The 57671-nt window shown below is 43.1% G+C and carries 60 protein-coding genes, 1 tRNA gene and 1 riboswitch (2 of these 62 running past the window's edge); of the genes, 38 read left to right on the top strand and 23 right to left on the bottom strand.

Going from position 1 to position 57671, the window contains the following annotated elements:
* The 8 genes from FM019_RS18865 to FM019_RS18830 all read left to right on the top strand — a co-directional run.
* Positions 1-524 carry the 3' portion of a class I SAM-dependent methyltransferase gene (locus FM019_RS18865; RefSeq protein WP_143837586.1) on the top strand. It extends 394 nt beyond the left edge of the window, so the window shows 524 of its 918 coding nt (coding positions 395-918); its start codon lies beyond the left edge, outside the window; the stop codon is at positions 522-524.
* A 9-nt stretch (positions 525-533) separates the two neighbouring features.
* Complete coding sequence (locus FM019_RS18860; RefSeq protein ID WP_143837584.1) at positions 534-2333, top strand: 2OG-Fe(II) oxygenase family protein; 1800 nt, start codon at positions 534-536, stop codon at positions 2331-2333.
* Between the two features lie 744 nt (positions 2334-3077).
* Entirely contained in the window at positions 3078-3839 is a 762-nt protein-coding gene (locus tag FM019_RS18855) for a DUF3450 domain-containing protein (protein ID WP_143837583.1), read from the top strand.
* Positions 3840-3846: 7 nt separating this feature from the next.
* Complete coding sequence (locus FM019_RS18850; protein ID WP_143837581.1) at positions 3847-5199, top strand: MotA/TolQ/ExbB proton channel family protein; 1353 nt, start codon at positions 3847-3849, stop codon at positions 5197-5199.
* A gap of 1 nt (position 5200) precedes the next feature.
* The gene (locus FM019_RS18845) at positions 5201-5725 is read left to right on the top strand and encodes a MotA/TolQ/ExbB proton channel family protein (protein WP_143837580.1); all 525 of its coding nucleotides are present in this window, start codon (positions 5201-5203) and stop codon (positions 5723-5725) included.
* An 11-nt stretch (positions 5726-5736) separates the two neighbouring features.
* Positions 5737-6141 carry an ExbD/TolR family protein gene (locus FM019_RS18840; RefSeq protein ID WP_143837578.1) on the top strand — a complete coding sequence of 135 codons (405 nt, stop codon included), beginning with the start codon at positions 5737-5739 and terminating at the stop codon, positions 6139-6141.
* A gap of 2 nt (positions 6142-6143) precedes the next feature.
* On the top strand, positions 6144-6755 hold the full coding sequence (locus FM019_RS18835) for an energy transducer TonB (protein ID WP_143837576.1): 612 nt from the start codon (positions 6144-6146) through the stop codon (positions 6753-6755).
* Positions 6755-8014 carry a tetratricopeptide repeat protein gene (locus FM019_RS18830; protein WP_143837574.1) on the top strand — a complete coding sequence of 420 codons (1260 nt, stop codon included), beginning with the start codon at positions 6755-6757 and terminating at the stop codon, positions 8012-8014. The genes FM019_RS18835 and FM019_RS18830 overlap by 1 nt, the downstream gene beginning before the upstream one ends.
* 127 nt (positions 8015-8141) lie before the next feature.
* On the opposite strand, the gene FM019_RS18825 is transcribed toward FM019_RS18830, so the two are convergent.
* Positions 8142-10391, bottom strand: coding sequence for a GNAT family N-acetyltransferase (locus FM019_RS18825; protein ID WP_143837573.1), 2250 nt, complete (start codon positions 10389-10391; stop codon positions 8142-8144).
* A gap of 64 nt (positions 10392-10455) precedes the next feature.
* Here FM019_RS18825 and FM019_RS18820 point away from each other — a divergent pair, with 64 nt between their 5' ends.
* Together FM019_RS18820 and FM019_RS18815 are read left to right on the top strand one after the other, a co-directional pair.
* On the top strand, positions 10456-10869 hold the full coding sequence (locus FM019_RS18820; RefSeq protein ID WP_143837571.1) for an acyl-CoA thioesterase: 414 nt from the start codon (positions 10456-10458) through the stop codon (positions 10867-10869).
* Positions 10870-10914: 45 nt separating this feature from the next.
* On the top strand, positions 10915-12078 hold the full coding sequence (locus FM019_RS18815) for a M28 family metallopeptidase (protein ID WP_221934399.1): 1164 nt from the start codon (positions 10915-10917) through the stop codon (positions 12076-12078).
* Between the two features lie 76 nt (positions 12079-12154).
* On the opposite strand, the gene FM019_RS18810 is transcribed toward FM019_RS18815, so the two are convergent.
* Complete coding sequence (locus FM019_RS18810; protein WP_143837570.1) at positions 12155-13303, bottom strand: iron-containing alcohol dehydrogenase; 1149 nt, start codon at positions 13301-13303, stop codon at positions 12155-12157.
* A gap of 178 nt (positions 13304-13481) precedes the next feature.
* Positions 13482-13578, top strand: a riboswitch (TPP riboswitch).
* Between the two features lie 63 nt (positions 13579-13641).
* On the opposite strand from FM019_RS18810, the gene FM019_RS18805 reads away from it, so the two are divergent.
* From FM019_RS18805 to rimI, 7 genes are all read left to right on the top strand, one after another.
* The gene (locus FM019_RS18805) at positions 13642-15705 is read left to right on the top strand and encodes a TonB-dependent receptor (protein ID WP_143837568.1); all 2064 of its coding nucleotides are present in this window, start codon (positions 13642-13644) and stop codon (positions 15703-15705) included.
* A gap of 12 nt (positions 15706-15717) precedes the next feature.
* Positions 15718-15966 (top strand): YkoF family thiamine/hydroxymethylpyrimidine-binding protein, encoded by a 249-nt coding sequence (locus FM019_RS18800; protein WP_143837566.1) that lies wholly within the window; start codon positions 15718-15720, stop codon positions 15964-15966.
* A gap of 64 nt (positions 15967-16030) precedes the next feature.
* Positions 16031-16654, top strand: a complete 624-nt coding sequence (gene pnuC / locus FM019_RS18795) for a nicotinamide riboside transporter PnuC (RefSeq protein ID WP_143837565.1) — start codon at positions 16031-16033, stop codon at positions 16652-16654.
* An 80-nt stretch (positions 16655-16734) separates the two neighbouring features.
* Positions 16735-17532, top strand: a complete 798-nt coding sequence (locus FM019_RS18790) for a phosphotransferase (protein ID WP_185969348.1) — start codon at positions 16735-16737, stop codon at positions 17530-17532.
* Between the two features lie 90 nt (positions 17533-17622).
* Positions 17623-17699: transfer RNA gene (locus FM019_RS18785), tRNA-Trp, on the top strand.
* Between the two features lie 22 nt (positions 17700-17721).
* On the top strand, positions 17722-18219 hold the full coding sequence (locus FM019_RS18780; protein WP_143837561.1) for a hypothetical protein: 498 nt from the start codon (positions 17722-17724) through the stop codon (positions 18217-18219).
* Positions 18220-18228: 9 nt separating this feature from the next.
* Positions 18229-18681 carry a ribosomal protein S18-alanine N-acetyltransferase gene (gene rimI, locus FM019_RS18775; RefSeq protein WP_143837559.1) on the top strand — a complete coding sequence of 151 codons (453 nt, stop codon included), beginning with the start codon at positions 18229-18231 and terminating at the stop codon, positions 18679-18681.
* A gap of 7 nt (positions 18682-18688) precedes the next feature.
* Here the strand turns inward: rimI and FM019_RS18770 are convergent, their stop codons facing one another.
* The 7 genes from FM019_RS18770 to FM019_RS18760 all read right to left on the bottom strand — a co-directional run bounded on the left by FM019_RS18770 (position 18689) and on the right by FM019_RS18760 (position 21027).
* Positions 18689-18943 carry a helix-turn-helix transcriptional regulator gene (locus FM019_RS18770; RefSeq protein WP_143837558.1) on the bottom strand — a complete coding sequence of 85 codons (255 nt, stop codon included), beginning with the start codon at positions 18941-18943 and terminating at the stop codon, positions 18689-18691.
* Between the two features lie 262 nt (positions 18944-19205).
* Positions 19206-19364 (bottom strand): hypothetical protein, encoded by a 159-nt coding sequence (locus FM019_RS20875; RefSeq protein ID WP_185969347.1) that lies wholly within the window; start codon positions 19362-19364, stop codon positions 19206-19208.
* Between the two features lie 33 nt (positions 19365-19397).
* Positions 19398-19556 (bottom strand): hypothetical protein, encoded by a 159-nt coding sequence (locus FM019_RS20870; protein ID WP_185969346.1) that lies wholly within the window; start codon positions 19554-19556, stop codon positions 19398-19400.
* A gap of 33 nt (positions 19557-19589) precedes the next feature.
* Positions 19590-19748 carry a hypothetical protein gene (locus FM019_RS20865; RefSeq protein WP_185969345.1) on the bottom strand — a complete coding sequence of 53 codons (159 nt, stop codon included), beginning with the start codon at positions 19746-19748 and terminating at the stop codon, positions 19590-19592.
* Positions 19749-19781: 33 nt separating this feature from the next.
* Positions 19782-19940, bottom strand: a complete 159-nt coding sequence (locus FM019_RS20860) for a hypothetical protein (RefSeq protein ID WP_185969344.1) — start codon at positions 19938-19940, stop codon at positions 19782-19784.
* 99 nt (positions 19941-20039) lie between these two features.
* Positions 20040-20759 carry a hypothetical protein gene (locus tag FM019_RS18765; RefSeq protein ID WP_143837557.1) on the bottom strand — a complete coding sequence of 240 codons (720 nt, stop codon included), beginning with the start codon at positions 20757-20759 and terminating at the stop codon, positions 20040-20042.
* A gap of 4 nt (positions 20760-20763) precedes the next feature.
* The gene (locus FM019_RS18760) at positions 20764-21027 is read right to left on the bottom strand and encodes a helix-turn-helix transcriptional regulator (RefSeq protein WP_143837555.1); all 264 of its coding nucleotides are present in this window, start codon (positions 21025-21027) and stop codon (positions 20764-20766) included.
* Between the two features lie 242 nt (positions 21028-21269).
* Between FM019_RS18760 and prfC the strand changes: the two genes are divergently transcribed.
* Both prfC and argS read left to right on the top strand, forming a co-directional pair.
* Positions 21270-22847 (top strand): peptide chain release factor 3, encoded by a 1578-nt coding sequence (gene prfC, locus FM019_RS18755; protein ID WP_143837553.1) that lies wholly within the window; start codon positions 21270-21272, stop codon positions 22845-22847.
* 37 nt (positions 22848-22884) lie between these two features.
* Positions 22885-24621 carry an arginine--tRNA ligase gene (gene argS / locus FM019_RS18750; RefSeq protein WP_143837551.1) on the top strand — a complete coding sequence of 579 codons (1737 nt, stop codon included), beginning with the start codon at positions 22885-22887 and terminating at the stop codon, positions 24619-24621.
* A 58-nt stretch (positions 24622-24679) separates the two neighbouring features.
* Here the strand turns inward: argS and FM019_RS18745 are convergent, their stop codons facing one another.
* On the bottom strand, positions 24680-26446 hold the full coding sequence (locus tag FM019_RS18745) for a PAS domain S-box protein (protein WP_143837550.1): 1767 nt from the start codon (positions 26444-26446) through the stop codon (positions 24680-24682).
* Positions 26447-26566: 120 nt separating this feature from the next.
* Between FM019_RS18745 and FM019_RS18740 the strand changes: the two genes are divergently transcribed.
* From FM019_RS18740 to lysS, 3 genes are all read left to right on the top strand, one after another.
* Entirely contained in the window at positions 26567-27139 is a 573-nt protein-coding gene (locus FM019_RS18740) for an NADPH-dependent FMN reductase (RefSeq protein ID WP_143837548.1), read from the top strand.
* Positions 27140-27250: 111 nt separating this feature from the next.
* Positions 27251-28349, top strand: a protein-coding gene (gene prfB / locus FM019_RS18735) for a peptide chain release factor 2 (protein ID WP_143837546.1) whose coding sequence is annotated in 2 segments (ribosomal slippage) — positions 27251-27325 and positions 27327-28349 — 1098 coding nt in all. Because the reading frame shifts where the segments join, the coding sequence is not laid out codon by codon here.
* Positions 28350-28372: 23 nt separating this feature from the next.
* A complete protein-coding gene (gene lysS / locus FM019_RS18730) occupies positions 28373-29920 on the top strand; it encodes a lysine--tRNA ligase (RefSeq protein ID WP_143837544.1) in 1548 nt (515 codons plus the stop codon).
* Positions 29921-29949: 29 nt separating this feature from the next.
* On the opposite strand, the gene FM019_RS18725 is transcribed toward lysS, so the two are convergent.
* Genes FM019_RS18725 through FM019_RS18710 form a run of 4 tightly spaced genes read right to left on the bottom strand, consistent with a single transcriptional unit; the run spans position 29950 to position 32566 of the window.
* Entirely contained in the window at positions 29950-30885 is a 936-nt protein-coding gene (locus FM019_RS18725; RefSeq protein ID WP_143837542.1) for a ketopantoate reductase family protein, read from the bottom strand.
* A complete protein-coding gene (locus FM019_RS18720) occupies positions 30882-31277 on the bottom strand; it encodes a VanZ family protein (protein ID WP_143837541.1) in 396 nt (131 codons plus the stop codon). Before FM019_RS18720 ends, FM019_RS18725 begins: the two co-directional genes overlap by 4 nt.
* On the bottom strand, positions 31274-31981 hold the full coding sequence (locus FM019_RS18715; protein ID WP_143837539.1) for a TIGR01621 family pseudouridine synthase: 708 nt from the start codon (positions 31979-31981) through the stop codon (positions 31274-31276). Before FM019_RS18715 ends, FM019_RS18720 begins: the two co-directional genes overlap by 4 nt.
* A gap of 24 nt (positions 31982-32005) precedes the next feature.
* Positions 32006-32566 carry an Hpt domain-containing protein gene (locus FM019_RS18710; RefSeq protein WP_143837537.1) on the bottom strand — a complete coding sequence of 187 codons (561 nt, stop codon included), beginning with the start codon at positions 32564-32566 and terminating at the stop codon, positions 32006-32008.
* Positions 32567-32709: 143 nt separating this feature from the next.
* Between FM019_RS18710 and FM019_RS18705 the strand changes: the two genes are divergently transcribed.
* From FM019_RS18705 to FM019_RS18695, 3 genes are all read left to right on the top strand, one after another.
* Entirely contained in the window at positions 32710-35571 is a 2862-nt protein-coding gene (locus FM019_RS18705; RefSeq protein ID WP_143837535.1) for a pitrilysin family protein, read from the top strand.
* A 170-nt stretch (positions 35572-35741) separates the two neighbouring features.
* The gene (gshA, locus tag FM019_RS18700) at positions 35742-37340 is read left to right on the top strand and encodes a glutamate--cysteine ligase (RefSeq protein WP_143837533.1); all 1599 of its coding nucleotides are present in this window, start codon (positions 35742-35744) and stop codon (positions 37338-37340) included.
* Positions 37341-37453: 113 nt separating this feature from the next.
* The gene (locus FM019_RS18695) at positions 37454-38095 is read left to right on the top strand and encodes a hypothetical protein (RefSeq protein WP_185969343.1); all 642 of its coding nucleotides are present in this window, start codon (positions 37454-37456) and stop codon (positions 38093-38095) included.
* Positions 38096-38285: 190 nt separating this feature from the next.
* On the opposite strand, the gene FM019_RS18690 is transcribed toward FM019_RS18695, so the two are convergent.
* The gene (locus FM019_RS18690; protein ID WP_143837532.1) at positions 38286-38996 is read right to left on the bottom strand and encodes a 2-dehydropantoate 2-reductase N-terminal domain-containing protein; all 711 of its coding nucleotides are present in this window, start codon (positions 38994-38996) and stop codon (positions 38286-38288) included.
* A gap of 702 nt (positions 38997-39698) precedes the next feature.
* Entirely contained in the window at positions 39699-40289 is a 591-nt protein-coding gene (gene smrB, locus FM019_RS18680; RefSeq protein ID WP_143837528.1) for an endonuclease SmrB, read from the bottom strand.
* Between the two features lie 100 nt (positions 40290-40389).
* On the opposite strand from smrB, the gene prmB reads away from it, so the two are divergent.
* The 4 genes from prmB to FM019_RS18660 are packed head-to-tail and all read left to right on the top strand — an operon-like array spanning position 40390 to position 44491.
* Complete coding sequence (prmB, locus tag FM019_RS18675) at positions 40390-41325, top strand: 50S ribosomal protein L3 N(5)-glutamine methyltransferase (RefSeq protein ID WP_143837526.1); 936 nt, start codon at positions 40390-40392, stop codon at positions 41323-41325.
* Positions 41326-41346: 21 nt separating this feature from the next.
* The gene (aroC, locus tag FM019_RS18670) at positions 41347-42444 is read left to right on the top strand and encodes a chorismate synthase (protein ID WP_143837525.1); all 1098 of its coding nucleotides are present in this window, start codon (positions 41347-41349) and stop codon (positions 42442-42444) included.
* Between the two features lie 5 nt (positions 42445-42449).
* Positions 42450-43637 (top strand): MFS transporter, encoded by a 1188-nt coding sequence (locus FM019_RS18665; protein ID WP_260681672.1) that lies wholly within the window; start codon positions 42450-42452, stop codon positions 43635-43637.
* A gap of 41 nt (positions 43638-43678) precedes the next feature.
* Entirely contained in the window at positions 43679-44491 is an 813-nt protein-coding gene (locus FM019_RS18660) for a hypothetical protein (protein WP_143837523.1), read from the top strand.
* 10 nt (positions 44492-44501) lie between these two features.
* Here the strand turns inward: FM019_RS18660 and FM019_RS18655 are convergent, their stop codons facing one another.
* Genes FM019_RS18655 through FM019_RS18635 form a run of 5 tightly spaced genes read right to left on the bottom strand, consistent with a single transcriptional unit; the run spans position 44502 to position 48246 of the window.
* Positions 44502-45143, bottom strand: coding sequence for a DUF1349 domain-containing protein (locus tag FM019_RS18655; RefSeq protein WP_143837521.1), 642 nt, complete (start codon positions 45141-45143; stop codon positions 44502-44504).
* A gap of 21 nt (positions 45144-45164) precedes the next feature.
* Positions 45165-46316 (bottom strand): TIGR02281 family clan AA aspartic protease, encoded by a 1152-nt coding sequence (locus FM019_RS18650; protein ID WP_143837520.1) that lies wholly within the window; start codon positions 46314-46316, stop codon positions 45165-45167.
* A 28-nt stretch (positions 46317-46344) separates the two neighbouring features.
* Entirely contained in the window at positions 46345-46806 is a 462-nt protein-coding gene (locus FM019_RS18645) for an acyl-CoA thioesterase (protein WP_143837518.1), read from the bottom strand.
* Positions 46803-47513: an FFLEELY motif protein gene (locus tag FM019_RS18640; protein WP_143837516.1), complete on the bottom strand. Its 711-nt coding sequence runs from the start codon at positions 47511-47513 to the stop codon at positions 46803-46805. Before FM019_RS18640 ends, FM019_RS18645 begins: the two co-directional genes overlap by 4 nt.
* A 10-nt stretch (positions 47514-47523) precedes the next feature.
* Positions 47524-48246, bottom strand: a complete 723-nt coding sequence (locus tag FM019_RS18635; RefSeq protein WP_143837514.1) for a sugar-binding protein — start codon at positions 48244-48246, stop codon at positions 47524-47526.
* Positions 48247-48372: 126 nt separating this feature from the next.
* On the opposite strand from FM019_RS18635, the gene FM019_RS18630 reads away from it, so the two are divergent.
* From FM019_RS18630 to FM019_RS18600, 7 genes are all read left to right on the top strand, one after another.
* Positions 48373-48912, top strand: coding sequence for an elongation factor P hydroxylase (locus FM019_RS18630; RefSeq protein WP_143837512.1), 540 nt, complete (start codon positions 48373-48375; stop codon positions 48910-48912).
* Complete coding sequence (locus FM019_RS18625; RefSeq protein WP_143837511.1) at positions 48909-50051, top strand: ATP-NAD kinase family protein; 1143 nt, start codon at positions 48909-48911, stop codon at positions 50049-50051. Before FM019_RS18630 ends, FM019_RS18625 begins: the two co-directional genes overlap by 4 nt.
* 8 nt (positions 50052-50059) lie before the next feature.
* Entirely contained in the window at positions 50060-50329 is a 270-nt protein-coding gene (locus tag FM019_RS18620; protein WP_143837803.1) for a YfcL family protein, read from the top strand.
* Between the two features lie 133 nt (positions 50330-50462).
* Positions 50463-50657 carry a hypothetical protein gene (locus tag FM019_RS18615; protein WP_143837509.1) on the top strand — a complete coding sequence of 65 codons (195 nt, stop codon included), beginning with the start codon at positions 50463-50465 and terminating at the stop codon, positions 50655-50657.
* A 386-nt stretch (positions 50658-51043) separates the two neighbouring features.
* Entirely contained in the window at positions 51044-51661 is a 618-nt protein-coding gene (locus FM019_RS18610) for a FlgO family outer membrane protein (protein ID WP_143837507.1), read from the top strand.
* Positions 51662-51674: 13 nt separating this feature from the next.
* Positions 51675-52427 (top strand): FlgO family outer membrane protein, encoded by a 753-nt coding sequence (locus FM019_RS18605; protein ID WP_143837505.1) that lies wholly within the window; start codon positions 51675-51677, stop codon positions 52425-52427.
* 4 nt (positions 52428-52431) lie between these two features.
* Positions 52432-53166 carry a FlgO family outer membrane protein gene (locus FM019_RS18600; RefSeq protein ID WP_143837504.1) on the top strand — a complete coding sequence of 245 codons (735 nt, stop codon included), beginning with the start codon at positions 52432-52434 and terminating at the stop codon, positions 53164-53166.
* A 51-nt stretch (positions 53167-53217) separates the two neighbouring features.
* Here FM019_RS18600 and mnmC read toward each other — a convergent pair whose 3' ends face one another.
* Positions 53218-55239 (bottom strand): bifunctional tRNA (5-methylaminomethyl-2-thiouridine)(34)-methyltransferase MnmD/FAD-dependent 5-carboxymethylaminomethyl-2-thiouridine(34) oxidoreductase MnmC, encoded by a 2022-nt coding sequence (mnmC, locus tag FM019_RS18595; RefSeq protein WP_143837502.1) that lies wholly within the window; start codon positions 55237-55239, stop codon positions 53218-53220.
* A gap of 153 nt (positions 55240-55392) precedes the next feature.
* On the opposite strand from mnmC, the gene fabB reads away from it, so the two are divergent.
* Complete coding sequence (gene fabB / locus FM019_RS18590; protein WP_143837501.1) at positions 55393-56607, top strand: beta-ketoacyl-ACP synthase I; 1215 nt, start codon at positions 55393-55395, stop codon at positions 56605-56607.
* Positions 56608-56644: 37 nt separating this feature from the next.
* Here fabB and FM019_RS18585 read toward each other — a convergent pair whose 3' ends face one another.
* Entirely contained in the window at positions 56645-57349 is a 705-nt protein-coding gene (locus FM019_RS18585; RefSeq protein ID WP_143837499.1) for a Crp/Fnr family transcriptional regulator, read from the bottom strand.
* A gap of 88 nt (positions 57350-57437) precedes the next feature.
* Between FM019_RS18585 and FM019_RS18580 the strand changes: the two genes are divergently transcribed.
* Positions 57438-57671, top strand: partial view of a class II aldolase/adducin family protein gene (locus FM019_RS18580; RefSeq protein WP_143837497.1) — the beginning only. It continues 522 nt past the right edge of the window; the window shows 234 of its 756 coding nt (coding positions 1-234); it begins with the start codon at positions 57438-57440; its stop codon lies off the right edge, out of view.

Genomic DNA, 57671 nt, shown 5'->3' with positions numbered 1-57671 from the left:
TGCTAAAACCCGAAAAGACACTTGTTGTACTTTGTCATTTTCAAGATGGGTTTATCGATAGCAAGAATAAACAAGAATTAGAAGGTGCCAAACTAGTAGAAGCTTTAAACTTTATTCCAATTGCGAAAAAGGTAACCAACGCATTTTATGCGGCTAAAGAGAACCTCATCACACAAGCGATGAACGAATTTACCTCTGTGGAGCCTGAACTAGCAAAAAAGGTTGCTGTTGCGACTAGTGGTGTTCACGTTCATTTATATAATGGTTTTAAACAACTTTTCATGAATCGACAGGCCTATGCCAAAGAAGATATTATCGGTTGGTTAGATGCGATGTCCGATGAGGTTTCAACCGCAATTCTTAGATTGACCGATATGCGTAATGCAGCCCTGAGTGAACAGCAAATGATTGACGTTTGTGATCAGGTTGCCGCTAACTATGCAGGGGAACCAAAATTTAGTTCGTTTACGCTAAGCGGACACGAATTGCCCGTTGCTTGGCATTTTGAATATACCAAACCTTAAACAACAACTATGTCTATATTGTTACAACAGGCGCTAAAATTTCATCAGGCCGGTGACTTTGACAACGCTCAATCATTGTATGAACAGTTTTTGCAAAAATATCCCAACGACGTAAATGGATTGCAATTATTAGGTTCTTTGCACGCAGCTAAAGAAAACTTCCCTCTCGCAATCAGTTTAATGGAACGTTCTCTCGAACAGAAAAATGATCAACCGCAGGTCATGCTTAATCTCGCTATAGCATGTAAACGTGATGGTCAGATAGAAAAAGCCGAACACATTTATCGAAGAGTACTTTCCATTCAACCGAAAAATATCCAAGCATATCAGTATTTATTGCGCCTCTTAACGGAGGCCAAGCTATTTGATAAAGCGTTAAAGCTTTGTGAAGAAGCAGTATCAGCGACGGGCCAAAATCATTACTTTGATTCCAAAAAGGCCGACCTACTTACAACGATGCAGCGATACGACGAATCCATCCAGATATTTCAATCCTTGTTGGTGAGCCAACCTAACACGCCTGAATATATACACGGAATAGCTTTAGCATTGCGACAAAAAGGTGAGCCTCTACAAGCGTTGGGGTTATATGAGAAAGTTCAAGCTCAAGGCGTGTCAACATTCCAATTATTCCACAATATGGGTAATGCATTATCGGATTTAGGTCGCTTAGACGCAGCCATCAGCTATTACGAAAAATCGATTGAGCTGAACCCAGGCTATATCCACTCGCATATAAATTTAAATGAATTGCTTTGGGAAACAGGGCAAAAGCAGCGTTTTTTAGCCTCTTATTTGCAAGCTATTCCGTTAGAACCTCGCAATATGCCCCTCAAGTTTGCCTATTGCCAAAGCCTGTTACGAACAAGCAATTATGATATTTGCTTAGCCTTGCTAGAAGAAGTTGAACCCGAATTGAGAGTTTCTTCTGAGTTTTGGGACTTGTCCGCCAGAGCTGAAAAAGGTTTAGGTAACATCGATAGATGTTTGGCTCACTACCAAACGGCGATTGAACAAAACGATTCTGACCGAGACGTGCTACTCAATTTTGCGCAAGCATTGATTGAAGCTCGACAAGTTAATAGGGCACAAAAATTACTTGAAGAAGTTGTTGGTAAAGACACAAATGATCAGTTTGCCTGGTCTTTGTTAGGGATTTGCTGGCGTCTCAATAGCGATCCTAGAGAGCACTTGCTAAACGATTACGAAAATCTGGTGGGGGAATTTGAAATTGATATTCCACCTGGTTTTAATTCAGTTGACGAATTTTGTCAGCAGCTAAACCAATATTTAACGGAACTACACACCGGGACTAATCAACCTCTAGAGCAAACACTTACCGGCGGTACCCAAACACGAGGAAATCTTTTTGATAACCTCAATCCGCTCGTTCAAGCGTTAGAAATTGAATTACGTAAATGCATTGCCAAATTTATTGAAATCTCGGCTTCTTTTGAATACGTCGATTCGTGTAAAAGTTCACAAGAGTTTGAGTTTTCTGGGTCTTGGTCGGTGCAATTACAAGATAAAGGTTTCCATACGTCTCACATTCATCCGATGGGGTGGTTAAGTTCAGCATTTTATGTGTCATTGCCTTCAATAACTGAAGACTGTGAGACAAAGCAAGGTTGGTTTTGTCTTGGGAAACCGAATATTAAGACATCGCCAGAACTGGGGGCAGTGCGCAAGATACAACCATCGATTGGTAAGTTAGTGTTGTTTCGCTCGTATATGTGGCATTCAACAACGGCTTTTGAATCTGCACAAAATCGCACAACCGTTGCATTTGACGTGATTAAAAATAATTAACCTCAATCCCGGATTAGCAACGCCTGTGAGCATTGCTATTTATCCCCTTATCTTCTTTGTTCGTTATGCGTTTAGAGCTTCTAGACAACATAACTTTTGACTTGATAGGTGAATAAAACACGGCGCTTACCTACAAAAGACCGATATCAAAATGATGCTACTATTATCCTATTGATTAAGCTTAAAACATAGCTACACCGACATTTCTTATCCAGGATTGGGGTCAATTAATTTAATCACCTTTGTAGTCACTTCTTTTTACATTGAAAACGATGTTGTTTGGATAATTTCTACCGTAACATTATTAACGAACAACCGAGTTAAATGTCGAGCAGGGTAAAAATTTGGATCGGCCAGGTGAAAAAAATTCAAAATATTTCTGGTAAGATGAGTTAATCGTTTAAGCGTTAATGTTTACGCTTCAGCGGACGCTTTTTGCGCTGAAATACTATTTATACGATAAGAATGCGACTAAATTACGAAAATTTTCGTCATATTGCTGCGTAAAATGTAATCAAAATGTCGTGTAAAGGTCTACACTACTTTAATTAATTGTTAATTATGCTCAATGGCGCACCTTGACAATTTGATTGCATCCATGTGACCATTCGTGCGTAATAGCTTTTTCCGTCATCGGATTGAAGCTAAACTCCTTATATAAAAAAGTTTATAGCCCCTTGCCAGGGAACTTTTCACCTAGGCTAGGATTCAAAACAAGAAAATTGGTTGGGAACTATGTCCAAAATGAGCAAGAGAACCCTTATTGCCTCTACCGTGATTGGTGCTTTCGTACTGGGTAGCAGTGCTGTCTCTGCAGATACACTTAATGACCTTCATAAAGAAGAAGGTAGAATTCACGTAGCTGCAGCAAAATCCCAAGAGAAAATCAACAATCTCTATGAACAATCACAAGAACTGCTTGCAGAGTATCGTCAAGTCGTTGATGAAACCGAAAACCTGAAAGTGTACAACGATTACGTTGCTACACTGGTTGCTGACCAGCAACGCGGGATTGATTCGCTACAGCGTCAAATCGACCAGATTGATGAGACCAAGCGCGGCATCGTACCCTTATTGTTTCGTATGATTGACAGCCTTGAGAAATTTATTGCTGCGGATGTTCCTATCAAGTTGGCAGAACGAAACGCCCGTATTGAGCGTCTTCGTGATGTAATGGGTAACTCAAACGTCACCGTTTCTGAGCGTTTCCGCCAAGTTATCGAAGCGTACCAAATCGAACTTGATTACGGCTCAAAAATCGATGCTTACCAAGGTAACATGAACTATAACGGTACCGATATTACCGTGGACTTCTTCAATTTGGGACGCACAGCGTTGATTGCACTATCTCTAGACCAGAAAAATGCCTGGATGTGGGATAACGGCAATCGTTCTTGGGTTGAACTGGATGGTTCTTACTTGGAATCAAGTATCGAAGCAGTTCGTATGGCAAGAAAACAATTGCCAGCTAACCTAGTTAAACTACCCATTCCTGCTGCGGAGTAATTAGAAAATGAAACTTACATTTAAATCCGTATTGGCTGCAGCGGCAGTAACCGTTTTTGCATCAGGTGCTTCTGCGCAAACAACGCTCGATCAACTTCTAGAAGAAGTGAAAAACAATCGTGTATCAGAAGCACGTCTTAACTCACAACGAGAGGCTGAATTTCAATCTGCTCGCGCAGACAAACAAGCTCTTCTAAGAACGGCTCGCGCCAACCTTCGCGCAGAAGAAGAGCGTGGTGAGCGTCTGGCAAAACAGTTTGCTGACAATGAAGTCACCTTAACAGAAAAATCCACTGAGCTAGACCTAGCCACCGGTGACCTAGGTGAGATGTTTGGTGTTGTTCGTCAGGCAGCTTCTGAATCTTATGGCCGCATAGCGACTTCTATTGTAAGTGCTCAGTTCCCAGGCCGTGCCGCCTTCTTAAGACGTATGTCAGAAGAATCTGAAGGTCTTCCAAATATCCGTGAGTTGGAAGATATGTGGATTGCTCTGCAAACTGAAATGACTGAGTCGGGCAAAATATCTCGTTTCAATACTGAAGTTATTAACCTTGAAGGTGGTTCTTCACAGCAAGAGATTGTTCGTGTAGGGACGTTTAACCTGGTTGGTGAAATTGGATACCTGGTTTACGATGATCAAGAAGAAATCGTTCAGCCTCTGGGCCGTCAGCCTGATGCGTATCAAGCCGAAACTGCCAGAGAATTATTTGCTAGTAATTCAGGTGTAATACCAACGTTTGTCGACCCATCAAGCGGCGCAATCCTTGGCCTTCTTAAGCAGAAAGCGACTTGGGAAGAGCGTTACCATGCAGGTGGTGCAGTTGGTTACACCATCACGGTCATGTTGGCTATTGGTTTATTAATTGGTTTATACAAGATCATCACCTTGACGTTAATCAGCGGCAAAATGCGTGCTCAACTAAATAACCCTGGTTCGCCTTCAGATTCTAACCCCTTAGGTCGTGTACTAAGAGTTTACAACGATAACAAAGGTACAGACACTGAGAACCTAGAGTTAAAGCTTGATGAAGCCATTTTGAAAGAGCTACCTTCTATAGAAAGCGGTATTAACATCATCAAGATTTTTGCAGCCATTGCTCCGTTACTAGGCCTACTAGGTACAGTACTGGGCATGATCGCAACCTTCCAACAAATTACGTTGTTTGGTACAGGGGACCCTAGATTGATGGCGGGTAGTATCTCCATGGCATTGGTAACCACTGCTCAAGGTATTATCGCAGCACTACCGCTTATTTTGATGCACAGCATCGTAGCGGGACGCAGCAAATCAATCGTTCACATACTCGATGAGCAAACTGCTGGAATCGTAGCAGCTCATTCAGAGTCGGAGAAAGCTTAATATGTATGACCTGATTGGATTATGGGAATCGGTCAGGGAATTTATCGCGACCGGCGGTGGGGTACTTTACCTCGTCGCCATGGCGCTCTTCTTAATGTGGGTATTAATGATTGAGCGCTTTTGGTTTTTAACTTCGGTTTATCCTAAGATGAGAAAAGACATCATCGGCGATTGGGATGCTCGAAGTGATACAACCTCATGGTATGCGCATAGAATCCGTGATGCTTGGATTTCACAAGCGTCAGACAAGTTGAGTACCAATATCTTATTGATTAAAACCTTGGTGGCAATGTGTCCGCTGATTGGTTTACTCGGCACTGTTTGGGGCATGATTAATGTATTTGAAACTATGGCGACACAAGGTACTGGTAATGCACGCCTGATGGCTGCTGGTATCTCTATGGCAACAATTCCAACTATGGCTGGAATGGTCGCTGCTTTGTCTGGCGTGTTCTTCAGTTCACGTCTGGAAGCGAAAGTTAAAATCGCTAAAGAGAAGCTGGTAGACAGCCTTCCTCACCATTAAGAGAGAAGTTTATGGCTCGTAAAGAACGTGTACCAGAGGAAGATGCAGCGATAGACATGACACCGATGCTGGATATCGTGTTTATCATGCTTATCTTCTTCATTGTAACCACTGTTTTTGTTAAAGAAGCAGGGATACAAATAAATAAACCCGGCGCCAGCCAGGCGTTTTTGCCAAAAAATGCAAACATATTCATTGCAATCACTGAAGACGGTGCTATTTGGATGGATAAAAGAGAGATTAAGGTAGAGTCGATTCAGGCGAACCTTGAGAAGCTTTTGGCAGAGCAGCCCTCTGATGTGGTTATTATCCAAGCTGACGAAAAAGCCGAACATGGTATTGTCGTCAAGGTAATGGATCAAATCAAAGCGGCAGGTGTTGATCAAATTTCTGTTGCGGCTAAAGGAGCTTCATAGACATGAGAGTAATTATTTCTATTTTGCTTGGTGCCGCAATCGCATTTGCACTATTTGTGGTCATGGCTAAGTTGGTAGCTAACTCTTCGCGTCCAGCGAGTGAAGTACCCGACGCGCCAGTTATTGATATTGTCATGAATGACCCTGATGAAAACACTCAAACACGTCAACGTGTTCCACCCCCACCTCCGCCTCCACCTCAACAACCGCCTAAGATTCAACCGGTTGAACCTGATGTGGAAGACGCCAGTGCCGATGGTGTTAGCTTCAATATGCCAGCAGTAGACGTAGGCGGAGCATCAATTGATATTGGTGGTGTTGGCAACATGCAACGTGACGGTGAAGCCACACCTATCGTTCGTATTGAGCCTAAATACCCTGTGCAAGCAGCACGTGACGGTAAAGAAGGGTACGTAATACTTTCATTTACAATCAATGAAGTCGGTGGTGTGGATGATGTAGAAGTCATACAAGCAGAACCTAAACGTATTTTTGACCGTGAAGCAAAACGCGCTTTGCGTAAATGGAAATACAAACCAAAAATCGTTGATGGTAAACCCGAGAAACAGTTCAATATGAAGGTACAGTTGGACTTTAAATTGGATCAAGGCTAATGAAAAAATTTGTCAAAAATATTACTGCAATTGCAACGTTGAGCGCTGCTGCACTGGTATCAAATTATGCGGCAGCCCAATCTTCTCCCGTGGTTTGTCCAGATTACAAGCGCGGTACCACCAATATTATTGGTGAGCGTGCGGGTAAGAAAATTCAAAAAGCCCTTGAAGCGTATAACAATGATTTGATCAGTGAAGCGCTTGAATTGCTTTATGAGATTGATACCAAACAAACATATGACCGTGCTTTCACTGATAATTTTATTGGTAAAATGCTGGCAGGTCAGGATGGGCAAGGCGACAAGGCGCTTCAATATCTTAAGGGCTCCGTAAACCCTAAAGCTTTGAATGATTCCGAACATGCTGGTACCGTCCGCTTGGTTGCTGACTTGAGCATGCAAGAGAAGAAGTATGACCAAGCCATTGAGTATTATGAAAGGTGGATGACATTTACCTGTAAGCAAGACCCAGACGTATTCACTCGTATGGCTCAGGCTTATTATGAACTTAAACAGCTTCCAAAAATGGTTGAGCCTTCAGACAAAGCAATAGCCTTGTACGAAAAGCCTAACAAGAACCCTTATGTGTTGAAGTTGCAATCGTTCTATGAGCGTAAAATGTATCCTCAGACGGTTGCTGTAGCTGAAGAATTGGTTCGTATCTTCCCTGACAACAAACAGTGGTGGTCTCAACTTGGCTTCTTCTACATGTTGGTCGAGGACTATAAAAAGGCTCTTTCTACGTTTGAAATTGCTTATAACCAAGGGTTTTTGAGCAAAAAATCTGAAATCAAGGCGCTTGCCCAATTGTATGCAACGAATGATATTCCGTACAAAGCGGCTGTCATTATGGAGAAATACATAAAAGAAGGCTTGATTGAGAAAGATGACAAGAGCTTAGCTAACTTAGCAAATTCTTGGCATCAAGCTCGAGAGTACAAAAAAGCTGCAGGGTATTACGCGCAAGCTGCTCAGGAAAAAGAAGATCCTGATTACTATCGTAAACAAGGTATTCTATTGCATGCTGCCGAAGACTATAAAGGTGCATTGAATGCGCTACAAAAAGCTTTGGACAAAGGTGCAGATCAAAAAGGCCGAATTCATATCGCAATGATGGAAGCACACATCTATACCGGTAATTTCCGACAAGCTATGGTCCATGTTCGTGAAGCGAAAAAGGACAAGAATGTTGAGAGAACCGCAAGAGCGTGGGAACCATACATTAAAGAGAAAGCGAAGAATCGCGGAATAAAAGTCTAAACACTGTTTACTATCGAAGGCTCCTCTCTGGAGCCTTTTTTATTTGTATAGATCTGTCGTCTTTGTTATGAGTTTCTGCAAACGATCTCAATAAATTTCCTATTGCGGCGACTCGCAACAGTGTTTTTTATACTGATTGGCGCAGAATATTGAGACAGCGCCTAGCATGCGCTTCAATATCTTTTTTTCCAGTCAGTCTAAATTCATTTTTAAGTTGGGGAAGTGTCCACTTCTTAATAACCAGTTTAGATAAAAAGGAAAAGGCATCTTGCCCCACATCTGTCTTTAATACCTTGTTATCCCAATATGTATTAGGGAAACGCAACCAAACTGACAAGTACCATTCACTGTTCGATAATGGTCTATTTCCCTGCGCATATATGTCAATTACACTTGTTACCCGTTGCTCGATTAACTCGGGAATTGTTGCTTCTTCTTCCCTTAAAAGTAGTTGATTTAACAATTCAGCGGGCAACTCTTTCAACCTAAAATCTTGTTGATAACGAATATTGGCCAGTGCTGTTTGATTCATAATCGAGATATCTTGTTTCAGCTTTTGTAACAAGGGTTTGATCATTATTGCGCTGAATTCCCCGCTTGACGCATCCTTTTTAATTCCCATTTTGGCTAACAAATATCCATTGTTTTGCCAAAAAGGTAAAAGCTCTTTGGTGATGCCAAAAGAAGTTGAAACAGCACTGAAGTTTTTTTCTAATGCTTGCAGTTCTATTTGGTTTAGCAAATTGCTTCCTAGTGATTGCCTTCGCGCACTTGGCATTACTGCAATCCTTACAATACGTAAGTAATTTAAAGTTGCTAGCTTCGGGTCACTATACTCAAACGCTAATCTCTGTGCGGTTAAGTGGCCCGGAACACGCCGTTTACCCATTGTTATTGGTTCGGCAAGCTCATTCAGAGCGTCCCCGCCTTCGCTTACTGTCAATGCTACTGCAAGTGGGTGTCCACTCTTATCATTTTGTGGGTGTCCACTGTTGGTGTTGAGTGGGTGTCCACATTCTATGGGACTACGTTCGAACACGGCATGGACACGATGACTGGAGTCATCCAACATTCGCACAAAGTCATCGGGTGTTGTTTGGTAATGCGCGTCGACAAGAAGCGCGAATATCTGTTTGAGGATGATAGGTTGGTTAATCAGTTCATTGCCTTTGAAACATCGATAAACTGTCGCGTCGCGGTTTTGAGAAAAAGTCTCGTTATTCTTTTTATTCTGTTCTTCCGTTATTGATGTGAGTAGATTTATATCACTGTTTTCATTTATGTCCATCGCAAACACTTGATTGAAAAATCTTTCCAAACAATCATTTGGGTACCAGCGGATCGGTTCTCGCATGGTTAAAAAAATCGTATCGGGAAAGCGATGATATAAATATGGTTTGAACCGTAAACTGAAGCCTCTTCCACTTCCTTCATATCCATTTACGGTGGTACAAAAGATAATTCGTGGGTAAACCTCAACAAGCTGTTCCAAAATTCGATTGGGAATAGACGCAGCTTCATCGATAAATAGCATGTCGAACTTAGGTTGTTTTTCCAACAGTACATCGAAAGGAATGAAAACCATTCTATGTTCATCAGAACTTTGTAACGGGTTTTGACTAAGAATCTCTTCGTAGATACTAAATAAACGCGCAGTTTGTGAAGGGTGGGAGGCAGTTACCACTACACGAGTTGTCGCATTTATCTGCAGCGACGCAGAAGCAATTCCCAGAGCGCTTGATTTACCTCTGCCTCTGTCCGCAGTAATCACTAAATGGCCTGAAGGGCGTTTGTTGAGCTTAAGTATGTCATTCACAACGACTGCTTGTTCAGCGGTTGCACAAAAATTATCTGGCTCGTTAGCGCATAGTTTTGAATATTCTACTATTTCTCCCGTAAACGTTTTTTCCGTCAAGACGCTTACGGTTGAATCTGCTTCGACGTGACGAACCAGCCATTGAATAAAGCTGCTTAAAAAATCGACTTGGGTTGAACCATAGGACACCCGGTGACGGATTTGTGGATCATCATATCGATGCCAAGATGGCATATCCGGGCAAAGTAATATCATGATACCGTGTTTTGCTACGCAACCACTCAGTGCCATCAATGCATTGCCTCGTAAACCACTAAACCCATTGACTATGACCCAATGGTATTCTTGACCCAAAACTGATTTGAAATTCGTCGTGGCTTCAATATTGTGGGAATAATGATCACCGAACCACAATACAGAATTTGACCCAGCGTGCTCGAGTAATTTTGCTATCGAATCATGCGCCCATTGTTCGTCTCCTGATACAACTAGCAACTGCCGATGGCAAAAAAGTGCTTTACGCTTCTCTATCCATCTTATTACTTGTTCGATTGGCTGCATATTGTCTGGCTTTCTTGGTATTATTAACACCACATAGTGTATTGAATTAATATGAGGAATACGAATGCGCTTTCTATCCAGACGATTAGTGATGCCTGGTGACTTGAATTATGCCGGGTCGCTATTCGGTGGTCGAGCCCTTGAATGGATTGATGAAGAAGCTGCTATTTACGCAATCTGTCAATTAGAGACCAATGTTTTGGTAACCAAACATATTGGCGAAATCAGTTTTGAATCGCCGGCATTAAAAGGCGATGTTGTTGAATTTGGTCTAGCCACTAAAACAGTTGGGCGGACATCAATTACCGTTACCTGTATGGTGCGCAACAAAGCAACCAAGAAAACCATCTGTGTAGCAGATGATATTGTGTTTGTTAAGCTTGATCCTGGTACTCGGGAACCTATCCCCCATGGCAAAACGCTTGAAGAGCTTGAAAACCAGACCAAGGATGAAATCCGTACATTAAATATGGACTAGGTTGAGATGGCAATCTGTCATTCCAATGAACCCGTAAAAAGGTGATTGAACGCAACCCGTTACACCACACTTTTTGCATTTGCTACCATGTTGAAAATTCAAATTAAAGTACTAAATATGTTGTACCTTTTCTGCTCAAAACTTGGGTTTCGCGCCCTTGCTGTAACCTTATACTTTTCGTTCGTGTTGAACCCAGCCATAGCCATGTCCGAATACGAATACTTGCAATTGTTGGTAGATAGTAAACAGGCTATAGGGGCCCGTTTTGCCGGCTCTAAACAAGAACAGGAGACTGCCGATTTTATTGAACGTCACTGGTTGCAAATGGGGTATACAGTGAAAAGCCAGCAATTTGCTTTTAAAACTCAAAATGCAAACCTGCGTTCTGAAAACTTAACGATTGATATTCCTGGCCAGCAAGATAAGTGGGTAGTGATAGCAGCCCATTATGACTCCACGGGAGAAGGGTCTCTAGGTGCCACAGACAATGGTGCAGGAATCGCTGTATTGCTGGCATTGGCCAATCGCCTGCGAGATCATAAATCCTTCCCATACAGTATCCGATTATTGGCATTAGGGGCAGAAGAGGTAGGGTTACAAGGTGCTAAACATTATGTTTCTAAACTAACCCAGACTGAGATAGATTCCATTATTGCTATGGTCAATTTAGATACTATCGCAGGAGGGGACAACTTGTATGTGCATAGTGCGCATACTAAACCCTATAAGTGTGATGATGGTCAAGGGGACTATACGAGTAGTCCTGCAGTCCGCGATGCATTGCAGATATTATCGCAAACATTATTTGAAGACCAAGCCCACAAGTTGCATCCGGCCTATCCAGGGTACCCTGAAGGTGTAACAGGCGGCTGGTCTGATCATGCACCTTTTGCCTGTGCAGGTGTGCCCATAGCGTATATTGAAACAACTAACTTTAGTATCAATGGCAAAGATGGGTATGACGGGTATTCTCAATCGACACACCCAAAACTGTGGGATTGTTTTGATGAAAAAACCAATACCGCTTGTGATCGAGATGCCGAAAAAAAATGGGGTAACATCTGGCACACCGATAATGATCGATTATCACTTCTTAATGAATTGTTTCCCGGCCGGGTGAGTAAACAGATGCGGATGAACACAGAACTGCTTGAACGCTTAGTCTTGGATGCAGATAAATGGCTAAATTTTAAAAAGGGGGCGGAGTGAATTTATAATTCGTACGCATTCAAAATGTAATAAAAGGAGTGTGTCAATTCACTCCGACCCCTTTTTAGATTCTTTGTTACATGCACGCTGCGACGATTTTACGCGCATCGTCTGGGCTAATATTCTGGTGCTCTCCCAACCGAGTAAATCCATTTTCTTCTAACTTGCGCGCGACTTCATTGGCGACCTCCGATGAAATATCATACTCGGAAAGCTTGGTTTTAATCCCCATGTCACGGAAAAATTGTTCGGTTTTCTCTATGGCTAAATCGATAGCACCCTCTTCATCATAGCGGCTCAAACCCCATACTCGTTCAGCGTACTGCAGCAATTTTTCGCGCTTATGTTCTTTTTGATAGTGCATTACTCGGGGAAGCACAATAGCCAGTGTGACAGCATGATCCAAATTATGTAGCGCAGTCAATTCATGGCCAATCATGTGTGTGCTCCAATCCTGTGGCACCCCAGCGCCTATAAGCCCGCTTAGCGCCTGAGTCGCATTCCACATTAAGTTTGCTCTTACCTGATAGTCTTGAGACGCTAAAACCTGAGGACCTATTTCCAATAGGTTTGACAGAATCGCCTCGGCAAATCTGTCCTGAACACTGGCGCCAATAGGGTAGGTGAGATATTGCTCCATAACGTGTACAAAGGCATCCACTACACCGTTCGCCAATTGGCGCTCTGGTAAGGAGTAGGTTGCTTCAGGATCTAACACAGCGAATTTTGGGCGAACATGATCGGATAAAAACGACAATTTCTTGCCAATGTCGGTTCGATTAACTACCGAGGCAGTATTGGTCTCAGTTCCCGTTGCAGGAAGTGTGAGAACACACCCTAACGGAATGGCGCTATGCACCTTGCCACCACTTGCCAGAATTTCCCAAGGTTCGCCGTCATAGTGTGCGGCAGCGGCGATAAACTTTGAACCATCGATCACTGAACCGCCGCCTACAGCCAGAATAAATTCTACTTCTTCTTGTTTGGCCAATTCAACGGCCTTCATCAAAGTCGAATATTCCGGGTTAGGCTCGATACCTGAAAATTCGCACCAATTTCGACCTTCCAATTGTTCCAGGATCTGTTGGTAAATGCCGTTATTTTTGATACTACCTCCACCATAAACCAGCATGATTTTTGCGTCTGGTAACAAAACGGAAAGCTTGGCAATGCTGCCTTTGCCAAATGCTACTTTTGTTGGGTTGTGATAAATAAAATTGTTCATTAATCGTCTCTTGGTTTCGCTTTATCTTTGATATGGACATGATCCGATGAAAATTCAATAGTGCTGTCACCGAGCTTACAGCACAAATTATTTGCGAGGCTATGATTACAGTAAAACAAAGCATAGCAGTTGACGCTAATGCTTGATATCATTTCGCCGTTAATGGCAACTGACCATTAACGCGACCAAGGGGTGCTCTTGCTGAGATCCATTAATTTGGGAACCCTAGACCTGATCCGGATAATACCGGCGTAGGAATGGTATGAAAGACAACGTATTGCTTTCCACTTACCTGCCGTAACACCGGGTCTTTTCATTTTGTTTAAGAAGAGATCCTAATGACAATAAAATATTTAACTTTATGCACTGCTCTGATCTTATCATCGCAGGTTGTTGCTGATGATTCAGCCGATATCGAAAAGATTACAGTTTCCTCTGATTTTCGAGCCAATGACATTCAAAATGTCACGGCTAGTGTCAGTGTGATTGCTGCGGACACAATCGAGCAGAGACAAGCGTTCTACTTAGAAGACATACTAGCACTCGGCGCAAACATTAATTTTGCCTCAGGCGCTTCCAGAGGTCGTTTTATACAAATTCGTGGCATAGGTGAACGCAGTCAATTTGCTGAACCTATTAACCCTTCAGTGGGTTTACTAGTTGATGATTTTGATTTTTCCGGCATTGCAGGTGTAGCGACCTTATTTGACGTTGAGCAAGTAGAGATATTACGAGGCCCACAGGCAACCGAATTTGGTGCTGCAGGCATGGCTGGCACGATTAAAATCAAAACAACTGAAGCAAACGCTGAGCAAACTAGTAAATTTGTCGCGACCATTGCCCAGCAAGATACCTGGAATCTAGGGGCTGCTTACGGCGACAAAATTACCGATAACCTGTTTTACCGCGTCGCAATAAACCAATTTAAAAGCGATGGTTTTGTTAAAAATCAATTTTTAGATCGAGAAGATACCGATAATCTTGACGAATTGACGGCTCGGCTAAAGCTAAAGTATGTTGTGTCTGACCGTGCAACTATCGACTTCAATTATCAGTATTTTGATATCGATAATGGCTACGATGCGTTTTCGCTAGACAATGACGGGATTACCCAATCAGATGAACCCGGTGTCGATACCCAAGAAACCCATGCTATTGGAGTTAAAGGAAACTTTGCTTTAGATCACGCTGATTTAAGTATTTCTGTCAATCACGCAACATCAGACTTGGTCTACGGTTACGATGAAGATTGGACTTTTGTTGGCTTTCATCCCTTTGAATACAGCTCTACAGACTATTATTTCCGTGATCGAGATTTAAGCAGCATTGATATGCGTTTACTTTCTAATGATCAGGCTTTGCTGTTTAACAATTCAACTCAATGGTTGGCAGGTTTTTTCGCCAGGGATATTGAAGAGACTTTGCGTAGAGAATACACCTTTGCTGATGGTATTTTCAGCAGCGTTTACCAACCCTCAAATGTTGGCGTTTATGCGCAAACAGATACCCAACTTAGTGACACACTGAGTCTTAGTTTAGGAATAAGAGCTGATCAGTTCGATATCGACTACAGTGATAACTCAGGTTTTACGCAAAGCACTGAAGATACCCTTGTTGGTGGAAAAGCTGTACTCAAGTATAGTATTGGAAATTCTGCAGTTTATACCAGCATATCAAGAGGTTACAAAGCCGGCGGGTTCAATCCTGACGAGCGGGTAACAAATGAAAATCGTTTGTTTAAGCCGGAATATAACTGGAACTACGAGGTTGGAGTTAAAGGCACCGGACTAAATAATACCCTTTTTGTTCGATTCGCTGCGTTTTACATGGACAGACAAGATACTCAGGTAAGTGATTTTGATGTACAGCTTCGTGAAGATGGCTCGCCAGATTTTATCGATATTATTGGTAATGCGGATGTTGGCACTAACAAAGGGCTTGAAGTTGAAGTTGATTGGCAGCCCAGTGAGAGCCTACTTATCAGTGCCAACTACGGCTATCTTAGAGCAAGCTTTGAAGATTACACCTTGGCAGACGGAACTGTTGTCGACGAACAACAGCAAGCGCAGGCGCCAAAACATAGCTTCCATTTGGCTGCGACGGGCTATTTAAATGACCGTTTGAGTATAAGAATCGAGGCTGATGGTAAAGATCAATATCGTTTTTCAGACGGTCACAATGTGACCTCGCCGTTCACTCTGTTAGTGAATGCACAAATGCGTCTAGAATGGCAGGAATGGACGTTCTCGGTGTGGAGCAAAAACTTATTTGACAGGGAGCATTATGTGCGTGGCTTTGGAGGGTTCAGCAACGATCCCCGCGACGAATATGCATTCCCTGAGCCCTACCTGCAATTAGGGGATGGCCGCCAGTTTGGTCTGACAGCGTCGCTAACTTATTAAAAGGAATCTTTTATGCGCTTGGTAGTAGAGATCTCGCTTTATCCATTAAAAGAAGCTTATATTGGACCAATAAAAGACTTTATCGAGCGCATAAATACGTACGATAGGATCACCGCCCAGACAGGTTCTACAAGCACGGTCGTGAGCGGTGAAATGAATGAGCTTATGCAAATTTTAAACAAAGAAATGCAAGCCACTTATGCACAGGTTGGGCAAGCGATTTTTGTTTGTAAGTTTCTAAATGGCGACTTGATGGAATGAACGTTGGTCGGCCGTTTAACGGCATCGATAAAATTCACTGTACAATACAGGACCAAGTGATTTAATGGACGAAATTTTCAGTTCTCTTTTAGCTCAATGGCAGCAGCAATCGCTCCTTGAAATCGCCGCTGTGCTTTTTTCAATGTTGTACCCTTGGTTGGCCGCCAGACAAAATATCTTGTGTTGGCCTGCAGCATTATTAAGTACCTCTTTATACGCTTATGTGTTTTGGGAGTCTAACCTGCCATTTAACAGTGTTTTGAATGTTTATTACCTGGTGATGGCAGTGTATGGCTGGGTGCGCTGGAGTAAAGATGATTCGGGTAAAACGTTAGCGGTTTCTACATTACCTTTGATTTATCACATTGTTGCGGTTCCTGTTTTACTCATCAGTGGCTTCACCTTAAGTCATTTAGTGACATTTTCTTGGGCTGGAACCGACTTATATTTGGATGCAATGGTTACGGTGTTTAGTGTTTATGCGACGTTTTTGATGGCCAATAAAGTGTTGGAAAACTGGTTGTTCTGGATCGTAATAAACGGGTTTGCCTGTTATCTGTACTTCACCAACGGACTATTTCTTACCGGGGTGTTGTTTATTGGCTACTTTATATTTGCGTTTTATGGATATTGTCATTGGAAGCGAGATTACAAAACGCAAGGAGCGCCAGAACAACAGTTAGTTTAAGTGCTTATCACTTGGATTTTTGGGCTGTTGTAAGCTAATCTTTTACATCTATGCGCGGGTTCTTGCATAGGGGAGGGCGTGTGAAACAGCAAAAAATCATTGACGAGCTAATCGCTTCCCAGCAGTTTGGAAAACACATATCTTTGCAACCAATTCAAGGTGGAACCGTCAATCGAAGTTATCAGCTGGTTGCTCAAGAACATCGGTATTTTTTAAAAACCTTTGAACTTAATCATATTGCTCCAACGGACCGTCAAGCGTTATTTCTGCATCAACAACAGCTTGCCGATTTCCACAAGGCGGCGCGACCTCTCTATTTGTCTAAAGGACACGATTTCCAAGTTGAAACCTGGACAGCGCATACCTCACTGAAAACCGCGCAAATTGAATACGATGAAAAAATCAAAGCATTGGCGCAAACTTTAAATGAAGTTCATCAATTGCCAACGATGGCAGTATCCATTGACTTACCAAAAGACTGGTTACTTTATCTCGATATCGCAGGATTGGGTGATGATAAGGACTGGCTCGACCGGATTGCACGTTGTAAGCCCGACTGGATAGATACTCACAAAGTAGACCAAGTGTTGTGCCACAATGATCTTGCAATGGAGCATGTGGCAGTTGGTAAGCCGTCATTGGTGTTTGACTGGGAATATGCAGCGTTGGGGAATCGTTTTTTTGATATCGCATCCTGTGCCTTAATTAACAAACTGGACGCTCACCAGACCTTGTACTTGCAACAGCAATATGCGCATATTAGTGGCTTAGAAGAAAGCTACGTTTTCGAACAATGTCAAAAGCAGTTTCCGATAGTCACCCTCACCAATGATCTGTGGTATCTGGCTGCATCAACGGTTGGAAAGGACATTGTCTAAACCTCGTTTGCGCGTCATTTAGGCGACAAATTCACGTTGCAAAGCACTTTACCTTTTTGCAGTCATCAGTATAATGCTGGCTTCTTCCACAGGGGTGTAGTTCCAATTGGTAGAACGGCGGTCTCCAAAACCGACGGTTGGGGGTTCGAATCCCTCCACCCCTGCCACTCTTTCTGTTAACCTTAACTTATGACAGACAAAAGCAGCTTTAATTTAAGTCGATATCAAAAAGCCATGTTAACCCACATGGGAATAACCCCGTGGCAAGTAAAAGGTGACAAGGAAGAAGCTAAGGAGCTGCGCCCAGTGACACCTTCTGCAACAAAGATGGCAACAGGTGAATCACAGCCATCACAAGCGCAAAAACAAAAAGGCTTGGAAAAGCTTAAACAACATATATCTACTCCGAAATTCGACGCTAAAGGCGGTGTATTGGTGCTTTTTAAAGAAACACATGCACAACGACGAATAATTAGAGATTTACTTCAATACCTAGCAGATGACAAAACAATTGTCTTTGTAAAGTCGGATCAAGCCTTGGATGATTTTAAAAACTATTCATTTGTCTGGCAGATCTCCAATACCATCGATTTTACTGACAACGTGTTGCAAACGCTTTCGCCAGACCAGTTAACGGACCCCAAAGTCAAAAAACAGTTATGGGACGTACTCGCTGTACAGCGATAATTCGAAGCTATGACATTTGCCTTCATACAACTATCGGAACACAGTTATTCCGAGGCGTTTCAAATCCAAACAACCTGCCACTCACATCCATGGTCTGAGGCGGTATTTGCCGACTGTTTATCCTCGCCGTATTTTTCTTTTCAGATGCACGCTAACGACTCATACAAAGATGTTGTGGGATATTACGTCGGGTTGGCGGTAGCAGGCGAAGCCACATTGATGGACATTGGTGTAAAGGATAGTCAGCGCGGTAAAGGCTATGCGAAGTTATTAATGCAGCACTTTTTGGCACAGTGCAAAGTCAATCATTGTAATGAGGTGTGGTTGGAAGTGCGAGAATCGAATTTTGTTGCAATTCGTTTGTATGAAAACTATGGATTTCAATTAATTGAAATTAGAAAAGGTTACTATCCAACTGAATCAGGCCGTGAAAACGGCCTGATTATGCAATTGAAAACGTGAAGGCGATTTAAACTGCCGCGTTCTCTAAGTTCATTTGCTGGCTTATGTCTGAGCGCTCCATTGCCATTTGCACTATAGCCGAAGAATTAAACTGACATCCTGTGCACATGGCAATAAATTGATTCATGCTCGGGCTACCAATATTTTTTTCCCAGTTTTCGTAAGTCTTTCTGGTTTTTACCTCAGCTAGTTTAGCCATTTGCACAGTTGTGAGACCTGCCTCTAAGCGCATTTTTCTTAAATCGCTACCTGTAATATACATAGGTTCCTACTCCATTTATTTTTATTACTGCAACAGGCCAATGGAATAACGGCGTTTTTACCCACCTGCCTGTTTAATTTTCACCCATAGTGTAAGCAAGTGGATGTGGATTGAGTTCCACAAAGAGTAAAAAATCTCTCGGAAACGCTAACGTATTGTTTTTTCAGGGTAAATAAATTTCTTAATAGTCGGGTGTCTATTTTTACGAGACGAGTTTAGGGAAGGTGCTTTGAAGAAAAGCACCTTTCTACAAACACTTATTTTAGAAATTAAAAAAATCTAAAACTGGTTGGTACCACGCAATCTGTACTTCTGCTACCTTAGGTTTTTGTTTAGAGCCAGCTTGCGCTGTTGTTGCAACTGCCGCTGTTGATAGAAATAGCGACACGATTATTGCTTTGGTGACAGTTTTGGTTTTCATAATTTTTCCTCTTTGGTGCTTAGCCAATTTTGATTAAAAGTTAAAAAAGTCTAGAACTGGTTGATACCACGCAATCTGCACTTCTGCTACCTTAGGTTTTTGTTTAGAGCCGGCTTGTGCTGCTGTTGCAACTACCGCTGTTGATAGAAATAGCGACAAGATTATTGCTTTGGTGACAGTTTTGGTTTTCATAATTTTTCCTCTTTGGTGCTTAGCTAATTTTGATTAAAAGTTAAAAAAGTCTAGAACAGGTTGATACCACGCAATCTGTAATTCTGCTACCTTAGGTTTTTGTTTAGAGCCAGCTTGCGCTGTTGTTGCAACTACCGCTGTTGATAGAAATAACGACACGATTATTGCTCTGGTGACAGTTTTAGTTTTCATAATTTTTCCTTTTTGGTGCTTAGCCAATTTTGATTAAAAGTTAAAAAAGTCTAGAACTGGTTGATACCACGCAATCTGCACTTCTGCTACCTTAGGTTTTTGTTTAGAGCCGGCTTGCGCTGTTGTTGCAACTACCGCTGTTGATAGAAATAACGACACGATTATTGCTTTAGTCGCTCTATTAGTTTTCATATGAGATCCTATTTTTTGTAACGTTTAATAATCGAGAATGTGGATTTCAATCCACATCATAGTGTTAGTATGCTTTTTTTTTGAACAAATTTGCAGTGTTTATGCTCGGAGAAGTTTTGGCAGGAGCAGTTTGTAACTTTCGAAAAATATCACCCACACCAGATAGGTATAACATAATTGGCTAATATAGGGGTATGTTACCCAAACAAACTCTATATGTGTTTGACCAAATACGCTTCTTGCCACGTATTCTAAAACCATGAAGAGTTGGAGTGCAGCAAATACGACACTCAGTTTATAAATTTGCCAATCTAAATTAATCGAATCGATCTTGCGATTGGGGAAAAGGTCTTCCATGTACGCAACTCTCATAAAAAAAAGATGCCTGGCGAACAGGAAAAACCCAGCATGAGCTGCATACCAGTATATCTCTGGTGCGTTTTGCTTGGTATATATCCAATAAAACTCGGACGCAATAGCTGCAAAGAGGGCAATCAGCAGAATTCTGGATGCGTTGTCATATTTTACTTTCCAGTAAATAGCGATAGCGAAGAAGTAAAACGCTGCCTTAATTATGTCTTTGTATTCTAACTCGCTGATCGACCATGCTGTTTCTTCTACAAGGCGTTGAGCGACCAAAATTACTACCACACCCAAAACATTAATGTTTTTTCGGCATATCACTGCAGTAAAGATAAGAATACAAATAAAAAGTCGATCGAATAAAAGAGGCTCACCAAAGGTATAAATACCCGCAAAGATAAAAAGCCCTCCAAAGAGGGCTGTTAGTATCTTGGGTAAGTAGTGAGAAAGGAGCATTCTGCTATGCTGAGAAGCCGAAGTAGTCCATCACAGTCGAGAAAAAAGACTCACGAGTTTGTTCAGACGCTCGCTGTCGGCATATTGACCACCATTTACTGATGACCTCAACCCCTATACTGTTCATGGTTTCCGGTTTGTCATTCTCAATAGCAGACACCGTCTCCCTGCTGATCCCTACTCGCAGACCAAGCTCTTCCTGAGTGTACCCTGCTTCTTTTCGCAAAGAACGCAGTTGCGCACCGCTAAATCGCTTTCTTCGTGACATTGACTCGTTTCCAGTGTGATGCGGAGAAATATAACGGTAAAAAACTTACCAGTTCAGAATATAAGCTAATTGTCCCTAACAGTAAATGTAAATATTTGGTTTTTTTTATTATATTTTGGACTAGATAGTCAATTTTAATTACCAGTGAGTTTTACGCACAAGCAACGGGACTTTTGTGCTCATCTCATATACAATTCGCGCCCGAAAATCTTTGTCAGTTAATTATTCAAATTAGAGCAACCATGTCATACCAGCAAGAAGTCGATAAACGTCGAACGTTCGCCATTATTTCTCACCCTGATGCGGGTAAAACGACCATTACTGAAAAGGTATTATTGTTCGGTAATGCTTTACAAAAAGCCGGCACGGTTAAAGGCAAAAAGTCCGGTCAGCACGCAAAATCTGACTGGATGGAAATGGAAAAAGAACGTGGTATCTCGGTGACCACTTCGGTAATGCAATTTCCCTATCAAGATCATCTAGTAAACCTGCTGGATACACCAGGGCACGAGGATTTCTCCGAAGATACTTACCGTACTTTAACGGCAGTAGATTCCTGTTTGATGGTCATAGACGCAGCAAAAGGGGTTGAAGCTCGTACTATCAAATTAATGGAAGTGACACGCTTGCGCGATACACCGATCGTGACCTTCATGAATAAATTGGATCGTGACACCCGCGACCCTATTGACTTGCTTGATGAAGTTGAAGACGTATTGAAAATCAAATGCGCGCCCATCACCTGGCCAATTGGCATGGGCAAAGAATTCAAAGGTGTGTATCACTTATTGCGTGACGAAACGATTTTATATCAAACGGGTATGGGCCACACCATTCAGGAACAGCGGATCATCAAGGGAATAGACAATTCCGAGCTAGACGATGCCATAGGTTCCTATGCCGAAGAATTGAGAGAAATGTTGGAGTTGGTGAAGGGCGCGTCACATGAATTTAATTTGCAAGAGTTCCTAGATGGCGAGCTAACGCCTGTCTATTTCGGCACGGCGTTGGGCAACTTTGGTGTTGATCATATGCTGGACGGGCTGGTGGAGTGGGCACCAAAACCGCAGGGCAGAGAAACTGACCAAGGAAACGTTGACGCAGCTCAAGCTAAATTCTCCGGATTTGTATTTAAGATCCAGGCTAACATGGATCCGAAACACCGTGACCGAATTGCGTTTTGTCGCATCGTGTCAGGTAAATACGAAAAAGGCATGAAAATGCATCAAACCCGTATCGGCAAAGACGTCAGGATTTCTGACGCCTTGACGTTTTTAGCCGGCGATCGTGCTTTGCTAGAGGAAGCTTACGCTGGCGACATTATTGGCCTGCATAATCACGGTTCAATTCAGATCGGCGATACCTTTACCTGGGGTGAGAAGTTTCGCTTTGCGGGTATCCCTAACTTTGCGCCTGAGTTATTCAAACGCATACGACTAAAAGATCCGTTGAAACAAAAGCAATTGCAAAAAGGCTTGATTCAATTGTCTGAAGAAGGCGCTGTACAGGTGTTCCGCCCGCTAATCAACAATGATTTGATTGTCGGCGCCGTGGGTGTCTTGCAGTTTGATGTTGTCGTTGCCCGTCTTAAGGCCGAATATAATGTTGATGCCATCTACGAGCATGTGAACGTTAGCACTGCCAGATGGGTGCGCTGTGATGATCAGAAAAAACTCGATGAATTCAGACGCAAGGCAGAGACGAACATCGCGTTAGACGGCGGTGACAACTTAACCTATATTGCACCCACTATGGTGAATCTAAGTTTGTCGCAGGAACGTTTCCCGGACATTGAGTTTTTAACGACACGCGAACATTAATCCACGATATTTAAAAAGATTACCAGAATTAGACACTATGAATTTACATACCGTTTTATTAGCACGTTTTAAAGCCGCGTTAGTTGCCATCGGCGCACCCGAAGACGCACCAGCGCCTTTAGCCAAAAGCACCCGCCCAGAGTTTGGCGAATATCAATTTAACGGTGCAATGGCCTTGGCCAAAATGCTTAAGCAAAAACCTCGAGATATTGCCGAGAAGATTGTTGCAGCGGTTGATTTACAGGGGATTGCAGATAAGTTAGAGATTGCAGGTCCTGGGTTTATTAACGTGCATTTGAACGCTGCATTCATGGCCAAACAGCTGGAAAGCGCGCAGCAGGATCCTCGACTTGGTATCGAGCAGGAAACAGCAAAAACCATTGTTGTCGATTATTCATCTCCCAACCTTGCAAAAGAAATGCACGTGGGCCATCTACGTAGCACGATTATTGGTGATGCTGTAGCAAAAACCCTTGAATTCATGGGGCACAACGTCATTCGTCAAAACCATATGGGCGATTGGGGGACACAATTTGGAATGTTACTTGCCCATTTGAACGACAAGTTGGCGGCAGATGAAGTCGCTGAAACGGCTCTGGCAGATCTGGAAGATTTCTATCGCGAAGCTAAAGTGCGTTTTGATAACGAAGAAGGTTTTGCTGATCGTGCCCGCGAGTATGTGGTGAAACTGCAAAGTGGCGATGGAAAGTGCCTGACTTTGTGGCAGCAATTTATCGATGTGTCGATTACTCACAGCGAGGAGGTCTACGAAAAACTGAATGTCAGCCTGACGCGCGACGACATCATGGGGGAAAGTGCTTACAACGCCGATCTGCAAAATACCCTTGATGAACTTAAAGCAAAAAACATTGCAGTCGAAGATCAAGGTGCCCAAGTTGTATTTATCGAAGAGTTAGCCGACAAAGAGGGCAATCCGGCGGTGTATATTGTGCAAAAATCCGGTGGTGGATTTTTGTATTCGAGTACCGATCAGGCAGCCATTCGATACCGCTGCGGTAAACTTGGTGCTGATCGCACGTTAATATTCACCGACGCTCGCCAAGCGTTGCACTTCAAGCAAACCGAAATTGTTGCCCGCAAAGCGGGTTTCATCAACGAGCAACAGACTTACGAACATTGCCCATTTGGGATGATGTTAGGCCAAGATGGCAAGCCCTTCAAAACACGCAGCGGCGGTACGGTAAAACTGGCAGACTTGCTTGATGAAGCGGTTGAACGCGCTCAGACTTTAATGGCTAAACGTGAGTCTGATTTAAGTGAACAAGAGCGTCAGGAAATTGCCCAGAAAGTGGGAATAAGCGCAGTTAAGTATGCTGATTTAAGTAAAAACCGCACCACAGATTACATATTCAATTGGGACACCATGTTGAGCTTTGAAGGTAACACGGCACCCTATCTGCAATATGCCTACACACGGGTACAAAGTATTCTTCGCAACGCAGGCGTAACGGCCCAGTCGCTATCTGGCAGTATTAGCTTGGTTGCGCCGCAAGAACGCACCTTGGCAATAAAATTGCTGCAGATGATTGAGTCAATTAATCAAGTGACCTCTGAAGCGACACCTCATGTATTGTGTACTTACTTGTACGAATTGGCCAGTCACTTCATGTCGTTCTATGAAGCCTGCCCAATTTTAAAAGAGGGAGTGAGTGAATTTGACAAGCAAAGCCGTTTACGCTTGGCTGCGCTCACCGCGAGCACACTAAAAACCGGCTTAGAATTGCTTGGTATTGATACAATGGAAAAGATGTAAGAGTGATTTAAGTGGAACATAGGGTTTTGCGTCAATAATCCCTATATTCCGCTTTAATTTACTCAGCATTGCTCATGTATTCACTAAGTTTGTCTACGTGACCTTTGGTTTCTCCAATGAGTGAACTGATTTCATGGGCTGACTCAGTGGTACTTTGTGCCAGATTCCTTACTTCATCGGCAACCACTGCAAAGCCTCTTCCTGCCTCTCCTGCACGAGCTGACTCAATGGCAGCGTTTAGGGCTAACAGATTGGTTTGATTAGAAATACTGTTTATAGTTTGAATAATTCCGCTAATTCGATCGAGCACCTGCGACATTGCAGTATGCGTGTCTGCAATCACCGAGTTTCGCTCTGATACATCAGAACCATACAATAAAATTTTATTAAGCTTACCTTCAGAATCGATTACGGGGGAAAGTGCAACCGCCAAATGCGCTGAAATATCAGACTGTTTTAATTTTATCACTAATTCCTTTTGAACAGAGTTACCTTGCATAATGGAATCTACATCGCCTTTCGCCAGATAATGTTTGATGTTGTCCAGTTGTGCATGCATAGATTGCATGTCATTTTGTCTAAATGTTTTTAATGCTAATTCATTAGCATGGCTTAATGCACCATCATTATTAAATTCCATGACGATATTGCTTTGATTAATGGCATTAAGACGGATATCGTTTTCCAGCGCGCGCTTTTTCGTTTCATCAATATTGGCTTGGATTGAGATAAATTTACTTAAGTTGCCCTTAGAATCCAAAACAGGATTAATCGCCAGGCTGATCCAGTAGGCATTGCCATGCCTGTCATAGTTTAAAATCTCGTCATAAAACGCTTGTTTATTCGCAAGGTTTTCTCGGATCCTTTGTCGGGTTTCCGCGCTGGTATGCTTGCCTTGCAGCACTTGGCCGGGTTTTTTACCGCGAACGTCTTCTATGGTGTAGTCAGTTAATTTAGTAAAACCTGGGTTTACATATTCAATTAGCCCATTGGCATCGGTGATGATCACCGAATTATCGGTTTCGTTGGCTACCAAAGACAAGGTTGAAAACGCTTCTTGTTGAAGCTTTTGTTCGGTAATGTCTTTAACAAAAGCGGTATAGAGAATTTCACCTGCAGATTCCACCTTCGATAAGGACAAGTTTCCCCAAATCGAGCGGCCATCTAATGTTTCAATTTGCACGTCACGACTGGTGCCCACTATTTTATCTACGCCGGTGGTGCGATTGGCGTTAACCAGGCTGTCGTGTTGAGGTTGGATGGCTAAGGGAACGAGCATTTTAACGTTGTTGCCCAGCACTTTGTCTCGAGATACGCCCCAGAGTTTTTCAGCTGCTTGGTTAAAGAAGATGACTTCATTGTTTTCATCTATGGTCACAACAGCATCAATGCATTGCTCTAAAGTTTGGTCGATGCGCTCCTTCGCTTGTTTCTGCTCGGTAATGTCTTTTACAAAAGCGGTGTAATGGATTTTATCTCCGGTATGCACCTTTGATAGTGAGAGGTTACACCATACCTTTTTGCCATCTTTTCGCTCCAATTGCACGTCACGAGACGTCCCGACAATCTTGTCATTTCCTGTATTTCTATTTGCGTTGACATATCCATCATGATTTGACTGGATAGCCATAGGCACTAGCATTTTGACGTTTTTGCCTAATACTTCAGCACGCTTGTATCCCCAAAGCTGCTCTGCGGCGCGATTAAAAAACGTGACGTTATTATTGTGATCAATGCTGACAACTGCATCAATGGCCTGCTCTAAAACCTGTGTTTGGTTTTGGGTCTCTCCAGATGACAATCTTCCGAATAACTTGGATATCATAAAACAACCTCTTTTGTCCCGGACTTAGTGATGTCGTAATTTTTTAATCGATATTGGTGTGTACTCTGTACTAAACTCTATCGACCAGTTTAAAAAATAGCTTAAAAACGAGGAAAAACAATGATTAAGATATTAGCCTTTAGTGGTAGTGGGCGCAGAGATTCGGTTAATAAAAAGGTTGTTGCCGTTGCCGCCAAAGGCGCTGAAGAGGCAGGGGCACAAGTCACAATCGTTAACCTTGAAGACTTCAATATGCCCATTTTTACTGAAGATTTGGAAGCAGAAAAAGGTATGTGTGAAGGTGGGCAGGCGTTTAAAAAACTATTGATTGAGAGTGACGGCTTTTTGATTTCATGTCCTGAATACAATAGCTCCTACAGCGCACTATTCAAAAATTCAATCGATTGGGCGTCTCGTAAAGTCGGTGATGAAAAAGTTCTTGAAGCGTTTAAAGGCAAAGTGGCTGGCATCATGGCAGCTTCCCCTGGTGCATTGGGTGGCATGCGTGTTTTAGTAACTCTACGAATGTTGATGGAAAATATCGGTACCATGGTTTTACCAACCCAACAAGCGATCAGCAAAGCATTTGAAAAGTTTGACGAAGACGGAAACGTAACTGATGAACGAACCGAAAAAGTGCTTAAAAACATCGGCAAAGAATTGGTTACTACCTTAGAAAAACTGAAAGCTTAACATTTCATTGAGACGGCATAACTTATGCCGTCGATTCCTCGTCTCGTGGCTGTCCAAATGCGTTTAAATCCGGTAGAATCTGCGGCCTAATTTAATGTAACTTCGATTTTTATGTTTGAAATCAATCCTGTACAAAATACGCTAGCTGACGTTAGAGAACGTAATGCTTTGCTTCGGGGGTATCTTTGACTTCGATCACAAACGTGAACGATTAGAAGAAGTCAGCCGAGAGTTAGAAAGTCCTGATGTGTGGAACGAACCTGACCGGGCTCAAGCGCTAGGTAAAGAAAAAGTCGCTCTTGAACAAGTAGTTGAAACCATCATTAATCTCGACCAGGGTGCCGAAGACGTCGAGGGACTGCTAGAGCTTGCCGTCGAAGCCGAAGACGAAGAGACTTTTAATGAGGCCCAGGCCGAATTGCAAGCGTTAGTCGAGCAGCTCGAATTGTTAGAATTTCGTCGTATGTTCTCCGGTCCTAATGATACCAACGATTGTTACCTTGATATTCAATCAGGCTCTGGCGGTACTGAAGCTCAAGATTGGGCCAACATGTTATTACGCATGTATTTGCGATGGGGCGAAGATCATGGGTTTAAAACCGAACTGATCGAAGTGTCTGATGGTGATGTTGCGGGCATTAAAAGTGCGACAATCCGATTTGGTGGCGAATATGCTTTTGGTTGGCTGCGCACCGAAACCGGTGTTCATCGTCTGGTCAGAAAATCCCCTTTTGATTCTGGGAATCGTCGTCATACGTCATTTGCCTCTGCTTTTATTTATCCAGAGATCAATGACGACATTGAAATAGACATTAATCCTGCTGATTTGCGAATTGATACGTACCGTGCATCAGGCGCTGGAGGTCAACACGTAAACCGGACAGATTCAGCCGTGCGGATCACCCATTTGCCCACAAATATTGTGGTGCAATGTCAAAATGATCGGTCACAGCACAAAAACAAAGACCAAGCCATGAAGCAGCTTAAAGCCAAGCTTTATGAATTCGAGATGCAAAAGCACAATGAAGAAAAGCAGGCGATGGAAGACAGTAAGTCAGACATCGGCTGGGGAAGTCAGATACGTTCGTATGTATTGGACGATTCTCGTATTAAAGATTTGCGCACCGGCGTTGAAACTCGCAACACTCAAGCTGTGTTAGACGGAGATCTCGACAAATTTATTCAGGCCAGCCTTAAGTCTGGTCTTTAGCCTTAATTATTGCAGGAAAGTCGATGACTGACATTCAACAAGATGAAAACAAATTGATAGCCGAGCGTCGCGGTAAACTCGAGCAGATCCGTGACAACTGCGGCTCTAATGGTTTTCCAAATACATTCAGACGCGAATTTTATAGCCAGGATCTTCAAGATGAGTTTGGCGAACACGAGAAAGATGCGTTAGAGCAGCTGGGCAAAGTTGTCAGTATTGCAGGGCGTATTTTGGCAAAGCGTGGACCCTTTTTGTTGTTGCAAGACATGACTGGGCGGATCCAGGCCTATGCGGCAAAAGACACGCAAAAAGACATAAAGGCCCGTTACGGAAGCCTGGATATTGGCGACATAATTGGCGTGAAAGGTGAACTGCATAAATCGGGCAAGGGAGATTTGTATGTCAACATGGCTGAGTATCAGCTACTGACAAAATCATTACGTCCGTTACCAGAGAAGTTTCACGGTTTAGCGGATCAAGAAACGAAATATCGTCAACGTTATGTGGATCTGATCACCAATCCACAAACTCGCGAAACTTTCATGGTTCGTAGCAAGGTGGTAAATGGTATTCGCAATTACCTTACCGAGCGTAAATACATGGAAGTTGAAACGCCCATGTTGCAAGTTATCCCAGGTGGCGCTACGGCAAAGCCATTTGTTACTCACCACAATGCACTGGACATCGGCATGTACCTACGCATTGCGCCGGAGTTGTATTTAAAACGTTTAGTTGTCGGGGGTTTTGAGCGTGTGTTCGAGATCAATCGTAACTTCAGAAACGAAGGCTTATCCACGCGGCACAATCCAGAATTCACTATGTTGGAATTTTATCAGGCGTATGCTGATTACCATGACTTAATGAATTTGACAGAAGACATGCTGCGCACTTTAGCGCAAGAAGTGTTGGGTTCTACGACCATCAAGAATTTTGAGTTAGATCAAGAAGGTAATCCCATCAACGAAGTGGAATACGATTTTGGTCAATCTTTTGAACGATTGACCATGAATGAGGCGATTATCAAGTATTGGCCAGAAGCGAATGTTGAGGCGATTAATGATCCAGAAAATCATCTGGATGCGCTCAAAGCGATGGCGAAACAATTGCACATCAAAGAGCCTGAAGTAGAGGGGATTTGGGGAGCAGGTAAATACTTGTGTGAGATCTTTGAGGCCACCGCAGAAGAGAAGTTGATTCAACCAACGTTTATTACCGCCTATCCTTGGGAAGTATCACCTCTTGCCCGTCGCAATGATGACAATCATTTTATTACAGATCGCTTTGAGTTTTTTGTTGGTGGTAGAGAACTAGCCAACGGTTTTTCTGAGCTGAATGATCCTGAAGATCAAGCGGCAAGATTCAGAAAGCAGGTAGAAGAAAAAGACGCTGGTGATGATGAAGCCATGCACTTCGATGAAGACTACATCCGAGCATTGGAGTATGGTTTGCCACCAACAGCAGGTGAAGGAATTGGAATTGACCGTTTAGTAATGTTGTTCACCAATAGCTCTACGATCAAAGACGTGATTTTATTCCCGCACATGAAACCTGAAGCGCCGAAAGAATCCTGAGCGCAATCTGCGTAGTTCGAAAGAGGAAGCTAAAGTGCTTCCTTTTTTTTAATGTTCTCATACAGATGTTGACTAAAAGGCGTGGCGATTTTTAGCCTTTTAGCCTGTTTGACAACATAGCCATTGATATCATCAATCTCAGTGCGCCGTCCTAGTCTGATGTCCTGGCACATAGATGAAAAATTTGTCGCCGTGAGGCTTGCAACCTGCATACAACGCTCTATCAAATGCGCTTTTGTGGTAGCCATGCCAAGAGCATTCATAACACGGGCTATTTCTTCGCAGAGTGTTGTTATATGTTCTGCAAATTCTGCGCGAAGTAAATCTCCATTGGGGATATCGTACATTGCGGTTAAAGGGTTAATGACCGCATTGACCGCAAGTTTTTGCCAAAGTATCTGTGTGATATTGTTATGCCATTGGCAAGGAGGTAACAAGATGTCGAAAATGTGCTCTGCCTTCGCGTTTGTGTTGTCGTTATTCAGCCATCCAGCCTGTGTTCGGCCAATCCCTGTCACGTTTAATTGGTCGATTTTTGGCTTATATGCCCCGTAACTTGTAGTGGCGATGATTGTCGGATTGTCAGGGAGGATAGACTGGATGCTCTCATGCGGTCCCATGCCGTTGTGTAGCAGAACAATAGAAACTTTGTCAGAAATGACAGGTTTCAATTGTTTTAGTGCGTCCACTATTTGATAAGACTTCAGAGGCAAAATTAGCAGGTCACAACCAGAGTGGGTGTCCACAGTTTGAGGCGAGATTTTCGAATGGGTGTCTACACTAGTGTAACCAAGCGCATTAGTGCTAACGAAGGAAGGTGCGAGCGTTGTGACGTGGTCTTGTTCATGGCAGACAATTGAGTCAGGCGCTTTAGAGCGAACGATCAGTTGATAGGGCAGTTGCTTCTGCGAGCACTTTAGTGCAAGTAAGTTTCCTATGGCACCATTACCGACAATTGAGATCATTTTTTAGCTCGTCGAATAAACCAACTCATCCATAGTCCCAGTTGCCAAACACAGCAGGTCAGGCCAATACCAATCCAATCAGCATAGAGATCTTCCAGGTTTCCGCTGCGATGGGGAATTAACTGCTGCATCCATTCACTCAATGCTGCAAATACGGCGATGCCAGCACCTAATAACCATATGTTCGTTTTCAAGTAAGACTTAAACGACAAAGTAATCACCACAAAAAACAGTGCATGTTTAATTTTGTCGTAACGCCCTCCAAAGGGGATATATTCAACCGGAACTGTCATCGAAACGATAAAGACTGCTACAACGATAAGAGACACAATGGCAGCCAATTTTCTATTCCAAAATCGGCCTTTATCGATACGAATATCCTCGTTAGTCATACGCTTACCATTGCGGTTGTCGCGTTAGGCAATATTGGCCAGGGAAGTGTCCAAGGCTGAAAAAAATCCGCCCGAATTTGCTGCCACTGTTGACAATTAAACAGTCTGCCTTGTTCGGGAAGACAGCTAAAGCTGTGCGAAGTCCCATCAAGTTCAAACTGTAATCCGAAAGCATGTAAGTAGGTACGGTCTTCTTCAATTCCTTTATATGCGGTATCCCCGATAATTGGGCTGCCAAGGCTCTTGAGCATCACACGGATTTGGTGCGTTTTACCGGTGTAAGGTTTGACGATAAATAATCGTTTTTTTGGCGCTACGCTACTGCTAAAAAATTGGCTAATCGCCGGTTGAACAGTGGATGGGGACAATGCCCACTTGCCGTCGCGGATCTTGTGCATATCGCCTATCACTGTCCCTTGTTTTTTCTTTGGCTTTTTATCGCTCAATGCTAAGTAGTATTTTTGCATTTTACGTTGCGCAAAACATTGACTTAGCAAAGATGCCGCTTCGGCATTTTTCGCAAGCAATAAAAGACCAGATGTGACTTTGTCCAATCGGTGCACGAGCCATAGCTTTGGTAGATTGAGTTGCTGGGTTAATACGGGAATAATACCAGGTTGAGTTGCTTCGTCTTGCACAGCAATGTTGACAGGTTTGTTGACAACAACAAAGTGGTCGTTTTCGTAGACGATTGGAATATTCATTTTAATGATAACTAATGAGCCTGGTTAATGGCTCTCTATTAATTGCAGCGCCAACGGATAATCCAAGTCTGAAATCGCAGAAGAAATCTCCTCTTTTAGGGGATCAGAAAAATGACAACCTGACAGGATAGAAGTCAATTCATCAGGAGGGATAAACTGATTTCGCTCTAATGCTCCTCTGAGCTTTTCAATTCCATCATTGGCAACGTCTTTTGGTTGGTCTTCTTCTTTTGTTCCTTCGGATTCAGCAGATAGCGCCTTAATTTGAGACAGCGTTTCGATAAGGACAGACTTAAATTGTAGAAAGTTGGCGTGATGATCTGTACCACTAATTATATCTGCTTCCAGCGCCTTAGCGGCATGATGCAGTGCGTTTAAGCCTAAATTACCTGATACACCTTTTATGGTATGAACTGCCTGCTTGTAAGCGACCATGTTTTCTTGGCTATTCATCTCAATGAGCTTCTCGGGCAAGTCTTGATATTCCATACTAAATTTGCCAAGTAACTTAACGAGCAATGAGTGATTTCCGCTAAGTTGCGATAGGCCAAATGTTAAGTCGATGAATTCTTGCTTTTGCGACATTTAAATCTCTTTGCACACAAATTTTAACAACATATTACTTTATTATTTGTCAAAGGGTAGACTAAATAGCAATTAGGATATCAAACAAAGAAAATTTTCGGTGATTTGTACACATCGACATTTTCGTTTTAAAAGGTTGTTGTGTGAAAAAAATACTATTTGTTATTGGGGCCCTCTCATTAGTTCTTGCCGGATGCACTTCTCAACAAACGATTAAAAATTCAGTGAAAGCTGAACTGCCAGTTGGTGTCTCACTGGTCGAAGACAGTACCGTTGAACAAACAAATGGTGTCTCAATCGCCTATCAAAAATACCGTCTTGATAACGGACTCACATTGGTATTGCATTCGGATAAATCTGACCCACTAGTGCATGTTGATGTGACATATCACGTCGGCTCTGCCCGCGAAGAAGTCGGCAAGTCAGGATTTGCCCATTTTTTTGAACATATGATGTTTCAAGGGTCAAAGAACGTTGCAGACGAAGAGCATTTTCGAATTATCACTGAAGCGGGTGGTGACATGAATGGAACCACAAACTCTGATCGCACCAATTATTATCAAACAGTGCCAGCTAATCAGCTAGAAAAGGTGTTGTGGTTAGAAGCCGACAGAATGGGCTTTTTACTCGATGCGGTGACTCAAGAAAAATTCGAAGTCCAGCGCGAAACAGTTAAAAATGAGCGCGGACAAAATTATGACAATCGTCCTTATGGTCTTCGTAGCGAACGAAATAGCGAGGCATTGTATCCGGTTGGACACCCATACTCATGGTCGACAATCGGTTATGTTGAAGATCTCGATAGAGTAACGGTAAATGATTTAAAAGCATTTTTCTTGCGTTGGTATGGCCCCAACAATGCGGTATTGACCATTGGTGGCGATCTTGACGTTGCACAAACCCTCGCCTGGGTAAATAAATACTTTGGTTCTATCCCAGCGGGTCCTGAAGTGCTTGCTGCTGAAAAAACGCCAGTTCTTCTCAATGAAGACCGTTACGTCACGTTAGAGGATCAAGTTTATCTTCCATTACTTCAATTGACTTTTCCTACTGTACATTTGAGACATCCAGATGAAGCGCCCCTTGATGTGCTGTCTGATATTCTTGGTGGTGGAAAAACCTCACTGTTTTATAAAAATCTGGTCAAAGACAACCACGCTGTGCAAGCTGTGGTGTCGCATCCTTGTCGCGAGTTGGCCTGCGAATTCCAGTTAATTGCCTTAGCTAACCCAGCAAAATCAACCAAGTTGGCCGATATTCAGAAGCGAATTGAAGACACCCTAGCCGAGTTTGAACAGCGTGGCGTCAACCAAGATGATTTGGCCAGAACCAAGGCAAGCATTACATCGTCGACCGTATTTGGATTGCAGAGTGTTGCCGGTAAAGTGTCTACGTTGGCGATGAATCAGTTGTTTGATGATAAACCAGATATGGTCCAATATGACTTGGATCGATACAACAGTGTCACTGCTGAGGATGTGATGCGGGTTTATCAACAGTATATTAAAAACAAGTCTAAAGTTGTACTAAGCATTGTGCCAAAAGGTCAGCTAGAGCTGGCGGCAAAGCCTCAGAATTTCTCTCTGCCTGAACGCGAAATAGCACCATCTAGTGAAAACGACAACGTAGCCGCGCCGCAAATTGTCGACAATTTCGACCGCTCACAAGTCCCTGTAGCGGGCCCAAATCCTTCAATTAAAGTTCCTCAGTATTATCGTGTGAACTTCGAAAATGGTTTGGAGATGCTAGCGCATAACAGCAGCGAAACGCCGACAGTCACTCTACTACTAAGTCTTGAAGGAGGCCCTTTGCTTGACCCCATCGATAAGGCTGGCTTGGCTTCTTTTACTGCGACAATGATGAATGAATCCACTACCGTTATGTCCAACGAGGAAATGGCCAATCAATTAGCCTTGTTAGGGAGCCAAATCAGTTTTAGTGCCGCCGGCAGGTTTACGCAAATTCGGGTCAGTAGTTTGCTGTCTAACTTGGACAAAACCCTGCAATTGTTAGAAACTAAATTGTTTAAGCCTGCGTTCCTGGAGGAAGACTTTGTTCGAATTCAGCAAAGTCTTGCACAACAAATGCAGCAGCAAATAAAAAATCCCTCAGTGCTTGCTAGCCGAGCTGTTGATCTGTTGATGTACGGGGAAAACAATCGCATTAGCTTGCCAGATTCCGGAACATTGACAACCTTGCAAAATATTACCCTGAATGATGTTAAAGCGTTTTATCAAAGCTATTATTCTCCGGCACAGGCCAATTTAGTCGTTGTCGGCGACATCAACGAAAAACGTATTGCCGACCGCTTGACGTTTTTAACCAATTGGCAAGGTGAAGACTATGAAATTCCACCCTATCAAGAGTTTCCATCCTATCAACAAAGTAAAATATACTTGATCAACAAACCCGACGCAGCGCAGTCTGTTGTGCGCATTGTTGAACAAGGGTTGCCTTACGATGCGACAGGTACGCATTTTAAAAGCAAGTTAATGAACTACCCTTTAGGCGGCATGTTTAATAGCCGTATAAACTTAAATCTTCGAGAGGATAAAGGATACACCTATGGTGCTACTAGCCGATTTATTGGCGGTAAAACCTTGGGCCGTTTTCAAGCGGGGGCCGATGTTAAACAAGAAAATACAGCAGACAGTATTTCCGAAATATTGAATGAAATTAATATGTTTAGCAAAAATGGTATGACTGATGAAGAGCTGGCGATGATGCGAAGTGCTTATACTCAATCTGAAGCGTTAAATTACGAAACGCCATTTAATAAAGCGACATTTTTTAATCATTTGCTAACTTATGAGCTAAAAACGAAATACAAAGAACAACAAAACGATATTATTAAGAACATTAAAAAGACAGAATTAAATGCGCTCGCAAAACAGTTATTGCGCACGGAAAATATGCAAATTGTTGTAGTTGGCGAAGAGAGTAAAATTCGTCAACAGCTGGAATCGTTGGGTAAAGAGATAGTGGTATTGCCAACGCCAGAATAATTCGATTTGATCTATTTCAGTTTGAATTGCGGGGCGTTTTCTCGCAAGATGAATTCATTCAAACTGCAAGTTTACACAAAGTGAGCAGAGGAATTTGGGTTTTTGGAAATGCTTGAAAAGCCAGATTTTCTCCCCACTTTACACTTTTGGCCTTTTATTAGGATTGAATTTTGACGTCTATTTCCCCGTCTTTTGGTGACCGACTAACGGTCTTAAAACGTCCTCAGGTGGCTAAAACCCTTGTGCAAATTAAACATGGTGTTGAGCGCGAGACATTAAGAATCAATGCCAACGGCACGCTGGCACAAACACCGCACAGTGAAGTCCTTGGTGCTGCGTTGACCCATGAATACATTACGACAGACTTCTCCGAATCGTTACTAGAATTTATAACGCCTCCAGAGTCAGATCCTAAGGTAACAATGGCGCAGCTTGCCGACGTACACAAATACGTGATGGAAAACATTGGCGATGAAAGACTCTGGCCAATGAGTATGCCGTGTTTTATCGATGGAGATGACAACATTCCAATCGCACAATATGGCAGCTCTAACATTGGAAAAATGAAGACGCTGTATCGTGTTGGGTTAAAAAATCGCTATGGAAGCATGATGCAAGCGATTGCCGGTGTACATTTCAATTTCTCGTTGTCTGAATCATTTTGGCAACATTGGTTGGAAAGTGCTGAGCAAAAGGCACCAAACAAAGAAAATATATCAGCCGCATATTTCGCCATGATCCGAAATTATCGCCGCTTTTGCTGGCTAATTCCGTTTTTATTTGGCGCATCACCGGCAATTTGCGGATCGTTTATTAAAGGCAAAAAGACAACGCTTCCGTTCCAGACGCTTGGCAAAGGAACCCATTATCTTCCCTATGCAACGTCTTTGCGTATGAGTGATTTGGGTTACACCAACTCTGAGCAATCAGGGCTGAAGATATGCTACAACCAGTTAGATACCTATATCGCTTCATTGCGCAATGCCATCAATACACCGTCTGAAAAATATCAAAAATTCTCTGGTAAGAAAGACGGTCAGTATCAGCAACTTAATGCCAACGTGTTGCAAATTGAAAACGAGCTCTATTCGCCTATACGGCCCAAGCAACCTACGCGTTCTCTTGAGAAACCTACGGATGCTTTGGCACAGCGCGGCGTGAATTACATAGAGGTGCGCGCCCTAGACGTAAACCCTTTCAGTCCAATAGGGATCAGCGAAGATCAGTTTTATTTTCTAGACGTATTCTTGACCTATTGTCTGGTTAAACCAAGCGATTTTATGAATGCAGAACAGTTCGCGCAAACCGAAAAAAACCTGAATGCAGTAGTAGTTAATGGGCGAGATCCAGAATTGAAGTTAGACAATGGAGATCAACAACTGAGTATTCCTCAGTGGTCGAAAGTGTTGTTCGATGAAATGCGAGAGGTTGCCCAGGTGCTTGATTCTGCCAATGATAACAAGAGTTACTCGGCCGCCTTAGAACGCCAATGGGACAAAGTTGTCGATCCAACAAAAACGCCTTCTGCACTAGTTCTGAAGACGTTATTAGAGCAGGGCAAAGACAATGGTGCATTTGGAGTTGAGTTGGCAGAAATGTATCGGGTGCAATTGATGGAAAACGATTACGCCATGTTCAGCCAAGAGGTATTTGAAGAGCAAGCCAAATCATCGCTGGCACTGCAGCAACAAAAAGAACTGGAAGGCGTCGAATCCTTTGACCAATTTATAACAGATTATTTTGCCTCTTATGAAAAGAGAGCGGTTTAACTGCCAGTGACCTAAACGGCAGACAAAAAAATGCCTGACACATGGTCAGGCATCAAACTACTACCAGGGAAAACACACAATAACTAGAACACACTATGTATGAGTATGGATGTATGAGAAAGTTCAGTAAAAAATGTGTTTTTTTTAAAACTTTTTTAACAATTGTTTTTGTCCCCTTGTTTTTAGTGGGGTGCAGCTCGACACCTCCCAAAAATATCAGCAATATTTGTAAGATTTTTGAAGAGAAATCCGATTGGTATGACGCTGCTGCAGATGCGAGAGACAAATGGGGAGTTCCGATTCATGTCCCTATGGCGATGATGTATCAGGAGAGTTCATTTCGTTCAGATGCACTGCCACCTAGAGATTATGTGTTTTTTGGTTTGATACCTTGGGGGCGCGTCAGCAGTGCCTATGGTTATTCGCAGGCTAAGACCCCCACATGGACCGATTACATCAGAGAAACCAAAAATAGTGGTGCCGACCGCGACGATTTTGATGATGCGATAGATTTTATGGGCTGGTTTATCAGCAAGACCTACAAGATTAATGGTATTTCAAAGTGGGATGCCTACGCCCAGTACCTGAATTATCATGAAGGTTGGGGTGGATTCCAACGCAAAACCTACAACAAAAAGAAATGGCTGATTGCGGTTGCTAAAAAGGTGAATAGTCGCTCATTACGTTATGCCAAACAGTTAAAAACCTGCGAGGACGAGCTGAGTAAAAGTTGGTTTTGGAAGTTGTTTAGCTGACCAATATAGTTGGACACCCACTTAAAGGGGTGACCTATAGAGTTGGACATTTACGTAAAAGTGGAGGCTATAGCTTAGCTAGTTGATCTCTCAGCCAGTATAGACGCCCACTGTTTTTGACCAATATCGAGAATCTTTAAAAATGGACACCCACATAAAAGTGGTGGCTATACTGAAGCTAGTTAGTCTTTTAGCTTGTTCGGACGCCCACTGTTTTCAATCCAATATCGAGCGTTGCAAACAACCGAGTGGCTAACTTGGCACTCTTATTGTCGTACGCGCCATGTAAGATGCTGTCATGTAATTTTGCCGGAGAGTGCTGACTCTTGTGGGCAACATGCAAGGGTAAGTAGCATAAACCAAAGTCACTTCCGCAACGTTTATTCGACCAATTTTCAAGGATCGGTAAAACTAGCGATTCACAGGTTGTAGGCGCTAAATGAGAATGCACGACAACCAAATGGTATTTACCCTTACTTGCTAGACTTGCGCCAATTTGTTGGCAGACCGCTTCTAACTGCTTATTGCTTTTCACCGTCTCGGAAGTTTGAGATTGCCCAATACATACCAAACTGACATCCGTTTTTAACACAGCATGATGCATATCGCCTGTTGCAATCAGATTGCGTTTGAATCGGGCGTTTCGGATTGCTATTTGCAACTCTTTATCCTGAATGGGCGATTGATTTTGATTGACACAATTAACCTTTCTGCCGTCCATATCTACGGCAATGACCTGGTGCCCGTTGTTGGCAAAAGAGACACTTAGTAGCGTCCCCATTAAGCCTAGGCCAACTACAGTAATTTTTTCGTATTGATATTGCCTGGCACCTTGCACATTATTGCTTGCCCTTGTCATTTTGGTTTTCGAGTACGATTGATTTTGTTGAAGCGGGTTCATCAGCCTATCCCCTTTATTTGTTATTTTGGAGGGTGAATAAATCAACCTTCCACATTATGTCATGGCGCGTAAAATGCGACGGCAATGAACTGAATTGCATCTTCTGTTCCAAAAATTTAAAAGTAATAAAATCAAAGGGATAAGTGATTTCTTGGACGCTTGTTTAGGCTGTTATGGCGCAATCTACAGACAGTCAAAAAATGCAAAACACGATGTTTCGACTCAATTGTTTGATCTGGATCAGTCAAGAATTCGATGACAATCACTACAATGGTAATCAACCTGAATTCGGGATAAGCGAATCCACCCAGCAGCGTTCTAAAGTACGATTTCTGCGTTACACAAGCTCGAAATAACCCGTTATTCCTTCACTTGTGTGCCTTGAACTCGAACTTTAGACCACTACCGGGTCATATGTTTTAGTCTTTTCATTAAAATCAATAAGTTGCAGATTCTCTTATCCCGAGTTCAGGTTAATCAGTTAATAAGTCATAGCGAGGATAAGATCATGTTAGAGATACTATTCAAAGATCCTGTAGTTTGGGGTTCACTTTTCGGGTTGGCGGTTGTGATCGGCCTTTGTGCGTACTACTTATATTTGTTTGTGTACAACACCAATCACGATTTATAGGTTTTTTTGCACTTGGCGGCTGTCCTGTCCGTCAAGTGCGCAGATTCATAAATATCTGGAATAGAGACCAGTCAACGAATTCCTTCGTGTATATCTGGGATTTCAATTAACGCTAGCAATGCTCCTTTTCCACCCCATTCCAGTGGTGCCTGGTGAAAACCTAATATCGCAGGGTGCTGGACCAGCCAATTTGGTACAGCCTTTTTCAACACATATGATCCCACGCCGTGGACAATACAAACGCAGTGTGCATGTTGTTTCTGTGCAGCATGGATTAATGCTGCAATTTCTAGTTTAGCTTGCTCTTTGTTGAGACCATGCAGGTCTAATATCAGATCTGGGGGGTAGTCTCCTCTACGCAGTCGTTTCACTTCGTATGCGGGACAGCCTTCCTTCGTGTATTTCAAAGGTCCTTGTTCAGCAAAATGTGCTTCAAAGCCGTCCGAAAAATGAAAGGAGGCTAGGGCTTGTTTAAGATGTTTTCCTTGCGATAGATTTTTCTCAGAATAACGAGATTTTTTCTTGCTGGATCGCTGCGGAGGCGTTATTTTGTCCTGCTTGATCGGTTTGACATCACTGAAAGTGTCGCGAAACATTGTAAACTCATCATCAACAGATGTGTCGTTGCCTTTTTCGTTAGCCAGATTCAGTGGTTTTTTCATATTTTGTTATGGTTTATAAACAAACAGTCAAGAAATTCGCCGCCAAGCATAGCAAAATAAGCACTGGCGCTACATCCCTTAATCAATACAAGCGAACAAAATGCACACAGAATCGATTGATATTAAAAAGGCTGCAAAGCAACTTAAGACCATGTTAGATGTAGTACGTTGGTCAATGACTCAGTTCAATCAATCTGATCTGTATTACGGACATGGAACTGATAACGCGTGGAGTGAGGCGGTTAATTTGGTCTGTCAGGTTTTACATTTGCCCCATGACTTACCTGACGAAGATTTACGATTCTTAATGCAATCGCGGCTAACCAAATCCGAGAAAGGCGCCATTGTAAATCTCGTGAAACGACGCATTGATGAAAAAGTACCTGTCGCGTACCTAACCAACAAAGCATGGTTTTGTGGATTACCGTTCTTTGTCGATGAGCGTGTGTTAGTACCGCGTTCTCCTTTTGCGGAGCTAATTGTTCAGGATTTTTCCAGTTGGCTGAAGCAACCCCCAAAACAAATTTTGGATTTGTGTACGGGTAGTGCCTGCATAGCAATCGCATTGGCGTATCAATTTGAGGACGCTGTTGTCGACGCGGTCGATATCAGTCGAGATGCGCTAGATGTCGCCAACATTAATATTCATGAACATGGATTAGAAGAACGAGTGTTTCCCATTCAATCTGATTTAATGGCGGCGTTGAGCGGTCAAAAATACGATTTGATTGTTAGCAATCCACCCTATGTAGATGAAGAAGATATGTCAGATCTTCCCACTGAATTTCATCATGAACCCGAATTAGGATTGGCCGCTGGCCAGGATGGACTCGATTTAGTTGATACCATTTTACGCCAATCGGTTGAACATCTTAGCGAAGATGGATGGTTATTTGTAGAAGTGGGTAACAGCGAAGTCCATATGGAGCACCGCTATCCTGGTATGCCATTGCACTGGGTGCAATTTGAGCATGGAGGACATGGTGTGTTCGCAATCAATCAATCCGCACTGAGAGCCTACTTGGCTTCACACTAAGCGTACAGGAAATATATATACATGGCTGGAAATACATTTGGCAAACTTTTCACGGTAACCACTTTTGGCGAAAGCCATGGCATTGCAATAGGTGGTGTTGTGGACGGCTGCCCACCAAATTTGGCGTTAGACGAATCCGATCTCCAAGGTGACTTGGATCGACGTAAACCTGGTACCTCTCGTTATACAACGGCGCGCAGAGAAGACGACGAGGTACAGATTTTATCCGGCGTTTTTGAAGGAAAGACCACGGGTACTAGTATAGGTTTGTTGATTAAAAATAAAGATCAACGCAGCAATGATTATTCGAAGATAAAAGATACTTTTAGACCTGGTCATGCGGATTATACCTATCAACAAAAATATGGATTGCGTGACTATCGTGGAGGAGGGCGTTCTTCCGCTAGAGAAACGGCAATCCGAGTCGCCGCGGGCGGTATCGCTAAAAAGTACCTTAAACAAGTTCATGGCATTGAAATCCACGGTTACTTGTCGCAATTGGGACCAATAAAAATTGACACCGTTGATCACAGTGTCACCAATACAAACGCATTTTTTTGTCCAGATTCGAGTAAACTTGATGATCTTGATCAGTATATGCGCGATCTGAAAAAACAGGGTGATTCAATAGGCGCTAAAGTCTCCTGTGTGGCGACTAATGTTCCGGTTGGACTAGGAGAACCGATTTTTGATCGCCTTGATGCTGATTTGGCGCTGGCGATGATGGGGATTAATGCGGTCAAAGGCGTTGAAATTGGCGATGGGTTTGACGTAGTTGAACAAAAAGGCAGTGAACATCGCGACGCACTGTCACCGGAAGGCTTCAGGTCGAACCGATCTGGCGGGGTTTTAGGCGGTATTTCAACTGGCCAAGATGTGGTTGTGCATATGGCGCTTAAACCCACGTCTAGTATCAGTGTCCCTGGTGAAACCATAGATATAAAAGGGCAATCAGCCGAGGTCATCACCAAAGGGCGTCACGACCCATGTGTTGGGATACGCGCTGTTCCAATCGCTGAAGCCATGATGGCGATCGTGCTAATGGATCACTTACTGCGTCATCGTGGGCAAAACGCCGATGTGGAATCGATTACCCCCGTCATTCCTGGGCAGGCATAACAATCTTGCTGCAAAATCCCAATGACGACAGCAGAGCAAGGTCTGCCCTCAACATTGGACTTTTGGGTGTTACGTATCTTCTGTATTTTGGACAACTAGGGGTCCTAGTCCCCTATTTAGGGGTTTTCCTCGATGGACGAGGATTTACATCAGAGCAAATTGGCGAACTCTTCGCACTGATCACCATTGCACGTATCCTTGGTCCAAATCTTTGGGCTTCTATGGCTGACCGTTCAGGTAAAGGCCTGAATATTCTCCGTTTAGGAAGCTTTTTCACTTTTTCGACTTTTAGCTTGGTATTTTTTGTTGAGGGGTTCTGGGGCCTGACACTAAGCTTTGCACTTATGATGATGTTTTGGACAGCTATTTTGCCACAATTGGAAGTGCTTACCTTAAATTGTGTTGACGGCCAGGCAAATCGTTACAGTCGAATACGGTTGTGGGGAAGTATCGGCTTTATATTACTGACGGTCGCGGCAGGCAAAGCGATCGATATGTTTTCCAGTGAAGCGCCTATTTATGCCAGTGCATTGGTGCTGCTAGTCTTATTTTTGTCTACGCTGTTCCTGACAGAAACCAAAACAACACAAAACGAAAATGCCGAAGTAGGCTCAATATGGACACAAGTCCTAACACGCCCATTTTTATTTTTTTTATTGTCTGCAGCATTACTGCAAGTCAGCTTTGGTACGTATTACGGTTTCTTTGCGCTCTATGCGCGAGATCTTGGCTACAGCGGCCAAGCAACAGGTTTATTTATCGCCTTAGGAGTTGCAGCTGAAATCGTTATTTTTTTACTCGCGGGCAAGTTAATTAAACTTTTTGGCGTGAAGTGGATCTTATTTATAAGCATCATGGTGACCGCTGCTCGCTGGTTCTTGCTCGGGGCGGCAGCGGAATTGTTGTGGGTGATCATCATCAGCCAAATTATTCATGCGTTTAGTTTTGCCATGACCCACGCCGCATCGGTGCATTTTATCCATCACTTTATGGGTAAAGCCTTTCAAAGCCGAGGACAGGCCATATATATCAGTATAGGGTTTGGTGTCGGCGGCGCACTAGGGAATTACATCTCAGGGCAAATGTGGCATCAGGGTGAGGGCGCGTTTGCATCCTTTATTTTTTCTACCGCCGCGGCCGTGTTATCAGCATTATGTTTGTTGTGTATAAGCTCGAAAAAAATGAAGGCTTAAGCTAAGGTAGAATTATTAACAGGGTTGGAGTGAATAGCAGGATGAATACAGTCGTAGCGTTAAAATGTGTACTAGTTTTCCTGATAATGTTGCCCGTTTTGGTAGCTGCTCAACAGGCGCCAAATTTATCCAGTCTGGAGCGATTTGACCCGTCTATTACGATGACTTCTTTATCAACATTTGATATTCGTGATATCCGCATCGGAGACAACGCGCGTGTTCAAGCGTCTAGGCTGTCCGAGCTTGGTGGTGAGTTGCAACACGTTTCAGGTGGTAATCGCAGTGGCGATGTAGAATTTATATTCAAACAGCCCTACAAAGATTCTGAGCTGGTTCAAAATTTAGAGTTACAGTTTGATAAAGACATAGGCTTTATTCATCAAATTGAATTGACCTATCGTATCGCTAGTAGATATGTGGACATTTTGCCTATCTATCAGAAAACCGTTGAGCAAGCGGCTGTCAAATACGGCTCCCCATTGAGTTTTGATCAGGTCCAAGCGCTTTCCGGTGGACAAAACGATAAGCCACGTTTGTCTGCATTTTTAAAAAACATGCAAATAAATCAAGATGTTGCCGAAGATGTTTTAGCATTTTTTGAAGACAAGCAAATTACGCCGCGCACCCATTTCGTCGAAACTGACAATGGACGGGCGTTGTTACTATCTGGGTTTCGTCAGTGTTATTTTTGGCAAAAAAGTGATTTCGCAGAAATCCTAAGTCTGTGTTCCTTTCAGCCTTCAAGTGGCAATATGAAAGGGCAGGGGGTCACTCTCTCCCTGGTCAATTTTGAAGTCAGTAACGCAATTGAGCATTTTCGACAAAATCAATCAGAGGTTGATATCAACTTCTAGCATAAATGGTTCAGGCCGATTCATCACCATGAGCGGACCATATTGATGGACCAAATTGAATATCAGAAAACCTTGCTTCGAATCTAGAATCCGTTGGACTACACGCATAAAAACCGACGTCAATTGCCTGTTTTGACAATAGTGACACCTTTCCAAAATACTCGGCCTCGGACCCTTCTGGTAAGGAATGCAGACGAAAAATTCGCATCTGTTTAAATTCGTTGCCATCCAGAGAGTATTCGATTAAAAAATCTGCGTGACGACGACTCAAGCGATACCAAATTTCTGTGGGTAATGGAATGTCTGTGGTCGCCCAATCAGAAAATCCAAAGTTCGTAACGACGCTGCCAAGCCGAGCAAAGGACGAATTCTCATATTCGATTGACGCCTTAAACCAGTTTTCGCTATCTAAATATATCACTAGTCCACACTGATCAAACAGATTGCGATAAGCAAATGAGACTCGTGTTGTCAGACTAAAATTTTCGTTTTGCGAAAACAACAATGCCGGCGCGTTATCATTTCTAAACCCATAAAAAGTCCGCTGCCAAAAGTCGGTATGTGGTGATGTCGTGAGCGAAATACGATTTTCGCTGACCTGATAATGTTCAGGACGGTTTATCCACTTGCATTGATCAAAGTCTAGCTTCATTGGACACTCCAAACTCAACCTTTAACGTGGTAATCGGTTTAATAATAATTGACTATTTTGCTGATCAATCTTGAAATCAAATTGGCGCAATAAATTCATCCCTAATAGTCCATTTGCCTGAGTGAAATCGGGCATCGGCAGCACTACCACAGCCAAATCATCTAAGCGAAAACCGCCGATAAATAGCTGCTGGAGCTGATAAATCGGAGCATAAACTTGGCCACCTGCAGTATTAATCTTGTATGTACCTACATAGTTGAAGTCTGATCGACGACGTAACTGTTGAAACGTTCGGTCAGTGATGACTGTCGTTGAGGCTCCAGTATCGATCATCAGATTAAGGGAATATCTACCTATGAAGGCTTGTGCAATAAAATGATCGCCAAAATTTTCAAGGTCGAGCGTACGCTCGTAGTCTAAGCGCTGGTTTTCATCAATATCGGTTATCTCAGACGCGTTATTGACATTCGCTAACATGCTGCGAATTTTTGAAACCTCCAAGTCATCTTGCGGAAGCGAGGCCAGCACGTTTTCCATTAAAAATTCCTGGCCCTGTCGCGCATAAGCTTCGGCAAGTCCAACAATGATAGATCGACGGTTGGGATCAAACTGCCAAAGCGGTTCTAAAAAGGTGGCTAGCACATCCCAAGAGCGAATGCTTTTGAGTTTTTCTATGTTATTTATGGTTAGGCTTGTGATAACAAGTAGCACTTCGGCTTTTTGTTCAGTGTTTAAAGGTAAATCTAACAATCCATAAAAATGTTGAAGCACATCACTGGTTTGGGCGGTGAGCTTGACTAAATCAGCTTCAAGCAGCAAATAATCAATATCACGCGGGTTGGCCCGCAAATAGTCTAAAATCGCATCCCTTGCTTTTTGTGTCTCACCCGCTGCCAGTTGCTGACGAATTGCGTAGATAGCCTGGGCCTTTTGTCGCATCTGCGGCGAGCTTTGATGCCCAGCAAGTTCCGCCACTTGCTCCGCCTCGGTTTGTTGATTCACTGCGGTACGATTACCAGATGCTAGAGCATTGTGATTAGGCTCTCCTTTAACTGATTCTGTTTGCGTTGTGCTTTGATAAGACTGTTCAGATTTAAGTTTGTTCCATAACTGCCAGTTAAGAAAAAGCGAGCCCATGAGAGCAATAATTAATAATGTCACAAGTCCTTTCATTGACCATCTCCTTTTATCCAATAAATGCTCATGATTGCTGTTCTAAACTCGCTGGCCCATAGATATCAGAAAACGCTTTAGGCATGCGTTTCGGTTTGCCTGATGAAAGTGCAATACAGACAAAATCGGTTCTAGCCGTGAGCAAGGTTACCTTGTCAGAGCCGCGTATGAATTGAAATTGCCTGGATAGTTTCAATCTTGAATCACAGTGGATAATCCAGGTGGCACAATACAGGGTTTCACCCAACAGTGCTGCAGCCAGATAATCTATTTCATGCCGGCTGATGGCCATTCCTCGGTCGAGTTCCTGATACTTTTCGATTGTCAGGCCAAGATGATTAGAATGAGACCAGGCAACTCGCTCAAGTTGAGCGACATAGGCGACATTATTGACATGGTTATAGTGATCAATATGTTCAGCTTCGATTCTCCAAGGCAGCACATGTGGTGCAGCGAGACGCCAAGGTAAATTTGCATACAGTTCACTCATATCACTACTTCCGGTAGTGGGTTCATGGTCAATAAATCTTCAGCGTCGAATAATGCATGCATCATTTGTCGTTCCCTTGACACGATGGGTACAATAAAATCTTCTACATTACCGAGCTTTTTGAATGCTTTAAACCCGCTTTCTAAAAAGACCTGTAAGCTTTCGACTCCTGCCATTTTCGCCGGTTTTCTAGATAACATCAGCAAGGCGCTTATCCCAGGTATTTTGACCACGTCAGCTAAGTCCTCCCCAAGGCTTTCTAACAAACTAATTTGTTCTTCCCTTTGATTGAAATTATCGCAACGCTGATACGCTTGGGCATAGGTGTGTCGGTCGACCGGTGTTTGTTCCAATTGCTCACTCATTTTCACGTCTAGCTCAAAAGACAAACTGTTAAGTCTTAGCGCGGACTCTAAGGAATCTAACGCCTGTTGCGGTAGTAGTTTAGCCATCTTAGGCACGACTCTAGCAATGTCGCTGTCTCGTTTACTGAAATCTTTAGGACCGTATAGCTCATCAATGAAAAAGCTCATTGCTGGTTTGAAGCGCTTGCTTTGCCATAGGTCTTGATGAGTGGTCAATAAGCGTTTGGTTTGCCATTCCTGCAATGCTCGCAAAGAGCGCGTCATATTATGTTGCTCAACCCGCTGGTGGAGTGATTTAGCCAGTTCTAAATGCTGGACAATTTTATTAAGTGTTTCTGACATATGTCTTCAATTATTTGATTAGCGTAAAAGTGTCGAACACCGAAGCGTCAATCCAGCCTAGGTTTTTATCACTATCCACAGGGATGATATCTTTTGAACCAATGAAGTGCTCACGAATTGGACTGCCATCGTTGTCACAATATGCCAACATGAAACCTACCTTTTTATTTGCGTGCAATTTAACCGGCAACGCAGGTTTTCCGTCAGTAAAACTGTCATCAAAGACTTTGACAGCGGCTTCCCAGGTTATATTATGGGGCGATGTGGTATCTCGTTGCCAACGGCTCGTTACATGATCATTATAAAGTGCGGGTTGTTTAGAGGTATTAATGTCGACAACCTGATTATCTAAGGCCACATGGTAGGCAAACGCGTTGTGGTTGTATTGGTGGTTGCCTCCGGACGCATCTTCATCAATAAAAATTTCAAGGCAATCATCGCTCCAGTAGCCCTCTAGTGGGTTGGCATGATTGTCATACAAAACATCGTCTACAATGCTGACTTGAATATAGATCGCATTCTGGTCCCATAACAAGCGGTATTGGGCACTGAAATCCTCTTCAGCTAATTTATCACCAATGATCACGGTATTAAAATTATGCCACTTTGCAGTTTGCCATTGAGGCTCATTGTCGATGCCATCTATTGTCGGAGGCAAAGACGTATGAACAATTGTTTGAGACATCAGAGGTAGGCTAATTACCACTGATAACAACGCGAGCTTTGAAAACATCACATATCCTTATACCAATCGAGAGAAATATTAGGTTCATCCCCTGGTTTTTTGTTTTTACTGTTGAGTCTGACTTGCTTGACTAGTTACAATATTACATTCTTCAAAATGTAGTATCGGTTTAACGTGCATCACTATCAAGATCTCATCCAACTTTTCAACCAAACGTTTTCGCAAAGCGACAATACGCGACTGGTGAAAGGTGAGGACGAGCCCGTCTATCTGCCAGCTTCAGATGCCCGCGACTATCATCAAATTGTTTTTGCCCATGGTTATTTCGCAAGTGCTTTGCATGAAATTGCGCATTGGTGCATTGCGGGACGGGCGCGCAGGCAACTTGAAGATTACGGGTATTGGTATTGTCCAGATGGCAGAAATGCAATCCAACAAGCTGATTTTGAAAAAGTAGAGGTAAAACCTCAGGCCATTGAGTGTGCCTTTAGTCTAGCAGCGAGGTTCCCATTTCAGGTTAGCACTGACAACTTAAATGGCGTCGAAGCAGACAGAGAAGGCTTTGCAAAACAGGTTGAAGAGCAGTTGACAATATTAAGACAACAAGGCTTTCCTCCCAGAGCAGCACGATTTTTAGATGTATTGGATGCTTTTTATTCAAGTCAGAGCGCTGAAAAATCCACAGGGCGATACAGTCTTGAGGGGGCGTTTTGAGAACCTTTAAACTTGGCTTAATCGTTAACCCCTTCGCAGGGATAGGGGGCGCCTTGGCACTTAAAGGTAGTGATGGTGCCCTTATCAGAGAAAAAGCGCTGGCCATGGGCGCAGTGAAAAAAGCCAATGAAAAGACCAAATTAGCCTTACTAGAGCTGACCGACCTCCTTGACCAATTGGTGATATACACCGCAGAAGGTGAGATGGGAGAAGATATTTGTCGCACTCTTGGCTTTAATACAGAAGTAGTATATGGCCCTGACAATGCACAGACAGAAGCCATAGACACACAAAATGCCGCCCGCGCAATGATTAAACAAGATGTTGATTTATTACTTTTTGCCGGAGGCGACGGAACCGCCAGAAATTTGTTTGATGTCGTAGCAAACAAACTCGCGGTTTTAGGGATCCCCGCGGGGTGCAAGATTCATTCAGGCGTTTATGCGATCACCCCCAAATCAGCGGGTAGAGTTGTCAAAATGTTGGTCGAGGGAGACATCGTTAGCTTGAATGAAGCCGAGGTTAAAGATATCGACGAACAAAAATTCCGACAAGGAAAAGTTCAAGCTCAGTATTATGGTGAGATGCGTGTTCCCACAGAGCTTCGCTATATTCAAGCGGTAAAAATGGGAGGAAAGGAATCCCAAGAATTAGTGCTAGCCGACATTGCAGCGCATATTACCGATATGATGCAAGACGAACCAGAAACGACGTTTGTGATGGGATCTGGCTCCACAGTCAACGCCATCATGGAAGAACTGGGTTTGTCCAATACGTTGCTCGGCGTAGATATTGTCCGCGATCAACAGCTAGTCAAATCTGACGCAACCGCACAAGAGTTGCTGCAATGTGTGCAACACTCCTCAAGTAAGTTAGTGATCACATTGATTGGAGGGCAGGGGCATATTTTGGGACGCGGAAATCAGCAACTTAGTGCCGAGGTTATTCGCCAGATTGGGCGTCAGAACATTATAGTCGTAGCGACCAAAACCAAGTTGGAATCGTTACAAGGACGCCCGCTCATAAGCGACAGCGGCGACCCACTATTAGATGCACAGTTAAGTGGCTTGATCCCGATTGTCACCGGTTATCGCGATCAGGTTTTGTATCCTATTGCCAACCCAGACGAGGAAAATTAGTTTTGGATATGATCGCATTTAATCACTTTGTTGACCAAGCTGAAGCTAAACTTGACGAGGTAGTGGTTAGTGGAAGTGATGACGAATTATTTATCGCCAGTTATTTACATGGGCATTTTTCTCTAGCTGTGAGTCAGGTATTGCAGTCAGATAATATCTGTTTGAATATCCTCAATGACGTTTTACTTAGCAACTTAAATGATGCATTTGCCAACAAAGAACTTGAACAAAGGGATCAACATAAAGTCTTTACGTTATGGTCAGATATTAAAAACTAGTTGCAATGGCTTGAATTCAGAGTACCGCTCTTGATACGCAAGAGGACCTTTTAGGTTGATCTAAAAGTTGGTACAGTGCGTTAAAGCAACTATTATTGTTTAGAATTTGTACTTTTACATGGACTGAATCTCTATGAAAATGGACTTGAACAAGCTAATCAAAAACCATGCGCAAGTAATTTTTAATCCTCACGGCAAAGACGAGTTTGGTGTGTTCATGATTATCGAAAATCACCGAATTCATCTTCGAACAGACGATTTTCAGTTGGTTGAAGGTCTACCTCTTGAAGATGTCTGGCCACTGATTGACGATGTAAAGCGCCTTTAGAGTGTTTCTGAAAGAAATTACTCAATCTCTCTACATCCAACTTTATCCAACTCAGATAAGCTACTTGCCGCTGCAGGAAAAAGTTTGCCGCATGTCGTATACATTTTCGGTTTTTTAATTGCTTGCTAAAGTGCTAGGCACATAATGTTAAGGCTAGAGTACCTGTAGTTAAGGCTTTTTAGCTGCTTTTCACTCCTATTTAATATTCGTGGTTTGTTGGCGCGATTATTGCTGAATCTCCAATAGTTAAAGACTTTTAAACCTTACGTAGTCGATGAAAAGGACTCGTGCAGAGTTGAATCTGATTGGCGTTTACGTGAAACCAAATTATCAATGTTAAGTTTTTGCATCGCATATAGTCGATCCAAAACATAAAAGGACAGCCAATGGCACACTTTTATTTGAAAGCATTTATGCTATCGATCTTGATGGCAATGGCTGCTTGCTCATCTACTGAGCCGGAGCAATATACTGTGGCCCAGCAAACCGTTGAAGATTTCAGTCAAGTCCCAGCATTGGGTAATGTTGAATACCATACTTCGCAATTGGCGGATGAACTTTTTTCCAGAATCAGACCTGATAGAGACTTTCGCTTTGCTGTGGTGAGTTTTGTGCCTGTTGGCAGTTTGAAACACGCTTCTGATCACCAACATTCCATGATGTTGTTGGGTCATCAGCTATCAGAAGGGTTAGTTACTGAGGCTAGTCGCAGAGGATTTATTACTCAAGACTATAAAGTTACAAACGATATATTAATAACGAACAATTCAGAATATGTGATGAGTCGGGATGTTAATCGGCTGGCGCCGCTACAGAATGTCGATTTTTATATCGCTGGAACCATCACAGAACAGCAGGAAGGTGCGATTGTCAATGCACGCATCATTCATGTTGAAAGCAAAGATGTAGTGGCTTCTGCGACTAAATTTTTCCCAGCTGAATTGTTTTGGGAGCGTGAAAGCGTCACCACTCGCGGTGGCATGTTATACCGAACAGATTCGTAAATGAGGCATTATTGTGATTAAACTAATTTTATCCATCGCGGCGGCATCAATGCTTCTAGGGTGCTCAAGCTCTTCAATGTTTTCTGGATGGGGCAGTGAACAACCTTCACAAAATGCGTCGCCTGAAGCGACGTCAAGATTGCAAGTAGTCAATGTAATGTCTGATCCTAATACGGCGGACATTGATTATTCTCAGTCTGGAACAAGTGCTCAAGCCAGTTTGTATGGCAGTGCGCCGGCAAATTCCGTATATGGCGGCAATAGTGGGCAAAACGGCAAACTATTGAGTAAGCACGTTGGTGATTACGTACAAAGTATGACGCAAGACTTAATTTCTAATATGGAATATTTGACCGACAAAACACCCGTAGGTGTGACCAACTTTGCATTGATTGACAGTGATTTACAACGCACCAACTTGCTTGGTTACCAGTTGTCGGAGTCCTTCATACATGAACTGCATAAATTTAGAATTCCAGTCATTGACTACAAAGCGACGGACTACATCCGTGTGACCGATCATGGTGATTTTTTATTAACCCGAGATTTCCTGGAATTGACTGATCGAGCGCCAATTCAATATATACTGACTGGCACGTTAACCAAGCATCAAAGCGGCTATTTGGTAAATGCTCGAATATTAGGTTTAGAATCTAAAGCGGTCGTTGCCACTGCACAGATGTTGATGCCATTTTATGTAGTCGATGCATTGCTTCCCAGTGAGCACAACATGGTTGATGGGGTTAAGTTGACCCAAGGGGAGTAGGCGAATGAAGCCATTGACCAGACTTCTCTTAATATCTGCTGCGACTATATCGTTGACGGGCTGTGCCAGCAATGGTTTTTCTTTTGCTGATCTATTTTCTGCACCCTCTGAATCTGAAGAGCAAATGCAAGAATCCGTGACCCCGCCTCCTGCACCGCAAGATACCGGTATTCGTTATCGTGCAGAACGTCGTGAAATGTTGACTCAACAAGCTAAATCAGCACAGCGTCAACAGGTTGTTTACTATCAGAGTCCAAATACACTTTATTATCCAAAATTTAGTCATAAGTCGCTGACTGACTACGCCGAGCAGCTTAGCATGGAGTTGGTTAAAAATGGACGCCAACTGACAACCCAAAGTCGCGTTGGTGTGGCATCATTTGTGAATCTTGATGCCCAGTTAAACGACGCTGGAGCCCTAGGCAATCAACTTGCCGAACTGCTGATAAGCGAAGTGCAGAGTTTTGGCGTGCCAGTAGTTGATTTTAAACTCACCAACGCAATTAGTGTAGGTGCTGCCGGTGACATGGTATTTTCACGTGATGCGCAGCGATTAGCCTCGTCAATGGCGCTTGATTTTGTGTTGTCAGGCACCTTGATACGCAACGAAAAAGGTGTCCGCGTGAATGCCCGTATCGTTGATTTGAGTTCCAAAATTGTGGTGTCGAGTGCCACACTTTTGATCCCGCATTTTGTGGTCGACTCACTGCAACCAAACATTATTGTTGTGAGCGACTAATCATTTTAATGGTTGGATACGCTAACCGCTTGTAAAACCTTCTGGACAAGATTATTGCTGGCGGATTAGATCTTTAATTAAAAAACGATTAGGGTTTAATGCCCTCAAAAGGCGGTTGGGCAATGGCAACGGTTGTTGAGTCATTTGGCTGGCTAACACTTCAGCCATCAGCGGTGCGGTAGTTAACCCTCGAGAGCCTAGCCCCGTGAAGATATATAAGCCGTTTTTATCTTCGGCAATAGGGTAGGCTCGCAAAGGCAAAGCTTTATACAAATCGGTAAATTGCACCTTTTGTACTGCTTGATCAAAAAGCGCACCGACAACCGGCAAATGATCTGGCAGTCCACATCTTATCGCCGCGCGCCCCAATCCTTTTCCTTCAAGTAAATTTGCCCAATCAGTCTGAGCTAGCGATGCCTGGTGCGTCGCCAGGTTAATGTCTTGCTCTTCAGCTCTGTATTCGATATTTGTATCCCGCTTAATATAAGTAGACCCTAGCGCGTGAAACCCCTCATATTGAGGAGTGAGGTAACCTTTATGACAAAGTACCGTTTTGAGGTTGGAAAGTGGCGGAGTTGATGGGATGGCTTCTACTTGACCGCGCACTAAATTAAACGGCAAGTGTTGCGCCGCTGCAATTTTATGAGTGTTTGCACCTGTGGCAATCACCACACTGTCGAAGCTGCGAGATTGTTGACCTAATTTCAGCGACCAACCTTGACCATCGTCAAGCGAATTGGGTGTTATTTCATCAATATGTTGACCGGTGAACACTTCACATTCCCCAATTGATTGGGCACAACAAATTAATTGTTTTACAAGTTGCGGAGGACTCAGCCATCCGCCAGCTTCAACAAATAAACCGTGATAGGGTAAATGCAGCCCGGCTAATTTGCTGCTTTGCTCTGGGCTGCGGGCGCTGATAAGGGTATCAGGCCACAAACAACTTTTTAGAAGTTTTTGCTGGCGGGCTAACACTTCGTCTTTAAACGCTAACATCAGCACACCACACCATTGATGCGCAAAATCAAATCCGTCATCCAACAATCGTTGATATCGCCTTTTAGCAAAACCAAAGGATAAAGCTTGAATGTGGCTTGTGATATTTAGCTGCGCGTTTAGTTGAGGATAAAAACCTCCCTGTGGATTGCCTGATGCCCCTTGGGAAACTTCATCCTCTTCGCAGATAAGGGTGATTTTGCAACCTCTTTGAATGAGTGATAGAGCGATATTCGCACCGGCCAATCCTGCGCCGACAATCGCAACATTGAGTGCTTTTTTATCGGTTATTAGCGGGTTTCGATAAAAATATTGAGCAGTTTGACGAGGAACATCATGTTGGGTGAAAACACCCGTCAACATTTCTCGTTTTTTGCCAAATCCTTTGACCTTATTCACGTTAAAACCTTGGTTTGCTAAACCCCGTTTAACAAAGCCTGCTGCAGTGAAGGTCGCAAACGTTGCATCAACCTTGCTTAGTCTGGCCATTTGTTGAAATAAATTATCATTCCACATGTCAGGATTTTTGCTAGGCGCAAAGCCATCTAAGAACCAGGCATCAACTTGGCCATCTTGGAAATTGTGAATGTTACGGAAAACATCCGCAGCATCGCCAAACCATAAATCCAGTATGACTTTGCCATGTTCAAATTCGAGTCGGTGGCAGCCTTCTACTAGGTCAGGATACTGGGCCAAAAGTTGCTCTGAATGAATCCCTAATTCAGGCCATTTTGCCAAAGCTGCCATCAAGTCGTGCTTCTGCAATGGGAACTTTTCAACGCTTATAAAATGTAATCTATGATTGGCTTTTTCCTGATGTGTATTTTTTATGCCTTGTGACATAAAAGCTTGCCAGGTGGCCAAAAAATTTAAGCCAGTACCAAATCCCGTCTCAGCGATGACAAAACAACTATTTGTGTGAGGTTTCCAGCGATCAAGTAAGTTGTTATTTTGGATAAAAACGTAACGAGTCTCTTCTAAGCCATTGTGATTGGAAAAATAGACATCATCAAAATCCGATGCGACAGGGGTTCCTTCGGTATTGAAGGTAATTTGCGCGGGCCGTAATGGCACAGATACTCCTCAGAAAAGTGTTCGAGTTATGGCAAAAATCCACTTAAGATGGAAATATTATCCCATTTCGCATAAGAGCAGACCAGTTCAGTCTGCAAAATCATTACTATATGCGGCAAAATTGTTCGAGTTTTAAGTGAAAAAAGGTGATTTATGAGAAGAGCTGTCATTACAGGTATCGGTATTGTTTCGAGTATCGGCAACAATCAACAAGAAGTATTGGAGTCTCTCAAACAAGGCCGCTCAGGTATTACCTTTTCTGACGAGTTTGCGGAAATGGGCTTGCGCAGCCAAGTTTGGGGAAAAGTAGATATCGATTTTTCTGAGCATATTGACCGTAAACAGTTACGTTTTATGGGAGACGCGGCGGCTTACGCTTATATTGCGATGCAGCAGGCAGTTGAAGATTCAGGTTTGAGCGAAGACCAAGTGTCAAATGTTCGAACCGGAATTATCGCAGGTTCGGGTGGTGCATCATCAAAAAGTCAGGTTGATTCTGCAGATATATTGCGCAATAAAGGCGTGAAACGTGTTGGGCCCTACATGGTGACAAAATCCATGGCCAGCACTGTATCAGCTTGCTTAGCAACGCCTTTCAAAATTAAAGGAACTAACTATTCTATCGCTTCGGCCTGCGCAACAAGCGCACATTGCATTGGCAATGCGCTGGAACAAATCCAACTCAATAAACAAGATGTAGTGTTTGCCGGCGGCGGCGAAGAATTACATTGGACCCTATCGGTTCAATTTGATGCCATGGGTGCTCTTTCATCAAAATACAATGATACGCCCGAAGTCGCTTCTCGTACTTACGATGCTAATCGTGATGGTTTTGTTAGTTCTGGTGGCGGCGGTATGGTCGTTGTTGAAGAGCTTGAACATGCATTGGCACGTGGCGCAAAAATCTATGCTGAAGTTGTCGGCTATGGATTAACATCAGATGGTCAAGACATGGTTGCGCCCTCTGGTGAAGGGGCGGTTCGATGCATGAAAATGGCCATGCAAGGAGTCGAAGGCAAAATCGATTACTTGAATACCCATGGCACCTCTACGCCTGTGGGGGATGTCAAAGAGCTTGCTGCGATCAAAGAAGTATTTGGCAATGATAGCCCTGCAATTAGCTCAACCAAATCGATGACCGGCCATGCATTGGGTGCCGCTGGTGTGAATGAGACCATTTATAGCATTTTAATGATGGAAAATGATTTTATTGCGCCATCAATCAACATCGATACGTTGGACGATGCCGCTGAAGGATTAGATATTGTCACGGAAACGCGCGCTGGTGAACTCACTACAATCATGTCAAATAGCTTTGGCTTTGGTGGCACTAACGCAACACTAGTGCTGAAAAAATATAAAGCGTAACCTATCAATGGACGAGGTTCTTCCTCGTCCTTTTTTATCATATCTCACTCAGCTTTTTTAGAGCATTGACATCTAATATTTCAATGCCACCGTATTGATTGTGGATAACCCCTTGTTTTTTTAGCTCATTGAGCAGCTTGTTCACTGTTTGTCGCGAACTATTGATCATCTGTGCGAGGGACTCTTGCGAAACCTTGATTATTGGATTTCCATTGTCCGCTTTGTCATCGGGTAGTCCGTTTACTAATCCACTAGCCAATAAGAGCAGCCTCTTAGCCAATTGACCAGACAAGCTCAATCCACCCGTTTCATCTATCAGAGCGAATGTCGCTCGAATTCTTTGACAAAGCAGGCGCATAAAATGTGGATAGAGCTCAGGTTGTTTGCGTAACAGCTTTTGGAACGTTGTATTGGGCAGCATCAATAATTGAGTGTCTTGCTCCGCATGGGCATCGTGGGTTCTGGGTAAACCATCAAATAAAGAGATTTCACCGAACCAACTGCCGCTTTCTAACCAAGTTAATACCATTTCTTTGCCGTGCATATTCACGTTGCTCACGCGGATTTTTCCGTCCAATACACAGTACAATCCATCAGCTTCATCACCTTTCGCATGTAACTGTTGGTGTTTTGCTAAATGCTTAGTTTTACTCATAGAAACCAGTGAATGAATGACATCTTCGGGCAATTGTGTAAACCAGGCATTGCGCTTGAACATCATTTCGATATGTTGTTTTTCCATACAATCTCCCGTTGAATTGTCAATTTGACGACAGTCTACTGGATTTTCTTCGCGTACTGTAGGATTTACTACTTTGTGGAGAACACAGATGACATTGTCAGTGAAAGATCGAGTAAGTGAAGAAGAGTGGCAAGCCCGCGTGGACCTTGCAGCTTGCTATCGTATTGTTGCCCATTATGGTTGGGATGATTTAGTTTTTACGCATATTTCCGCCAGAGTACCTGGACCAGAGCATCATTTTTTGATTAATCCCTTCGGCTTAATGTTTGAAGAAATTACCGCTTCTTCTTTGGTGAAAGTTGACCTACAAGGCAACATTGTG

This window comes from Aliiglaciecola sp. M165 (assembly GCF_007197995.1).
GTDB lineage: Bacteria > Pseudomonadota > Gammaproteobacteria > Enterobacterales > Alteromonadaceae > Aliiglaciecola.
The sequence above is the reverse complement of the archived record's forward strand: the minus strand, read 5'-3'. Positions and strand labels throughout refer to the sequence as shown.

What these genes read in the sequence shown, in the direction of transcription:
- FM019_RS18860 (WP_143837584.1), top strand. Translation starts at nt 534, where the DNA reads ATGTCTATATTGTTACAACAGGCGCTAAAATTTCATCAGGCCGGTGAC.
- FM019_RS18855 (WP_143837583.1), top strand. Translation starts at nt 3,078, where the DNA reads ATGAGCAAGAGAACCCTTATTGCCTCTACCGTGATTGGTGCTTTCGTA.
- FM019_RS18850 (WP_143837581.1), top strand. Translation starts at nt 3,847, where the DNA reads ATGAAACTTACATTTAAATCCGTATTGGCTGCAGCGGCAGTAACCGTT.
- FM019_RS18845 (WP_143837580.1), top strand. Translation starts at nt 5,201, where the DNA reads ATGTATGACCTGATTGGATTATGGGAATCGGTCAGGGAATTTATCGCG.
- FM019_RS18840 (WP_143837578.1), top strand. Translation starts at nt 5,737, where the DNA reads ATGGCTCGTAAAGAACGTGTACCAGAGGAAGATGCAGCGATAGACATG.
- FM019_RS18835 (WP_143837576.1), top strand. Translation starts at nt 6,144, where the DNA reads ATGAGAGTAATTATTTCTATTTTGCTTGGTGCCGCAATCGCATTTGCA.
- FM019_RS18830 (WP_143837574.1), top strand. Translation starts at nt 6,755, where the DNA reads ATGAAAAAATTTGTCAAAAATATTACTGCAATTGCAACGTTGAGCGCT.
- FM019_RS18825 (WP_143837573.1), bottom strand. Translation starts at nt 10,391, where the DNA reads ATGCAGCCAATCGAACAAGTAATAAGATGGATAGAGAAGCGTAAAGCA.
- FM019_RS18820 (WP_143837571.1), top strand. Translation starts at nt 10,456, where the DNA reads ATGCGCTTTCTATCCAGACGATTAGTGATGCCTGGTGACTTGAATTAT.
- FM019_RS18810 (WP_143837570.1), bottom strand. Translation starts at nt 13,303, where the DNA reads ATGAACAATTTTATTTATCACAACCCAACAAAAGTAGCATTTGGCAAA.
- FM019_RS18805 (WP_143837568.1), top strand. Translation starts at nt 13,642, where the DNA reads ATGACAATAAAATATTTAACTTTATGCACTGCTCTGATCTTATCATCG.
- FM019_RS18800 (WP_143837566.1), top strand. Translation starts at nt 15,718, where the DNA reads ATGCGCTTGGTAGTAGAGATCTCGCTTTATCCATTAAAAGAAGCTTAT.
- pnuC (WP_143837565.1), top strand. Translation starts at nt 16,031, where the DNA reads ATGGACGAAATTTTCAGTTCTCTTTTAGCTCAATGGCAGCAGCAATCG.
- FM019_RS18780 (WP_143837561.1), top strand. Translation starts at nt 17,722, where the DNA reads ATGACAGACAAAAGCAGCTTTAATTTAAGTCGATATCAAAAAGCCATG.
- rimI (WP_143837559.1), top strand. Translation starts at nt 18,229, where the DNA reads ATGACATTTGCCTTCATACAACTATCGGAACACAGTTATTCCGAGGCG.
- FM019_RS18770 (WP_143837558.1), bottom strand. Translation starts at nt 18,943, where the DNA reads ATGTATATTACAGGTAGCGATTTAAGAAAAATGCGCTTAGAGGCAGGT.
- FM019_RS20875 (WP_185969347.1), bottom strand. Translation starts at nt 19,364, where the DNA reads ATGAAAACCAAAACTGTCACCAAAGCAATAATCGTGTCGCTATTTCTA.
- FM019_RS20870 (WP_185969346.1), bottom strand. Translation starts at nt 19,556, where the DNA reads ATGAAAACCAAAACTGTCACCAAAGCAATAATCTTGTCGCTATTTCTA.
- FM019_RS20865 (WP_185969345.1), bottom strand. Translation starts at nt 19,748, where the DNA reads ATGAAAACTAAAACTGTCACCAGAGCAATAATCGTGTCGTTATTTCTA.
- FM019_RS20860 (WP_185969344.1), bottom strand. Translation starts at nt 19,940, where the DNA reads ATGAAAACTAATAGAGCGACTAAAGCAATAATCGTGTCGTTATTTCTA.
- FM019_RS18765 (WP_143837557.1), bottom strand. Translation starts at nt 20,759, where the DNA reads ATGCTCCTTTCTCACTACTTACCCAAGATACTAACAGCCCTCTTTGGA.
- FM019_RS18760 (WP_143837555.1), bottom strand. Translation starts at nt 21,027, where the DNA reads ATGTCACGAAGAAAGCGATTTAGCGGTGCGCAACTGCGTTCTTTGCGA.
- prfC (WP_143837553.1), top strand. Translation starts at nt 21,270, where the DNA reads ATGTCATACCAGCAAGAAGTCGATAAACGTCGAACGTTCGCCATTATT.
- argS (WP_143837551.1), top strand. Translation starts at nt 22,885, where the DNA reads ATGAATTTACATACCGTTTTATTAGCACGTTTTAAAGCCGCGTTAGTT.
- FM019_RS18745 (WP_143837550.1), bottom strand. Translation starts at nt 26,446, where the DNA reads ATGATATCCAAGTTATTCGGAAGATTGTCATCTGGAGAGACCCAAAAC.
- FM019_RS18740 (WP_143837548.1), top strand. Translation starts at nt 26,567, where the DNA reads ATGATTAAGATATTAGCCTTTAGTGGTAGTGGGCGCAGAGATTCGGTT.
- lysS (WP_143837544.1), top strand. Translation starts at nt 28,373, where the DNA reads ATGACTGACATTCAACAAGATGAAAACAAATTGATAGCCGAGCGTCGC.
- FM019_RS18725 (WP_143837542.1), bottom strand. Translation starts at nt 30,885, where the DNA reads ATGATCTCAATTGTCGGTAATGGTGCCATAGGAAACTTACTTGCACTA.
- FM019_RS18720 (WP_143837541.1), bottom strand. Translation starts at nt 31,277, where the DNA reads ATGACTAACGAGGATATTCGTATCGATAAAGGCCGATTTTGGAATAGA.
- FM019_RS18715 (WP_143837539.1), bottom strand. Translation starts at nt 31,981, where the DNA reads ATGAATATTCCAATCGTCTACGAAAACGACCACTTTGTTGTTGTCAAC.
- FM019_RS18710 (WP_143837537.1), bottom strand. Translation starts at nt 32,566, where the DNA reads ATGTCGCAAAAGCAAGAATTCATCGACTTAACATTTGGCCTATCGCAA.
- FM019_RS18695 (WP_185969343.1), top strand. Translation starts at nt 37,454, where the DNA reads ATGAGAAAGTTCAGTAAAAAATGTGTTTTTTTTAAAACTTTTTTAACA.
- FM019_RS18690 (WP_143837532.1), bottom strand. Translation starts at nt 38,996, where the DNA reads ATGAACCCGCTTCAACAAAATCAATCGTACTCGAAAACCAAAATGACA.
- smrB (WP_143837528.1), bottom strand. Translation starts at nt 40,289, where the DNA reads ATGAAAAAACCACTGAATCTGGCTAACGAAAAAGGCAACGACACATCT.
- prmB (WP_143837526.1), top strand. Translation starts at nt 40,390, where the DNA reads ATGCACACAGAATCGATTGATATTAAAAAGGCTGCAAAGCAACTTAAG.
- aroC (WP_143837525.1), top strand. Translation starts at nt 41,347, where the DNA reads ATGGCTGGAAATACATTTGGCAAACTTTTCACGGTAACCACTTTTGGC.
- FM019_RS18660 (WP_143837523.1), top strand. Translation starts at nt 43,679, where the DNA reads ATGAATACAGTCGTAGCGTTAAAATGTGTACTAGTTTTCCTGATAATG.
- FM019_RS18655 (WP_143837521.1), bottom strand. Translation starts at nt 45,143, where the DNA reads ATGAAGCTAGACTTTGATCAATGCAAGTGGATAAACCGTCCTGAACAT.
- FM019_RS18650 (WP_143837520.1), bottom strand. Translation starts at nt 46,316, where the DNA reads ATGAAAGGACTTGTGACATTATTAATTATTGCTCTCATGGGCTCGCTT.
- FM019_RS18645 (WP_143837518.1), bottom strand. Translation starts at nt 46,806, where the DNA reads ATGAGTGAACTGTATGCAAATTTACCTTGGCGTCTCGCTGCACCACAT.
- FM019_RS18640 (WP_143837516.1), bottom strand. Translation starts at nt 47,513, where the DNA reads ATGTCAGAAACACTTAATAAAATTGTCCAGCATTTAGAACTGGCTAAA.
- FM019_RS18635 (WP_143837514.1), bottom strand. Translation starts at nt 48,246, where the DNA reads ATGTTTTCAAAGCTCGCGTTGTTATCAGTGGTAATTAGCCTACCTCTG.
- FM019_RS18620 (WP_143837803.1), top strand. Translation starts at nt 50,060, where the DNA reads ATGATCGCATTTAATCACTTTGTTGACCAAGCTGAAGCTAAACTTGAC.
- FM019_RS18615 (WP_143837509.1), top strand. Translation starts at nt 50,463, where the DNA reads ATGAAAATGGACTTGAACAAGCTAATCAAAAACCATGCGCAAGTAATT.
- FM019_RS18610 (WP_143837507.1), top strand. Translation starts at nt 51,044, where the DNA reads ATGGCACACTTTTATTTGAAAGCATTTATGCTATCGATCTTGATGGCA.
- FM019_RS18600 (WP_143837504.1), top strand. Translation starts at nt 52,432, where the DNA reads ATGAAGCCATTGACCAGACTTCTCTTAATATCTGCTGCGACTATATCG.
- fabB (WP_143837501.1), top strand. Translation starts at nt 55,393, where the DNA reads ATGAGAAGAGCTGTCATTACAGGTATCGGTATTGTTTCGAGTATCGGC.
- FM019_RS18585 (WP_143837499.1), bottom strand. Translation starts at nt 57,349, where the DNA reads ATGGAAAAACAACATATCGAAATGATGTTCAAGCGCAATGCCTGGTTT.